Below are 57,671 nucleotides of genomic sequence, written 5' to 3' on the forward strand. Positions count from 1 at the left end.
TTTTTTATATTCAAAACTTCATAACGTAAGAATTTTCAGGGTCAATTTTTTACGTGAAAAATTCAATATTCAATATTCAATATTCAATTGCAAAGTACAATTTACCACTTACTTTACTTATATTTCAAAAGCTTGTTAATCTTCTTTCTCGTCTGCAGCGAAACTTTATACGCTTCGTCCCGTAACTTCTGAATTTTACCGACCGGCTGAAAAATCTCTGCACTTTCAAAAGGGTTGAATGACAGCAATTCATTTTCGCAGGCTTTAGGATTAACCAGAGCGTTTTTTTCAATGATGATTTCACCAATTTTTATGAATGGTGAGTTTTTCCATTCACGATTAAGAATATTGACAGGCTGATCTTTCAGATTATAACAAAACTGGATAAGAACATCGGCGTTGTAATCATTCTGAACACAGAAACTTTCTACTGCTTCTTTGGCAGATAAGGAACCTCCAAATTTATGATGAACATTTTTGGGACTCAGTTTTATTTTAATCATGCGGTCTCCCAAACGGTAAGCGCCGACAGAATGGTAGTCAAAAGACAGCATAAAATTATTCTTTTTCATCAGAAGTTCAAGACTTCTTTTTATAAATGATGATGTGATGATTCCTGGTAAAACTTTACAGATATGCTTTAAAAGTGAGGAAATGTTCCCCCATTTTTTAATAAAAAAACGGTTAACGGCAGTAAATAATTTTAAAAATGCTGAGACTGAATTGATAGGAAACAGCGGAAAATTTACCAATGGATAATTGGCAATCGTGCGGTCAGCATCATCCTTGATCTTAATTGAAAAACCATAAGCAGGGATGTCTTTTTTATTCTTTTTTATTTTTAAGTGCGCGTTTGACAGCCTTATGACGATATTGTATTTTTCCTTGTCAAATAGATATTCAAGATCAGAGCGTATTTCAGGATTAATGATGAATTCTCCTTTCAATACTGCGTAAGTCTTTGCGTGGGCATTTCTCGTGGCGTAGTTTACATCGCTTAAAGAAGATGAGTGCTCAACAAAATCTGCTATGCTTTTTTTATTTTCCTCAATAAGTTGTTTTTCTTCATATGAAAGCTGATCTAGTGTCTTATTATATTTTAATGGATTTGGCATACAGATTTTAAAACTCAATGATAACGCCAAGTTTTTAATTCCGGGTTAAGAGAATATTAAACTTTCTTGAATTTTAGGTTTAAATGTATTCGTGGAATCAGAATTTTGAATAAAAATACTTCCATCATATGGCTTTCGGCTGTAAATACTATCTTTGTAAAAAAAAATATGGGAGTAGCAGATTTGTTATTTAAACGCAAAAAAGAGCAGGCCGAAAAAAACCTGAAAGAGGGTCAGGAATACATGGTTGAATACGGAAAGAGAGAAAGCGTGGTAGAATTACCAAGCGGTTTACAGTATGAAATCATAACCGAAGGTGACGGTCCGAAACCGGGTCCGAAATCAATGGTAAAATGTCACTATCATGGAACGACCATCGGAGGGAAAGTTTTTGACAGTTCTGTAAAAAGAGGAACTCCTGCTTCATTTCCTTTAAATAAAGTAATCAAAGGATGGACAGAAGCACTACAGCTGATGCCTGTTGGAAGCAAGTGGAGATTGATCATTCCTCCGCACCTGGCATACGGAGATCAGCAGATCAGCAAAGAGATAGGGCCTAACAGCACACTTGTTTTTCAGGTTGAATTGCTGGATATAAAATAATTTCATTTAAATATATTTAAGCTAAAATTACCTGTTTCCGGGTAATTTTTTTTATTTTCGAAATGAGTATTTCAAAGACTGATCAGAATGAAGAAGCTTTTCTTTTTTATCATATTTTCCTGCCTGCTGACCTCATGTGTTTCTAAAAAGAATCAGATGATCAGGCAGAATATCCTTACCCTGAGAGACAGCTACTGCAAAGCGCCTTTTCAGTATAATTACAATAAGAAATTACCGTCGTATAATTCAGATTCTATCCTATTGGCCAATCAGAAACTCAGGAATGTTTTTTCTGAACAGAGTATCCTGGTACTGAATGCTCTGGATAATCTGGATGAGGTCAACCAAATCATGGAGCTTAAAAAAGATTCGTCACTGAGTTCGCAGGTAAAAGTTCTCCAGCTCAAAATGAAAATCAATAGTAAAATTACCATAGCACTGACCGAACTCGATGCCGTTGCTGCCGAATTTGACTGTGAAGGCGAACGCGTCGCTCAGATTGGAAGCTATGTCGACAATCTCAATGATTCCAGGAACAACCGGCTTATTCTATACTCTATAGCCGCCGGAGCCGCGGCTTCTATTGCAGGAGGAATTGTGAAAAATGACAGCTGGAGCAGTGCCATTGATATTGCCGGAGGTGGTTTGGGAGCGGGTTTTGGTTTGGCAACTCTTAATCCTAAAGGAAAAAAAGTTGAGTTTATTCATCAGAGAAACCTTTTGAGGGACGTTTGGAATGAAAAATTAGAGTCTCCCAATTTCCCGCCGTTCATCTGGTATATGTATACGGAGAAAAAGTTTTCAAACAGGCAGGAACATTCGATCGTCAAAAGTATGAAACAGAGATGGCTGCATTACCAGTTTGATGATAAGCAGGATGATGCAGACCGGTCGGTTATCTTCAGTGATGGCGGATATTACCGTGCAGGTGATCTGCAGAACCGCGCAGCAATGCTCAATCAGATGCAGTCGGCAACAAGAACGATTAATCAGACAATTAATTATCTGCTTTTGGATTTGGATAAATTGATTTTGTGATTTTGAAACTGTAAATTTGTTTCCGTTTAATCAGATCAATGTCGGAATTAAAAAAGATCAGGGAAGAAAAGAATCTGACTCAGGAGGAGTTGGCTCAGAAGTCTGGTATCTCTGTGCGGACCATTCAACGGATCGAAGCCGGAACACTGCCGAAAGGATATACCTTAAAAGCCCTTGCGCTGAGCCTCAATGTTTCCGAAACAGAATTATTGCCGGAAGAAATTTCAACGGAAGAAATTAAAATTGAAAAACCAAATGTAAGTGCAGAAAACACAGAGGTTTTTAATTCTAATTTAATCAAGATGATTAATCTTTCCTCACTGCCTTTTGCGTGGTTTCCGATTGCTAATTTTTTACCGCCATTACTGATAATGCTTTTTACCAAAGAGAAATCTCAAATCATAAAGCAGATCATTTCTCTCCAGGTGTTTTTATCCATCATTTCACCAATTATTTTTATGCTGGTTGCACTTTTGAAATTAGGTTCAGTATCTGTCATGATGACTATGGTTTTCCTTGCACTTGCAAATGTTTATATTATTCTTAGAAATGCCTACGAAATTGATAAAAAACAAAAGCTGTATTATCAGTTGAATTTCAGTATGATATAAATCTGGTGTATAATTGTCGGGTATTTGTCGGGTTGTTTTTTTGAAATAAAATTTAATTATTCTGAATCTTTGTCAAAAATAATTCAATGACAAAAAAACTCAGCATCAGTATTTTTATTTTTTTCTTTTTCATTGGAAAAGTGCAGGCTCAGATCGATAAAAAATCACCCTTATTTTTAGAGTTAAAAAAACAGGACAGTCTTTTCTTTGAGCGAGGCTTTAATAATTGTGATATCGCTTATCTCGAAAAGACAATGGATGAAGATCTCAAATTCTATCATGACAACGGCGGCTTTCAGGACAAAAAGCTGTTCATGGAGAGAACAAAGCAGAACATTTGCGGAAATCAAGATCAAAAGCCGATTCGTAAAGTAATTGAAAGCAGTCTTGAGGTTTTTCCGTTGTATAATAATGGTGTTTTATATGGTGCAATACAAATGGGAGAGCATCAGTTTTATATTCGTGCAAAAAATAAGGAAGATGTGTTGGGCGGTTAGGCAAAATTCACTTCAGTCTGGACCAAAAAAAACGGAAATTGGTTAATGAGTGATGTCCTTAGTTATAACCATGGTGAACCGGGTAAAACAAGGATCACAGATGATATAGATAAATTGGTAAATGACAATAATATTCCGGCCTTAGGTTTAGGGGTGATTAAAGATGGAAAACTGACTGAAATAAAAGTTTACGGAAAATTAAATAATAAAACATCACTGCCTTACAATTCACTTTTTAACGTGGCATCACTAACAAAACCGGTGACCGCAATGACTGTTCTGCGTTTGGTAAGTTTAGGAAAATGGAATCTTGACGAACCATTGGATAAATATTGGGTTGATCCGGATATTGCCAATGATCCGAGACATACAAAATTAACAACAAGAATGATTTTAAGCCATCAGACAGGTTTCCCAAATTGGAGATGGCAAAAAACGGATAAAAAATTAAGCTTTGATTTTGATCCGGGAACCCGATATCAATATTCGGGTGAAGGTTTTGAGTATTTAAGAAAGGCGATTGAGAAAAAATTCAATAAAAGTCTTGAAGTCTTGGCTAAAGAAATGATTTTCAACCCTTTGAGTATGGATGATACGGGTCATATCTGGAATGAGAAAAAGCAGGCCGACAGAATCGTAACGGGCTATGATAAAGCAGGAAAAGCTTACGATATTGTAAAAAATAAAACCGCAAGTGCTGCTGATGATTTAACGACTTCCGTGGAGGATTATGGTAAGTTTTTGGTTGCTGTGATGAATAACGATTTACTTTCCAAAACGGTTTTTGAAGAAATGAAAACGAGGCAGGTAAAGACTAAGGAGCATAAATATTTCGGTCTCGGTTTTGAAATTTATGACCTTGGAAATGGCAGGATTGCCCTTTCTCACGGCGGTACTGACAAAGGTGTCAATACAATCGCTATTGTTTTACCGGAAACCGGACAGGGATTAGTGATTTTCACCAACGTTGACGAAGGGTACAAAATTTATGAGCCCATCATCAATTACTATTTGGGGGATATAGGGAAAAAGATTGTTGAGATTGAAACAAGATAACATCGTGTGAAATTAATTACAGTTAATAAATTTAATTGTAATTAATTTTGTTACAATTAAATTTTTTGTTAACTTTGACGTGTAATTATTATGAGCAATACAAGATTCGCTACGGCAATACATATTATGACTTTACTGGCAAAGGTTCCTCAGGATCAGGAGTGGTTAACTTCTGACTGGATTGCCGGAAGTATCAATGTAAATCCTGTTATTGTACGGAAGGAGTTGAGTGAATTACGTGAAGCAGGACTGATTACAAGCCGTCTGGGAAAAGAAGGAGGGAGCAGACTTTCAAAAGAAGCTCAAAACATTAGGATCTCAGAAATTTATGCAGCGGTAAAAAATAAAGAAATACTAGGAAAGAAAAATCAAAAACCGAATCCTGCATGTCCGGTAGGGAAAAATATTAATGATCATCTTTCGTTACTTTTCGATGAGACGGAAAAAGTAGTAAAAAGTTTTTTAGGAGATAAATCCCTGCAGGAATTTACAAATCAGTTCGGATAAAAAAATTTAACAGTAATTGTAATAAAAATTGTTACAATTACACTGAAATATTAACATACAAATGAGACCGAAAGGTTCATGAATTTTTTTTAAACAAATAAACAATTATGAGTAGAAAAGTAGCCGTAATCGGAGCCACAGGATTTGTGGGAACCCAGGTAGTCAATGAATTGAAAAACAGAGGATATGCGGTCAATGCGATCGTCAGAGATGCTTCTAAAGTAGAGGAGAGCGAGCATGTAATAGCAAAAAGTGTTGATGTTAACGATGTTGACAGTCTGGCTGAAGCCTTAAAAGGAAATGATGCAGTCATTAACACATTCAATGCAGGATGGACAAATCCGGATCTTTACAACGACTTTCTGAATGGAAGTAAAAACATTGAAAAAGCAGTGGAGAAATCAGGAGTGAAAAGACTGATTACTGTCGGAGGAGCCGGAAGTTTATTTATCGACGGAAAACAGCTGGTAGACGGTCCTGATTTTCCTGCTGATATTAAACCGGGAGCAACTGCTGCCAGAGACTATTTAAATGAAATCAAAAAGAATGAAATACTTGACTGGACCTTTTTCAGCCCTGCCATCGAAATGCATCAGGGTACTGCCGGGATAAGAACAGGAAACTACAGAACCGCTCTGGAGTCACCGGTATTTGACGAAAACGGGAGAAGTGTTCTTTCAGTTGAAGATGTTGCTGTAGTACTGGTGGATGAGTTAGAACAGAATAACCACATCAGAGAACGTTTTACAGCAGCGTATTAATTTACTTTCTGTAAATCCTGTAAAGGGAATTTTCCTGAAGAATAGGAGACGGTCTGGTAAAAGTAAATTTTAATAACTTGAAAAGTAATGGCGGCACCAAAGGTGCCGCCATTACTTTTATTATATCGAATATTCTACAGATTCATAAACAGTTTAGGATTAACCGGTGTATTGTTTTTGTGAACTTCATAATGCAGGTGAGGACCTGTAGAACGTCCGGAATTTCCTGACTTTGCAATCACCTGTCCTACCTTTACCTTGTCATTTGTTTTGGCGACTAACTGGGATAAATGTCCGTACAGGGTGGCCAGGCCATTTCCGTGGGAAACAATAACGCAATTTCCATAACCTCCTTTCTGTCCGGAAAATATGACGGTTCCTGCTGCCGTAGCAATGACGTCAGAACCAAATGCAACAGCAATATCCAGTCCTTTGTGAAACTGCATCTGATCAGCTTCTGCAGGTGGATTATTGCTTTCAACAGGTGTTTTTGCAGCTGCAGCAGATTTTGTTGGAGAAGTTGTTGGTGCCGAAGAGGCCACAGTTTCTGTTTTTGCTTTTGGTGTCACCATAAACTTTACTTCCCGTTTATTTCCATAACTGTCTGTAACTTCAATGATCTTCTCATAAGGCTCAGCTTTTACTTCAGTCTTTGGCGCTGTAGCAGCGAGAGCCGGTTTCGATTCTGGGGTTGGTTTTACAGATGCAAATACTGTTTTAAACGGAATCGGGTTTTTTCTGATTCCGAAATTGGATGAAATATATCCTTCCGTCGGCATTCCCAAAGGAACCTGCATCAGTTTTTTCTGCAGATCCATCAGATACTGGCTGTACCGGTTGGATTGTTTTGCCAGATAAATAGAATTTGAAATACTGTCGTTATCAAGCACCATCAGTTTTTCATTTTTAATGTCTTTGGATTTTAAAAACGTATTCAGCTGTCCTACCGTTTGATCAACCAAATTAAGGTCTGTCTTTATTTTAAGGTAATCAACACTGTCTTTTTCGGTGTTTATTTTTACCAGATTGACTTCGTAATTTTTATCATCTCTCTTGGAAAATAAGGCAGCGATAAAAACACTTTGTGCAAAAACGATGAGTAAAAGTCCTGCGATCAGGATGTTTACTTTTTTTCTGCTTCTTAAAAATTTCTTCATTTTCTCTTTCTTAGAATTTAAAAACCGTTTTAAGGGTGCAAATTTAATTAAAAATTGTTTGTACGAGTGTCTGTAATTCATTTTAGTTCAAAAATCGTTTCATTATCGATAATCTGTCATCGTCAGAAATGTTGAGTTTACTGCCGAATAAAATCGAAGATCCCAAACAATTAAACAGCTCCGGCATTTTAAAAGGTATATTGGTACAACGGTTTACCGGCAGTCAGAGCGATGAGAAATAAATCATCAGACCAAATTAAAATTATCTTTATCTAACGGATTTTGAGATGATTAATTGTATGGCAATGTTAAATTTATCAAAAAATGAGGTTTATCAGATTTATAAAGTCCTGTTGTTTCTTTGTTTTAATATATTTGCAGTTCACACTGTAATTATGGCGAAAAAGAAAACAATTTCAGAATCAGCAAACTCAAAAAAAACTAAAAAAGACATTTCCGTAGGAGTAGTAGGAAGTGGAAGTTTTGCTACGGCGATTGTGAAAATGCTTGTTGAAAACTGTAAAACCGTACACTGGTGCGTTAGAAGTGAATTTGTAAAGGGAGCCATAGAGCTTCGGGGTCATAATCCCACCTACCTTACCGCAGTTAATTTTAATCTTAAAAACTTAAAGTTAACCACTGATATCAATGAACTGGTTTCTGCATGTGATGTAGTGGTTCTTGCGACTCCTTCGATCTATCTTTCAGATACAATGGAAAAGATGACCTGTGAATACAAAGACAAAATTTTCGTTTCAGCGATCAAAGGGATCATTCCCAAAGTCAACGATGTAGTAGCACATTATCTGAAAGAAGAGTTTCAGATAGGGTTCAGGAATCAGGCAGTAATTGCAGGTCCCTGTCATGCGGAAGAAGTTGCAATGGAAAGACTGTCTTATCTTACGGTAGCAACGGTGGAAGATGAAACGTCTGATAAACTGGTTGGAATCTTCAATTCGGATTTTATAAAAGTCAATTCCAGCAAAGATATTTTAGGGAACGAGTACAGCGCCATTCTGAAAAACATTTTTGCCATCGGAGCCGGTATTGCAAGCGGACTTGGTTATGGGGATAACTTTACGGCTGTTTTTGTGTCCAATGCCATCCGTGAGATGGAAACATTCCTGGAAGCGATCTATGAAGCACCGAGAGATGTGAACGAAAGTGCCTATCTGGGAGATTTATTAGTTACTGCATATTCTCTGTTTTCAAGAAACAGAAACTTAGGAAACCTGATCGGAAAAGGCTATACCGTAAAATCTGCAATTCAGTCGATGAACATGGTTGCGGAAGGGTATTATGCTGCAGACTCAATTTATAAGACAGCAAGACAGAAAAATCTTGAGCTGCCAATTATTGATACGATTTATGCTATTTTGTATGAAGGTAAAAATGCAGAAAAACAATTCAGAAAACTGACTGCAAAGCTCAATTAAAGGTTTGTCAATAAATAATCAGGACATCAGTATTTAATTTCTGGTGTTTTTTTGTGTCTGAATTTAATTATCCTGTAACATGAATAACCGGGGCAGTTTTGCTGTTTTAAGCAAATAAGACCTTAAAATTTTTCAGCAAAACTCAAGAAATATTTAATTAACCTCAGTTCGAGATAAGGCTCTATAAAAGCAAAGCTAAACAGAGTTTTAATTACATGATTTTCAAATATTTAGGATGGATAAAAGCGTAAAAAATTATTAATACAAAATTCTTGTATAGCTTTGATGAACGAAGTGGCATTGTTTAACCTGAAAGCGTTTCAAAAAGTAGTATTTCTTTGCGATAAAGTAGCATTATTTTGATAATCAATTATTTAAAAAATTGTTTATCCCGAACTCAGGTTAATTAAAAGGCAGCAATAGTATAAAATTTAAAAATTTAAATTAAAAAACTCCCGTGTTAAAAATCATTAAACACACATTTAATAAGAAACTTTTTACGAAATTCGTAGTAAATTTAACGGTATGCCGAATACAATTTTAAGCAGAACACCCAAACCAAAATACGATGTTGTTTTAATAGGCGGAGGAATTATGAGCGCCACACTGGCAACTTTACTTCACGAATTTGATCCGGATCTGAATATAGCCATTTTCGAGAGGCTCGGAAGGTTTGCCAAAGAAAGTACAGCGGCATGGAATAATGCAGGAACCGGTCATTCGGCATTTTGTGAACTTAACTATACCCCCGAAAACGAAGACGGAACAGTGGATATTTCCAAAGCTGAGAACATTGCAGAGCAATTTGAAATCTCAAAGCAGTTCTGGTCTTATCTCATCGATAAAAAATACATCAGTAATCCTACAGATTTTATTAACTCCTGTGCACACATGAGTCTGGTATTTGGTGAAAAAGACGCAGAATATCTTAAAAAGCGTCACGAAGCCATGAAGGACTCTCCGTTGTTTTCGGCGATGGAATTTTCTAAAGATCATGACCAACTGAGATCATGGATTCCTTTGGTGATGAGCAAAAGGAACAATGCAGAGGTTTTGGCCGCAACAAAAATGGATCTGGGAACCGATGTTAATTTTGGAAATTTAACCAGAAAAATGGGCAGACATCTTCTTGAAGATTCCAATGTTGAAGTTTTTCTGTATCATGAGGTGAAAGATATTGACTCCAGAGATGACGGAAAATGGAAAATGAACATAAAAGACAGGATACACAGTCATAAACAGGAAGTTGTTGCTGATTTTGTTTTCATTGGAGCTGGTGGCTATGCTCTGCCGTTGCTGGAAAGTTCACACATCAGAGAAAGTGAGGGATATGGAGGTTTCCCTGTTTCGGGAGAATGGCTGGTCACGCACAATCCTGAACTCGTAGCGCAGCATCAGGCAAAAGTATATACCCAGGCAACGGTCGACGCACCTCCTATGTCTGTTCCCCATTTGGATTTGAGGATTATTGACGGCAAAAAAGCATTATTGTTTGGCCCTTTTGCAGGTTTTTCAACTAAATTTTTGAAGGAGGGAAATTACCTGGATCTGCCTGCAAGTGTCAATACAAAAAATATTAAGTCACTTTTTGGCGCCTGGTGGCATAATATTCCACTGACCAAATATCTCGTGCAGCAGGTTGCCATGACTAAAGCTCAGAGAATTCAGCATTTAAGAGAATTTGTCAAAGATGCAAAAGAAGAAGACTGGGAACTTAAAGTTGCCGGACAAAGAGTGCAGATCATTAAAAAAGACGGGAAGCAGGGCGGTAAACTGGAGTTCGGCACTGAGGTCGTAGTCAATCAGCAGGGAACGATTGCTTCACTGCTTGGTGCATCACCGGGAGCTTCTACGGCCGTTTTTGCAATGATTAATGTTCTGGAAAAATGCTTTCCGGAGAGACTGAATGGCGAATGGAAAGAAAAACTGCTGGAAATGATTCCTTCCTATGGACAGAAACTGGCAGATAACCGTGATCTCACCGAAAGGGTAAGAGCCTACAGCAAAGAAAAATTAGAACTCAAACATTAGAATATAAGTAATGAGCAAAAATATAAGTAATGAGTAATGGGTAATGAGTAATTTTGAAAACGCTGAAAAGATTACTCATCACCTGAAAAGTTAGAACTCAAACATAGAAATATAAGTAATAAGTAATGGGTAATGAGTAATTTTGAAAATGCTGAAAAGATTACTCATCACATGAAAAGATTAGAGCTCAAACATAAAAATATAAGTAATGAGTAATGGGTAATGAGTAATTTTGAAAATGCTGAAAAGATTACTCATCACCTGAAAAGTTAGAACTCAAACATAAGAATATAAGTAATGAGTAATGGGGTAATGAGCAATTTTGAAAACACTGAAAATTTACTCATCACCTGAAAAGTTAGAACTCAAACATAAGAATATAAGTAATGAGTAATGGGCAATAAGTAATTTTGAAAACGCTGAAAATTTACTTATCACCTGAAAAGTTAGAACTCAAACATAAGAATATAAGTAATGAGTAATGGGCAATAAGTAATTTTGAAAACGCTGAAAAAATTACCCATTACCTATTACTAATTACCCATTACCTATTACCCATTACCCATTACCCATTACTAATCACCTATTGCCCATAAAAAAATGGAAGAAGTCATTATAAAACCTATCATTGCAAAAGAATTGCTGGAATCTCTTAAGACTAAGATAGATGAAGAGAAGCAGGTGATTGTGCACTGCTGTTTTCCGGCATCACCGTTTTTAGGAAATCTGATCAGAATCTGGAATACCACTTATCTTATAGATACCGCTTCCAGCCATAGAAGTAAACTGATTCATGCAGAAAATATTACCATTTATCCGGATTGGACGACCGTGCCTTTTATGAAAGATTTTTGGTTTACTTTAGTTTTTTCCGGCCTTCCGAAAGACTGTACAAGTTTTGATTTTAAAGAAGTTATTCCTGAAGAAGGAGGTTTTTTTGTAAAATCAATCAAGAGAAATACATCAGATATCTACAGAATTAAAATTTCAGAATAATTCAAATGAAAAAGTTCATCCTTTTTTCACTTATTATAGTGCCGTTTTTTTTATTTTCTCAGGCCAGTCTACAGAAATCTGCGGCGGTGAAAGAAATCAGAAAATTTCAAAAAAATTTAAACAAAGAATATCTTGACAGGAAAGAAACGCCTTTAAGAGATGAAAATTTTACAAAATTCAGGCAGCATCCATTCTTTCCTGTTGATCTGAAATACCGGGTCACTGCAAAATTTATTAAAACTGAAAATCCACAGCCATTTGACTTACCCACCTCTTCAGGAAAGACAAAATCGTATCAGGAATATGGCAGAGCGACATTTGATCTTGATGGGAAATCCTATACCCTGACGATTTATCAAAGTCTCGATCTAATGAAACTGGAGAAATACAGAGATCATCTTTTTCTGCCCTTTCGGGATGAAACAAACAGTAAAGAAACCTACGGAGGCGGAAAATATATGGATCTGAAAATTCCGACTGGAAATACGATTGTTTTAGATTTTAATCAGTCCTACCAGCCTTTCTGTGCGTACAATGCGTACGATTACAATTGCCCGATTGTTCCTGAAGAAAATAAACTGGCGGTCGAAATACGCGCAGGGGTTATGTACGAAGATACTTATCATCATTAATCATGGTTTCACTTCAATTTTATCATCCCGATGATTTATCAGAAGTTAGCTATACTCTGGATGAAAATCAGTCGATGTTTACTTCTTCCGCTGAAAAAGCATTGAAGAGAATTAAAGAAAGGAATGATGGCAGGGCATTTCCTGTAACGGTCTTTCTGAATGAACGGAGAGTTGGCTTTTTTGTTCTGGATTTCGGAAATGATAAATTTGAAATGACTGAAAACAGTACAGGTGTTTTGCTAAGATCACTTTCTATAAATCCTGAATTCCAGGGTAAGGGAATAGGAAAAGAAAGTATGTTGAGGATCGATTCATTTGTAAGAGAACAGTTTCCTGAATGTGACGAAATCGTTTTAGCCGTCAATCAAAACAACCATTCAGCCTTTCAGCTTTATCTTAAAACCGGCTATCTCTATGACGGGAAAATAATTGAAGGAAGGAGCGGACCCCAGTTTGTGATGATGAAAAAGCTTTAGAATAATTTTAAAACGAAATGGTCAGTTTGGCGTGATACTTTCAATTGTTTGTATACACTATTGAAATTATTAAGCATGGAAGTATCATTAAGAAATCAGGTCGCTGTCATCACCGGCGCCTCCAGCGGAATCGGAACAGGAATCGCAAAATCACTAGCAGAAGCAGGTGCAACAGTAGTTGTTAACCATTCTTCAGAGAAATCTCATCAAAGCGCTCAGGAAGTTTTAAAAGAGATCACTGATGCAGGCGGAAAAGGAATCACGTATCAGTGTGATGTGTCCAAAGAAGATGAGGTAATTAAAATGTTTAAAGACGTTGTGGCAGAATTTGGAACCGTTGATATTCTTGTCAATAATGCAGGGATTCAGAAAGATGCAAAATTCATAGATATGACCCTTGATGACTGGAATACCGTAATGGGGGTGAACCTGACCGGGCAGTTTCTTTGCTCAAGGGAAGCAATCAAAGAATTTCTGAGACGCGGAATTGACACTTCCCGTTCTGTCGCATGTGGAAAGATCATTCATATCAGTTCGGTTCACGAAATCATCCCCTGGGCAGGGCATGCTAATTATGCAGCAAGTAAAGGAGCGATCAAAATGCTGATGCAGACCCTGGCGCAGGAATACGGTGCAGATAAAATTCGTGTCAACTCAATCGGTCCGGGAGCGATCCAGACGCCTATTAATAAAGAAGCATGGGGAACAAAAGATGCTTTAAATTCCCTGCTTGACCTTATTCCGTATAACAGAATAGGACAGCCAAAGGATATCGGAAATTTGGCAGCTTTTTTGGCAAGTGATTTAGCTGATTATATTTCCGGGGCAAGTATCTTTGTTGATGGCGGTATGACCAGTCTGGAAAGTTTTTCAACAGGGGGATAGTTTTTGGCGCACATTTCCGGCTTTCACTACTCGCTTTTTTGTGCCTTTTCATCTGCCTTATCTTACAAAAAGAGCTCAGACATGCCGTTCAATCCGGGGCGCAGTCAGCCACAGAACAATTTTATTTTTTATTTCAAAACCAGTCAGTAATGAATTCCGAAAAAGAAAGATTAGAAGACGTTTCCTGGAAAAAATGGGGACCCTACGTAAGTAATCGTGAATGGGGCCTGGTTCGTGAAGATTACAGTGCTGATGGTGATGCATGGAATTACACCGGTCACGATACTGCAGAAGCAAAAACATATCGATGGGGTGAAGAGGGGATCTGCGGAATTTGTGATGATCTCCAGAAGCTTGTCTTTTCCGTCGGATTCTGGAACAAAAAAGATAAAATGGTGAAAGAGCGTTTCTTCGGTCTTTCAAACGGACAGGGAAACCATGGTGAAGATGTAAAAGAATATTTCTATTATCTCGACTCCACACCTACCCATTCTTACATGAAAATGTTGTACAAATATCCTCAAAATGCTTTTCCTTATGAGGATCTGCTGCAGCAAAATGCCAAAAGAGGCAGGGAGGAAAGTGAATATGAACTTATTGACACCGGCATTTTTGACAGGAATGAATACTTTGATATCTTTATAGAATATGCAAAGGAAAGCCAGAATGATATTCTGATAAAACTGACCATCATCAATAAATCCGAAAAGCAGGCAGAGCTTATCCTGCTGCCGACCCTATGGTTCCGGAATACATGGGATTGGGGATATGATGAGTATAAGCCTCAACTCACTTCAGAAGAAGCGACATCGATTAAGATCGCCCACAGAGATATAGAAATCAAAAATCTGTATGCAAAACAGTCTCTGAAGACATTGTTCTGTGAAAATGAAACCAATAATAAGAGGCTTTATCAGTCTGAGAATAATTCAAAGTACAGTAAGGACGGGATCAATGATTTTATCATCAACGGAAACTCATCATCCGTCAATCCACAGCATACAGGAACAAAGGCATCTTTTGTAATTGATGAAGTTTTTAAAGCAAATGAAATAAAGACCTTTGAATTCCGGTTGTCAGATCTTGATTTAAAGAATCCTTTTGAAGATTTTGACAGGATATTTGACTCCCGTAAAAAAGAAGCAGACGAATTCTATAAGGAAATTCAGGACGGAATAGAAACAGATGAGGAAAAAATGATTCAGAGGCAGGCTTTTGCAGGAATGCTCTGGAATAAAATGTTTTATCATTACAATGTTGAAAAATGGCTGAAAGGAGATCCTTCTGAACCCAAGCCGGCCAAATCAAGGGAAAAAATAAGAAACTATGATTGGAAACAGCTTAATAATGAGCATATTATTTCCATGCCGGATAAATGGGAATATCCCTGGTATGCCACATGGGACCTGGCTTTCCATACCATCAGTTTTTCATTGATCGATCCCGGATTTGCTAAAGAGCAGCTGAAACTTTTCCTTTTTGAATGGTACATGCATCCAAACGGGCAGCTTCCTGCCTATGAATGGAACTTCAGTGATGTGAATCCTCCCGTTCATGCCTGGGCAGTTTTCAGGGTATTTAAAATCGATGAATACCTTCAGGGGAAACCTGATCTGGAATTTCTGGAAAGCGCTTTTCAAAAACTTTTAATGAATTTTACCTGGTGGGTCAATAAAAAAGACAACAACGGGAACAATATTTTTGAAGGTGGTTTTTTAGGGCTTGACAACATCGGAGTTTTTGACCGCAGCACTACACTTCCCAACGGTGAACAGCTGGAACAGTCAGACGGAACCAGCTGGATGGCGATGTTTGCGCTCAACATGATGAGAATTGCCTTAGAGCTGGCTCAGTACAACAGAATATATGAAGAGATGGCAACCAAGTTTTTTGAACATTTCCTGTATATTGCCCATGCACTTGACAATATGGGAGACGGTCACATCAGTCTCTGGGATGAAGAAGACGAATTCTTCTATGATGCTATTTCTTCGGGGGACGGTAATAATATGTTTCTGAAACTGAGGAGCATCGTAGGACTGATTCCGATGTTTGCCGTTGAGGTAATTGATGACGAAATGATTGAAAAACTACCCAATTTCAAAAGAAGAATGAAATGGATTCTTGAAAACAAACCTGAACTCGCTGCTTTGGTTTCTCATTGGGAAGTAAAAGGGGAGGACTCTAAACATTTACTCTCACTGCTCCGTGGTCACCGTTTAAAAAGATTACTTAACAGAATGCTTAATACGGAGGAGTTTTTAAGTGACTACGGCGTTCGTGCCTTATCAAAAGAGTATGAAAAGAACCCCTACCATCTGAATTTAAACGGAACAGATTATTGTGTCAGATATACTCCTGCAGAAAGCGACAGCGCACTTTTTGGAGGCAACAGCAACTGGAGAGGTCCGGTCTGGTTTCCCATTAATTTTTTAATTATCGAAAGTCTGCAGAGGTTTTTCTTTTATTACAGCCCTGATTTCCTGGTCGAATATCCTACCGGAAGTGGACAGTATTCCAATTTAGATCAGATTGCAGATGCTTTAGGCAAAAGACTGGCACAGTTGTTTTTAAAAGATGAAGACGGTAACCGGCCTTTTAATGGTCAGTATCCAAGATTTCAGTCAGATCCTGATTTTAAGGATTATATTCTGTTCTATGAATATTTTCATGGTGACAACGGTCGTGGGGTAGGAGCCTCACACCAGACAGGATGGACCGGTCTTATCGCTAAAATTCTTCAGCCGAGATTTACTAAAAAGAAAATAGCAAAATCAGAAACTGAAATGCCGAAAGGTGCAGATTCTTACTAATTATTCAAAAATCTGCTGAATGATCTCTAACGAATTCGGAGTTCTGAAATCCGAAATGTGATAGTGATAATAGACCAGAATACTGTCTAAAAAATTTTTTCTTTTTACAGATGGTATTTTTATTTCATAAGGATGGGGAGATGAAATAACCGTTTTCCAAAACAGGGAAATTTCTACATCAAAAATCAGGTGCGTAGAAAAAGGAGTAAAAGTGCCGGTTTCGGGATCAAGAAAATTTCCATCACCCAAAAGTGGGGCAACTCCCTGGATTTTTAAAATTTTTATTAAGAAAATAAGGTGTGACTGATAGTTCCTGTTATTTAACTGATCAATGAATTCGTCGATCAGATAAAATACGGTAAGATTTTTATTTTCATTTTTCAGAATCTGATTCAGAAAATCAGAAATGAAAAATACAACGGTATTTGCCTTAATATCTGTGTAAATATCATGCAGATTAAACATTTCAAAACCCGATATCGTCTGCATGCTTCCCGTTCTGCCAACACGGATAGATAGATTTAATTTATTTAATGGCAAAAGAAAAGCTTTCTTCTTATTCTTTTTGGTATAAATACCTTTAAGAAAATAAGTCTGAAAGCCTTCCTCTTCGGTAAAACAATGCAGAATAGCATCATTTTCACCATATTTGATAAACGAAAGTAAGAAACCGTTTTGAGAATTCATTAATTGACAACAGCTATTTTTGCAGTTGCTTTATCACTGGCATCTTCGTTAGTCATCAAGACAAAATAAATTCCCGATGCCACTCTTTTTCCTTTTTGATTATTAAGATCCCATTCATAATATCCGGATCTTGCGATAGCAGAATGTACGATATTTCCTGCTGCATCCGTGATTCTGATGTTTGTTTTTTCAGCCAGTCCTTTAATGGTAACATTGCCTTTAAACTGGGCATACACTACAGGATTTGGATATACCAGAACATTTCCGAAGTTTGAATTGACATCTGCAACATCTCCCTGATAGACCATGATCCCGTCAAGTGTAACAAAGTAAACTTTCCCGTTATTCCTGTCGACTTTGATATCTGTCACACTGTTTGTCGGAAGGGGAGAATTTTCTTTTGTAAATCTTTTAATGACCTGCTCACCTGATGCCGATAAATAATAAACCCCGCCACCTTCTACAGAAACCCATTTCTGGTTTCCGCCGTCAACTTCAATCTGAAGGATCGAGCTGTCACGGAACAGCTCTTCTGCCAATCCGTTCTGTTCAATAACAATAGCAGTAGTCTGAGGATTGTTTTCGGTAATTGCTGATTTGGGGTTTGGAAGAATTCGTAACCCGATTCTTGTTCCGATCCAGACATCATTATTTTTGTCGATGGCTGCCGATACGGTACCGTTAGCCGGCAGATTGTTTTCTTTACGGATAATTTTGAAAGGTGCTGTAGTAGATGCCGGATTACTGCCATAATCTTTGATAATCAGACCTCCCGGTTCAAAATACGGGCAGGGGATATAAATCAATCCTTCTTTTGTAAAAGGTTTCTGTGTTGATATTGCTCCCACAATAGGGACCAAAGTAAAGTCATCTGCTGTTCTGTTATAGAAATAGTATCCTGCGTTCGCAGATGCATTCTGAATCAGTCCGACAGACACAAATAAATTATTGCTTTCATCAAACGTAATGCCTATCGGTCTGTTATAAGATGGTTCAGAATCGTTATTTTTATAAACTTTCTTAAAAACATTGTTCTCCATTTTATAGATTCCTTTCTCACCGTTTGCGAATGAATAGTTAGCAAAAAAAACTTCACTTGGATTTGATGGATTCGCTACTGCATCCAGTACATTAAAGTTGATCGGATTATTGAGGAAATAATCCGGATAATTCCATTTACTTCCATCAAAGTGATAATAACCAAGATCATTAAACACGGGTTGATTATAAGCATCTCTGCCACCTGTAGAAACCCAAAGCTGATTATTCAGCAGGGATATTTTATAAGAAGTATTGTTGTACGGACCGTCAGGTTTGTAAGAAATATTATCTTCACTTTTTATTCCGGATAAGATGGTCCCACAGAATATTTTTGAGCCTACTTTTGTGGCAGTATTGCAGACTTCTCCGACAGTAACTGATCCTGTAAAATTTCCGTTTGTATTGTAACTGTAAATTCTGCTTGCATCTGTAATAATGATATTATCTGAATTCACGACAACATCACTCACATTTCCAAAAGTCTGAGAAAGCGGTGTAGAAACCCCGTTGTTGTAAATGTAAGTTGTAGTTGCTGATGAAAAAGCAACTGCATTTTCAGAATCAATATCAGTGAAATTTCCGGCCAGCTCTGTAGCCCATGTTGTGAATACCGGAAAGGTAATATTGAGTTCATGGGTTTTTAAGCCGGTATTCGTTACCGAAAAAACCTTATTGTCTTTGATGGTAGCCTCATTACTTGCCTGATATACTCCACCCGTAACAAAAAAAGCAGAATCACCGAATTCTTTCTTTTTTAAATCAAAAATAGAAACTCCATAACCAACAGAAACGACCGCTCTGTCACCGGTAATTGAGATATGGTTAATTTTTTTACTTCCATTGTAGCCTGTTGCGATAGGAATGTCGACAACATACGTAATTCCCTGTGGAGTAATGACATCCAAAGAGCCGTTCTGATATCCTACCAGGCCGATCTTAGTCTGCGGATTGTAGTCAAAAGCTGAAATTTTCACTTCATGCAGTCCGTTGGCTTTGGAAAGTTTTGAAATCTCTCCTGAAGAAACGGTATAATAAAAAATCCCGTTTTCTGTAGCAGCTATTATTTTTCCATTGTCTTCTTTTAATGCTAAAACATTATTGTAAGAAAAAAGATCCGACCATTTTTTTGAAGAAATATTCTGAGCTTTCAAAGATTGAAAAGCCGCCAGAATAGCAAGAGAAATTATAGAGAATTTTTTCATAGGTAGAATTACATTTTTTAAAGGTCATCCCGAACTATCGCTACAAATAAAGCAATCGCTGAGTTTTGTTGATATTCGGTTTTTTCATATCATACCGGTATATTGCTGTCAATAATCTGGTTATTCCAGGAAATCTTCTGCACATTTTTATTTTTATCAAAAAAGAAATCTATTCGTCCCAAAAGAAGACCTGCCCATCCTACCTGATTGACGAGAACCGTTTTTCCCTGTCTGTTTTTAAAACTCTGAGGTTCCGGCAAAAAAGTGTGCGTATGACCTCCTAAAATAAGGTCAATATTTTCAGTTTTTGAAGCTAAAACTTTATCGTTGATTTTTTCCGGCTCGTCTTTATAGTCATATCCGATATGGGATAGACAGATAACAAGGTCGCATTTCTTTTCATTTTTAAGGAAATTAGAATAGTGCTGAGCAACATCAACAGGATCTGACCAAACCGTTTCTCCATACTGCTTTTTACCAACCAACCCGTCAAGCTGAATTCCGACACCGAAAATTCCTACCTTAATTCCGTTTTTATCAAAAATTCTGTAGGGAGAAGTTTTCCCGTCCAAAACAGTATTTTTAAAATCATAATTTGAACAGATGAAAGGAAATTTTGCATTGGGTAAAACCTTTAAAAATCCGTCAAGCCCGTTGTCAAAATCATGATTACCCATTGTGGATGCATCATACTTCATCATCGACATCAGTTTAAACTCCAGCTCGCCTCCGAAAAAATTAAAATAGGGAGTTCCCTGAAAAATGTCACCGGAATCAAGAAGCAGAAGATTGTTTTCTTCGCTTCTGATCTTTTGAATCAGTGTGGCTCTCCTTGCAAATCCGCCCTGATTGGGATTTCTGGTATAGCTTTCATCAAATGGTTCAATTCTGCTGTGCTGGTCATTGGTGTGAAGAATAGTTAATTTATGGGGGGAGGTCAAAGAATTGAAATCTGATCCGTGCGCCATCATCAGGTTCGGAGCTAAAGTCATTGCCAAAGTTCCGCCTGTTATTGTTTTTAGAAAGCTTTTTCTGTCCATTACTTCTTACCGATAAAATTTAAACGAATTTCTTCCTGAGGATTGATCTGCTGATTTTTTTTAAAGTAATCAATAAAAAGATCTCTCAGTTTGATTCCTGTCGGAATTGATTCTCCTTTTGCGAAAAACTTCATATTATCACCGCCCAATGCGAGATAATCTGATGTAGCAATGTAGTATTCCTGAGAAGGATTTACCGCATTTCCATTGATCAGGGTTTTAGACAGTATTCCGTTATTTGTTTCAATATATAAATGAGAAACCGGATTGTTCTTCTGATTTTTTGCATAGTAATCAAATAATCCCTGCAGATCCTTGCCTGTCATTTTTACGATGATGACCTCATTTTCAAAAGGCATCACTTCAAAAACATTTTTAAGAAGAATATCACCTTTACCGATGGTGGTGCGTATTCCACCAATATTAATCAACGCAGCATCAATGCTTTTATGGAGGTTTGCTTTTGCCCAGGCATCAGCACCATCAAAAGTGTAATCGGCCAAAAGATTTCCCAGATTACTGTTATCGCCTTCTTTTGTAAGATCAACATTGGTGTAAGAGATTTTTTGATTCATCTCTTTGTTGAGTTTTAGCGTATAAGGTTCAATAAATTGAGCAAAATCTTCATCAGCTTTAAGCTCTTTATTAATAGAAATATTCTTCTGTGTCTGCACGCCGGCAACCTGCAGCGGTGTGGTTTTACAGGCTGTTAACGAAAATAAGGCAATTCCTAACAGTAAGAATTTATTCTGCATAATATCTTTAGTATGTGCAAATATAATTATATGTACAATAAAACAGGATTAAATATTGCAAATTCTTGTATGAAATTATTAAATTTGGAGGAAATAATTCGAACAGATGAGCATTTTAAAAGGAGTAGGTGTAGCTTTGGTGACACCCTTTAATGAAGATTTATCCGTAGATTTCGAAAGTTTGACAAAACTTGTTGAGTACAATATCGAAAACGGAACCAACTATTTGGTAGTATTGGGAACTACAGCAGAAGCTGCTACACTCTCTTCAGATGAGAAGAAACAGGTCGTGGAGCATATCATTAAAGTGAATAATAAACGCCTTCCTTTGGTTTTGGGAATTGGTGGAAACAATACTCTTGAAGTAAAAAAGCAGATTGAAGAGACAGATTTATCTGAATTTGAAGCTGTTTTATCAGTATCGCCTTATTACAATAAGCCTAATCAGGAAGGTCTGTATCAGCATTATAAAGCTTTGGCTTCTACAGGGAAGAATATTATTATTTATAATGTACCCTCAAGAACAGGGCAAAATGTTGAGGCAGAAACTACACTCCGCCTGGCAAACGAGTTCCCTAATTTATTTTTAATTAAAGAAGCATCACCCAATATTCTTCAGTACTTTGATATTTTAAGAAAAAAGCCTGAAGGGTTTTCACTGGTTTCAGGAGATGATGAATTTACACTTCCTGTGACATTAGCCGGTGGTGACGGAGTGATTTCTGTCATTGGTCAGGGATATCCGAAAGAATTTTCAACAATGGTTCAGTGTGCTTTTGACGGAAAAGTAAAAGAAGCCTATGAAATCCATAATAAACTGGTTGATATTACGCGCCTGATTTTTGCTGAAGGAAATCCTTGTGGAATAAAAGCAGTCTTAACAGAAAAAGGAATCATTAAAAATTATGTGAGGCTTCCTTTGGTTACTGCTTCAGAAGGACTTTATGCAAAGATTAAAGCTGAAATGGCGAAAATTTAGAAAATGAAAAGGAAACCTTCTTCGCAGATTGAGGTGGGATTTCCATTGAATTAAAAAAATAATTTAAAGTGAAAGGTGAAATGCTTTTCACTTTTTTTAATCAGAATATTTAACATCAAAATTTCTGAAACAAATTAGTTATCTAAAACATATTCGAATGTTCAAGACAGCGCATCAGTTTTAGAGACTTATGATTTTCATTTTTTGGTGTTGCAAATATTTTCATACTTTAATAGATATGCAATTAATAAAAGCAACAGAGAAAGACATTCCTTTAATTCAGGATTTAGCAAAAAAATCCTGGGAAAATGCTTACGCAGATATTCTGTCAAAAGAACAAATGGAATATATGCTCAATACGATGTATTCTCAGGCTGAAATTTCGAAACATTTTGATAATCCTCATTATCACTATTTTCTTGTTTTTGATGAAAAGCTCAATTTGTGGGACGGATTTTTAGGTTATGAAAACCATTATGAGAAGCAAACGACAAAACTTCACAGAATCTATCTGGTTCCTGAAAGTAAAGGAAAAGGATTGGGCAGAAACACACTTGAATTTTTGAATCAGAGGGTAAAAGATGCCGGTGATAACAGGATTATTTTAAATGTAAATAAATACAATCCTGCGAAAAGCTTTTACGAATCCCAAGGGTACAAAGTTTATGATGAGGGTGTTTTCGATATAGGAAATGGTTTTGTGATGGATGATTATTTAATGGAAAATACTCTCTAAAAAAAATAAAAGCCGCAGAATCATCTGCGGCTCATTATTCTTTATTTTACTAAAAGCTTCCAGGCTTCATCAATTTTACTCTCCAGTAATAATTGCTGAGCACTGAGATGTATATTCTCATCTTCATGACAATTATCAGAAGGTAAAACCTCTACGTTGGCAAGCATACCAAGGTCATTTCCTGTGAAAATTGTACTGTATTTAACAGCGTTCGGCAGCAAATCAAATCCAATTCCTTTAGTGACCAGAGGTTTGGGAACTTCAAACAGATTGTTGCCATTGTTTCTGGAGTACCAATTCCCGCCGAGACGCGCAACCATGTCCAGTTTTTTTTGGTCAGGATTTCCTTCACCGTTCAGGTATTCTTCCCTGATATGAATTTTTTTAACTTCACAAATAACCAGATTTCCTGCTCCGCCCTGATCGCCTAAAGGTTTTACTTCCAGAACCTCGCACTCAAAATTGACAGGACATTCTTCTATCAATTGAGGTTTTACCAAATCTGCAGCTCTCATTGTCAGTCCCGATTTGATAAATTCATTGACCCCATTTTCATATTCTGTTGAAGCAAGGGAAATCTGCTGAACAATTGGAAAATTTACGGTTCCGATAACCACTTCAGGAACTTCTAAAACGTTTTCTAAAGTATGTTTCGTTGTATTATCCCGAACTCTTCTCGATGGCGAGAAAATCAAAATCGGAGGAACAGTACTGAACATATTAAAAAAACTGAACGGGGATAAATTATTGTTCCCGTTTTTGTCAACGGTCGAAGCTAAGGCGATCGGTCGTGGTGAAACGGCAGCCTGCATAATCGTCTGTAGCTGAGCTGAAGATATTTCTGATGGGATGAGTGTTTTCATATTTATTCTTTTGCTTTCTTTATTTTTTTGACACCTTTTAACACATAAGTCACATGAGTTTTAGATTATGCTTTGAAAATATTTTTAGAGCATATTAGTTTGAAAATTAATAGATTTAACTGTTTTTTTTCTTTTGACACATTAGTCACATGAGTTTTAGATGATGCTTTGAAAATATTTTTAGAGCACATTAGTTTGAAAATTAATAGATTTAACTGTTTTTTTCTTTTGACACATGAGTCACATGAGTTTTTAGATTATGCTCTGAAAATATTTTTAGAGCACATTAGTTTGAAGAGCAATAATTTTTCATTTTACGCTAATTTCTCAAAGTATTTATTTACAAAGGTTTCTGTTCCTTCATGATACAAATTATAGACATTAAAATTAATCAATACTGACTTTGGAACTTTAATAAATTCATATAATTCATTGTCTGTGCCTTGTGGATCGGATGCAGTTCTGACACAGATTTAAGCTCTAAAACAATTAAGTTTTCAATTAAAAAGTCGCATTTTACTTTACAATCAATGTGAATATCTTTATAAACGAAAGGAATGTATAGCTCACTTACGTATTGAATACCGAGTAAATCAAATTCACGTTCTAAACATTTATGATAGACCTGTTCATAAAGACCGGGACCAACAATTTTATAAGTAAGTTCATTAATGTACTTCTTGGTTATTTCCATACGCATCATTTATGTGTTTTCTTAAAAAATCTTCTGATTTCAAACTAATGTTTTCTTTTTATTCAGCAAAACAAATCTCTCTGTGACTTATGTGTCAGATTAGATTTCAGATTTAAAAGGTCTTATAGTTACTCTAATATTTTATTCACACATTATCTTAAAAAATCTATGATTTTCAAACTAATGTTTTCTCAATGCATTGACATAAAGCAGTTTAGATTCCTTCGGAATGACAAAATGACTGATTATCTAAATGTTTTGATTAACAACGGACATTCAAATATTTTCAAACTTATATGTTCTTCTTACCCAGCAAAACAAATCTCTCTGTGACTTATGTGTCATATTAGATCTCAGATTTTAAAAGTAAAACCTCACAATTACTCTCACAGTATCTGAAAAATCTTCTGATTTTCAAACTAATGTTTTCTTCTTACCCAGCAAAATAAATCTCTCTGTGACTTATGTGTCAAATTAGATCTCAGATTTAAAAGGTCTTAGAGTTATTCTAATATTTTATTCTCATAGTATCTTAAAAAATCTCTCTGTAACTTATGTGTCATAACCCAAGCCTGAAATTTTACTTAGTCGGAATAATCTTACCCGAAACCTCTCCGAAACCTACTCTTACACCGTCTTTTTCAGCCCACGCTTTCATCGTCACCGTATCGTTGTCTTCAATAAATTTTCTCTCCTGTCCGTTATTCAGGGTAATAGGGTTTTGGCCTCTCCACGTTAATTCCAGCATAGAACCGTAAGATTTCGGATCATTACCGGAAATCGTTCCACTGGCATACAGATCTCCGACTTCAAGATTACAGCCATTTACAGTGTGATGTGCCAGCTGCTGAGCCATATTCCAGTACATGTGTTTATAGTTGCTCTCTGAAATAAGATTTTCTTCACCATTTTCAGGCTGAATATAAACCTGTAAACTGATGTCATAGTTTTTGTCTCCTTCAAATTTTAAATAATCCAGCACTTCAGGATCCTGTTGGGGAGAAGCGGTTCTGAATGGTTCGAGAGCTTCTAAAGTGACCACCCATGGAGATACCGATGAACCGAAATTTTTAGCAAGAAACGGTCCCAGCGGAACATATTCCCATGATTGAATATCCCGCGCTGACCAGTCATTGAAAATAACCATTCCAAAAATTGCATTTTCTGCATTTTGGGTAGAAACATTTTCTCCCATTTCAGTATTCTGGTTAATGATAAATGCCATTTCGAGTTCAAAATCAAGCTGTTTGCAGGGTCCGAAAACAGGTAGATCGGCATCTGCAGGCTTCATCTGGCCTTTAGGCCGGTTGATGTCTGTTCCTGACACTACAATCGATGAAGCTCTTCCATGATAACCTACCGGTAAATGTTTCCAGTTAGGTAACAGGGCGTTTGCAGGATCACGGAACATCTTTCCGACATTGGTTGCGTGCTCGATACTGCTGTAAAAATCAGTGTAGTTCGGAATGTGTACCGGCATAATCATTTTTACCTGATCCAGATCGTAAAATGCATCTTCAATGGTTTTTTCATCTTTAGATAAGATCGAACCTTCCTGAAAAAGTTCCTGAATTCTCAGACGCACCGCATTTGTAACAGGCTTTCCCAATTCGATGAATTCATTTAAAGTATATGCTTCGAAAACGTTTTCGTCTAATCCCTGTATTTCTTCAAAATAAGAAAGGTCATATAACAGAGCAAGATCAACAACCTGATCGCCGATTCTAGTACAGCAGGCGATGAATTCTTTATTAAATACTGCAACGCCGAAAGGGATGTTGTGTATGGAAAAGTCTGAATCTGAATTATATTCTACAAATGATTTCATAATATGATAGTTTGAAGTTTTGATTTAAAAGTTGGTCTTTACCTGTAATTATTTTGGTTTTTTAGCATAAGATTCCTCGTCAATCCAGCGGTCTCTTGAATTGATATCTATAAGATAGATGATTTCTTTCTGTTTGGTCAGAAGAAGCGTTTTAGAGACAGGAATCGGAATTTTCTTATTTTCGAGTTTGTCGGCTCTTAACGAAATGATATTCTTTTTCCGGATAATATCCCCTGAAAAAACATTGGAAGTGCTTTTTCCGGTTGCTTTGTCATCAAACATTTCCACGTACGTAATATCTTTACCGTTAATGATAATGAAATTCCTTTCCGTATGGTCTTCAAAATCTTTGATCAGAACAAATTTTTTGTGATCAACACTTACATTTTCCAGATGCTGATTGATTCCTCTTCTTTCTTCGAGGCGGGTAAGTATTTCGTCTAATGCTGCATAGCTCTGTGCCTGTAATAAAAGGCCTGCTAAAATAAAGGTACTGATGAATAATTTTCTCATAAGTATGTGTTTATAAAAAAGTTTTGTCAAGATCTGCATCCTGACAAAACTTTATATTTGTTTTAAAAAATTAAAGATTTCCTCTTTTTTCCTGTTCTCTCTCCAAAGCTTCAAAAAGTGCTTTGAAGTTACCTGCACCAAAACTTTGTGCACCGTGTCTCTCAATAATTTCAAAGAAAAGGGTAGGGCGGTCTTCTACAGGTTTTGTGAAGATTTGTAATAAGTAACCTTCTTCATCATGATCAATCAGAATTCCAAGATCCTGAAGCTTTTTCAGATCTTCATCAATGTGGCCAACTCTCTCAGGAACCATATTATAATAGGCTTCCGGAGGAGCAGAAAGAAATTCTACGCCGCGTTTTTTCAATTGGGTTACGGTATGAATGATGTCTTTTGTTGCCACTGCGATGTGCTGTACCCCTTCGCCTTCATAGAAATCAAGATATTCTTCTACCTGAGATTTTTTCTTTCCTTCTGCCGGTTCGTTGATCGGGAATTTTGCAAAACCGTTTCCGTTGGACATCACTTTAGACATCAGGGCAGAATATTCTGTATTGATCTGCTTGTCATCAAATGAAAGAATATTGACAAAGCCCATTACTTTTTCATACCATTCAACAGTTGGGATCATTCGGTCCCAGCCTACATTTCCTACACAGTGGTCCACATAGAGTAAACCTGCTTCTTCGGGATTATAATCGCTTTCCCATTTTTGATATCCCGGCATGAAAGCTCCTGTATAGTTTTTTCTCTCTATAAACATGTGAACGGTTTCTCCATACGTATAGATTCCGGACATTTTTACTTCACCATGTTCGTCTGTCAATGTAACGGGTTCTAAATAAGATTTAGCACCTCTTTTTGTGGTTTCTTCGAATGCTGAATAGGCGTCATCTACCCAGAGTGCCAGAATTTTCACTCCATCGCCGTGTTTTTTCACATGCTCGCTGACCGGTGATTCAGATTTCAGACCTGTCGTTAAAATCAATCTGATTTTCCCCTGTTGAAGAACATAAGATGCACGGTCTCTTACTCCGGTTTCAGGACCTGCGTAAGCTACAGACTGAAAACCAAAAGCTGTTTTGTAATAGTGGGCAGCCTGTTTAGCGTTTCCAACATAAAACTCAATGTAATCTGTACCATTAATCGGCAAAAAATTCTCAGCCTGAGCGATTTTTTCGGCAAATGTAAGTGTTGACATATTTTCTATTTTTACTTTTATTTAATGGATTGCAAATTACAAAATTCCTGTAAACAATTAAAAACAATCTTAATGTGTAATCGATTGCGTTATTTTTAATATAAGCTAAAGTTTAATTAAGTATATTTAAGTTTACGTTTTGTTTATTATTTATTCTATATTTGTACTGTAAACAAGATGTCGAAAAAAGAATTATTTCAAAAGAATGAAAGCCGTAATTAATTACGGCTTTTGTTTTAAGTATTTAATATGCCGGCGTCAGGATTGTAGTTATCCCAGATTTTCCAGACATTATTAATTTTCCGGATGAAATAGACCTGGGTATTGAGTTGATTCACAAAGTGCTCTTCCCCGCTATCTCCAACTTTAAAAAGCAGATTCCAGAATTCCTGAGTTTCCAGAATTTTTTTGTCCGGCTCGTCTGTAACAAGGTTTACATCAAAGATCTCAAAATTAGAGCGGTTGTTTTTGGTGACAAGTTCGAATTTCCTTTCAGAAATTTCCCTGCTGAAGGTCGATATTCTTTCCAGAAAAGGGGATTTGTCAAATACAAAGTCTTTTAATGTGTCCAGTTTTAGTTCAGGAAATTTCGCATACATATCAAAAGCCGCAGAACAGTATTGATAAACAATTTCACTTGAAAAAAAATCTTCATCTGCTTCGTTATCCTGTACCTCATTTTCTTTGAGATAAAGAATATAGGAATTCAGGTCTTTAAAGCCCAAAAAAATACAGATCTTGTCGAGTGTTTTTAAAAAGCGAAGATCATTGTGTGTTTTATCCTGGTAGTTATTTAAAAAAAAACGCTGAAGAGTAATGTGCGAAATGGTATTTCCCAATTCAAACCTTTTGTCATCCTTAAGTTCTTCTGATACGGCAAGCTCTTCTTTAATAATTTCTGAAAGGATGATATAATGACTTCTCTTCCATACTTTTACCTTGCCTAAAACCGAATCCTGAACTTTTGGATGTTTTACAACTTCATCTTTTATAGAATTATAAATCGTCTTCAAATGTGTAATGTTTATATAACAAAAGTTTTCAGCAAAAAGATTGCCAAAAACTTTATCTCCTTTATAATCAGTTGTTTAATTCTTACAGACTGATATCTTGAAATTTTTAATGTTTAAATCTTTCATAAGCTGCCCTTTCCAGCATTTCTCTGTCGTCCGGATGGGCTATACTGATTAATTCCTGTGCTCTCTGCCGCAGGTTTTTGCCATACAGATAAGCGGTTCCATATTCTGTTACGACCCAGTGAATATGTCCTCTGGTTGTTACTACTCCTGCCCCCTGTTTCAGGAATGGAACAATTCTTGAAACCCCTCTTTTTGTTCTTGAGGTAATGGCAATGATTGGTTTTCCATCTTCGCTCAATGCAGCTCCTCTCATAAAATCCATCTGTCCACCGATTCCGCTGTACTGGATGGTGCCGATAGAATCTGCACAGACCTGCCCGGTCAGATCAATCTCAATCGCTGAATTTATAGCGACCATTTTTTTGTTTCTCATGATATTGATGGGAAAGTTGACAGTGCTTACATCATCAAATGAAAATACAGTATTGTCATCTACATAATCATATAGCTTTCTTGTTCCGAAACAGAAACTGGTGATTGTTTTATTATCGTTATAGCCTTTGTACTTGTTGTTGATTACATCATTTTGAATCAGGTCGATAACGCCGTCACTCAACATTTCGGTGTGAACGCCCAGGTCTTTATGATTTCCCAGGCATTTCAGAACAGCATCAGGGATTGTACCGATACCCATCTGTAGAGTAGATCTGTCATCAATTAATTCTGCCACATTTTTACCCACCAGCATTTCATCAGGTCCCACTTTTGCACCATAATCTACCGTTGGCAGTTCTTCTTCATGCCAGACCAGTTTATGGATTTTACTGACATGCAGCATTCCGTCACCATGGGTTCTCGGCATCAGCGGGTTTACAATCGCTACAATCAGTTTTGCTGTGTCAACCGCAGCTCTTGCCACATCAACCGAAGTTCCCAAGGTACAGAAACCATGTCTGTCAGGCGGCGATACCGTAATCAGAGCGACATCGAGCGGTAAAATATTTTTTCTGAATAAAATAGGGATTTCACTCAGGAAGACAGGCACAAAATCTCCACGGTCAGAGTTTACTGCATCACGTACCGGTGTTGAAACAAACAGTGAATTCACGAAAAATTTATCTTTATATTCAGGTTTGGCAATCTCTACATTTCCCTGCTGGGTAATCGAAACCATCTCTACGTTATCTAAACGGTGTGACTGTTTTGCAAGTTCGTCTATTAAATGATTGGGAGTACATGCGCTTCCATGAAAAAACACACGGTTTCCGCTTTTGACGGTATAAATAGCTTCTTCTGCACTGATATAATTATACATATTGAAATTTTTATTGATAGTTTTAAAACTTACTTTAATATTCTAAAGTTAATAATATTGTAGAAATTAAGTCTCAACGTCGAGCATCTGTTTTTGAAACATTTGTCATGTTTTTAGATAATATATTAAATAAAAAGAACCCAATGCAGAGCATTGAGTCCTTATCCTATATAAGAAGAGTAAAATACTTTATCATCTTTTTTCTACTCCTGTGAACGATCTTTCAGGCTGTGATCTTCACTTTCCAGCCATGAGGTTTTGTAGGAAGGATCTTCCACTTTCATTGCTTCTTCCGTAATTTTTAAAGGGCGGAAAGGATCAACCATAACCGCATACTCTTCAGTGAATTTTTTCCCGATACTCCTTTCCATTGCTCCGGGATGAGGGCCGTGTACAATTCCACCCGGATGTAAGGTGAAATCCATCAGATCGATATGATTCCGGCTCATAAAATCTCCTTCTGTATAAAACAATACCTCATCAGAATCAATATTTGAATGATTATAAGGAGCAGGAATTGCCAGTGGATGGTAATCATACATTCTTGCGCAGAACGAACAGACTACAAAATTGTGTGCCTCAAAAGTCTGGTGAACCGGTGGCGGTTGGTGTATTCTTCCTGTGATCGGTTCGAAATTCTTGATATTAAATTTATAGGGATAAAAATAACCATCCCATCCCACCACATCAAAAGGGTGTGTCGCATAGATAAAATCGGTAATCTGATTTTCTTTTTTTACTTTAATTAAAAATTCTCCTTTTTCATCTTTTGGTTCGATGAAAGTTGGTGCAACAATATCTCTTTCGCAGAATGGAGAATGTTCAAGCAGCTGCCCGAATTCGTTTCTGTATCTTTTTGGTGTATAGATCGGAGAGTGGCTCTCCACAACAAAAAACACGGTGTTTTCAGAATGTAATTCAACCTGATAAATGGTTCCTCTCGGAATAATCAGATAATCACCCACAGAGAATTCAAGGTTTCCGACGAATGTTTTTAAAATTCCACTTCCGGCATGAGCGAACAGAAGCTCATCACATTCGGCGTTTTTGTAAAAATAATCCATCGATTTTCTCGGTTTCGCCAATCCCATTTTAAGGTCATTGTTGACCAGAAGAAATTTCCGGCTCTCCAAAAAATCATCTTCAGGCGTTACATTCATGCCTTTGAACATTCTTGGGGTGACATTTTTGTCAACTGCAATTTTTGGAGTGACATCTTTGGCTTCACCGATTGACTTAATCTGTGTAGGGCGGTGAACATGGTAAAGCAGAGAAGATATGCCGTGGAAACCTTCTGTACCAAACAATTGTTCGTAATAAAATTTATCTTCAGGTGATTTAAAAACCGTATGCCGTTTCTGAGGGATGTTCCCGGATTGGTGATATCTCATTTTACCTTTATATTTTCTCAAATTTAATCATTTCTTCCGAATTTTAATTCAACGTTTTTCATCAAATAGTTTTGCTGTTAAAAAATAATTGTTAGCTTTGTCTAACAATTTTAATTTCATGAAACGAATATTATTTTCTGTCATACTTTTTTCAGGATTCTGCTTCTCCCAGGAGACCGACAGTTTAGATTTAACCGGAAAAACTGATTCCATAAAAATTCCGCTAAAAAAAGAAAGAATAAAAATAATTGATGATGTAGTGATTACCGGGACAATAAAACCGGTAAGTAAATCTAAAAGCCCGGTAGCCGTAGAAATTTACAGTCAGAAGTTTTTTCAGAAGAATCCTACACCGAGTGTCTTCGAAGCCATTGCCATGGTCAACGGGATCCAGCCGCAGCTGAACTGTTCAGTGTGTAATACAGGAGATATTCATATCAATGGTCTGGAAGGTCCTTATACGATGATTCTGATTGACGGAATGCCGATTGTCAGTTCGCTTTCCACTGTTTATGGGCTGAGTGGAATCCCCAACAGTCTGATTGAAAGAATTGAGGTGGTGAAAGGTCCTGCATCTTCATTATACGGCTCAGAAGCAATGGGAGGAGTTATCAATATTATTACCAAAAATGCACTGACTGCTCCAAAATTCAGTGTCAACCTGATGACGACGAGCTGGGCAGAAAACAATATGGATCTTTCAACAAAATTTAATGTGGGAAAAAAGGCGGCTTCATTAGTAAGTTTAAATTATTTCCGTTTTAATGAAAAGATAGATCAGAATAAGGATAATTTCACGGATGCTGCGCTGCAAAACAGAATTTCTGTTTTTAATAAATGGAATTTCCAGCGGAAAGAAAGCAGGCAGGCAAGTTTTGCGCTGAGGTATCTGTATGAAGACCGTTTCGGCGGAGAGATGCAGTGGAACAGGTCTTACCGCGGAAGTGATGAGGTATATGGGGAAAGTATTTATACGAACAGGGTAGAAGCTTTCGGAATGTATCAGCTGCCTGTAAAGGAGCAGATTTTTACCCAGTTTTCTTATAATTATCACGATCAGAATTCGTTTTACGGAAATACTCCTTACACCGCTTTACAGAAAGTAATGTTTGCACAGACCTACTGGGATAAAAAACTGGGAAGCCATGACATGATCTTAGGGCTGACTTTTAAAAGGACATTTTATGATGACAATACTCCGGGAACACTAAGTTCAGATGAAATCACCAACCAGCCGATGAAATCACCAATTTTTGGAGCATTTATTCAGGATCAGTGGGAAATCAACGAAAAAAATACCGTGTTGCTGGGTTACAGATTTGATTATGACAAAATTCACCATTCTGTACATTCACCCCGTTTTGCCTGGAAATTTTCACCCAATCCTTACCACACGTTCAGATTTAATTTCGGAACAGGTTTCAGGGTCGTCAATTTATTTACCGAGGATCATGCAGCATTGACCGGTTCCCGTGAAGTCGTTATCCGTTCTGATCTGAAACCGGAAAGATCTGTCAACGGGAATCTGAATTATGTCCTGAAAATTCCTGTCGGAGACCGGTTAATCAATCTTGATGCTTCTGCATTCTATACCTATTTCAGCAATAAAATTGTCGGTGATTTTGATACAGAACCCGATAAAATTATTTATGATAACCTTCATGGCTATGGAATTTCAAGAGGAGCTTCCTTGAATATCGATTTCAGTTTTAGTTTTCCGCTGAGTGTCAATCTGGGAGTCACCTATCTTGATGTTTATCAGAAATTTGATGGAGAAGAAGTAAAAGTTCAGCAGCTGCATGCTCCAAAATGGAGTGGTACCTATAACCTGACCTATAAATTCTCTAAAAACCTTGCGGTAGATTTTACCGGGCAGTTTTACGGACCGATGCGGTTACCGGTTTTACCGAATGATTACAGACCTGAATATTCTCCCTTATATTCACTGGCAAATATTCAGGTATCAAAGAGTTTTGATTCCGGGTTTGAAGTGTATTGCGGAGTGAAAAATTTATTCAATTTTACGCCGAAAGATCCTCTGATGCGTCCGTTTGATCCGTTTGACAATCAGGTAAATGACCCGATCAGCAATCCGAATCATTATACTTTTGACACAACTTATGGTTATGCACCGATGCAGAGAATAAGAGGTTTTTTAGGGGTAAAGTATAATTTGAAATGATTGATTGACTGCAAAAAGGCATGAATGATATTTTAATGTTTTAAAGTTTGCAGCTGAATAGTTTTATGAACTCAATATCGTAAAAATGAATGGTTAGATTTTTTATATTTTCAGTTGTTTTCATATCAGGATTTTGTTTTTCACAGATAAAGTCGCTGACTGTTCCGGATTGGGAAATTCAGCAAAAGAAAGAAGCTAAACCTACGATCATTCATATTTATACAGATTGGTGTACAGTCTGCAAGATCGAATCTTTCCAGCTCAATAAGGATAAGGAATTGATCAGAATAATCAGTGAACATTTTTATTTCGTGAATTTTGAAGCAGAAAAAACAAAAGGAGAAATTAATTTTCAGGGTAAAGTATTTAATTATTTACCAAACGGGAATTCAGGGGTTCATGAACTTGCGCTTGCCTTTTCTCAAAACAAAAGCCAGCCCGTCTATCCTCTTTGGATTATTTTAGATAAGGATCAGAATCTCGTCTATTATCAGGAAGGACTCTTTAAACCCGAAAGAATGAAAGATAAACTGCTGGAAATTTCAGGCAGGTAACTTTATTATATTCATGAAAATCCTCAGAATCTGAAAAGATCTGAGGACGATACATTATATAAAATTAACGCCTGGTCAATTTTTATCCAACCATGTTTTTATCAGTTGAGAATGATCATGAACCCATTTCCTGGCAGTGGCTTCTTTATCTTTACTGTCTTCCATCTCAGCCAGAAGATCAGTCATGTTTTCATCATCAAAATGCATTTTTGAGAAAAATTTAACCAGTTCCGGATGATCCTTACCAAAGCTTTTCCTGCTGTAGGTTTTGATCTGTTCAGCTTCACCGAATGTTTTTTTCGGATCTTCCAGGAACCTGAGTTTCATTTTAGCAAACATCCAGTGAGGCTGCCATCCTGCGACAACAATCCATTCTTTACGTTTTATGGCATTCTGCAGTTCGGTGATCATGGCAATTGTAGAAGAATTGATCTGTCGGTAATCCAGTTGATAATCAATCAGGGCTCTGTCGGTTGCTGACGTCATTCCGGCACCTTTTTCGATTCCGATGATTCTGTGATTGAACTGCTCTGCATATTGCGGTAATTCATCAATTGACCGGATCGGGACGTAATCCGGGACAATCAGCCCTATACGGCCATTGTCATAATTTGTACCGATGGTGATGAGGTCCGGAAACTTTGCAACTTTTGTTGCGTGGGTGTAAGGTAGCCACACGCCCAGAAAAAGATCGGTATCTTCATTATTCATGGAAGCAAGAATCATATCTGTGGAAGCTTTCTGGATGACTACATGATAGCCTTCTTCGTCTAAAATTGCTTTTACCACATGGGTCATGGCTACATCTTCAGCCCATCCGTCAACCATTCCGATGTTGATATATTTAGAATTCTTCAGATTACTGCATGAATTTAAGAGTCCAAGTGTGATCACAGAAGAAATCAGTAACAGGTATATTATTTTTTTCATTTTATTGCTTTTTCTTTACAAATCCCTGCGTGATACGGTCAAGAATAATGGCTAAGATTACCACTGATAATCCACTTTCAAACCCTAATCCGATATCCAGGTTATTAATTCCTTCCAACACCTTTTCGCCTAAACCTCCGGCAGCAATCATTCCTGCAATAACAACCATTGACAATGACAGCAGAATCGTCTGGTTTATTCCTGCTAAGATCGTTTTGGTGGCTAATGGAAGTTCGACTTTAAATAAAATCTGACGGTTGGTGGCTCCGAAAGCCCTGGCTGCCTCTACAATATCTTTTGGCACGGACTCAATTCCCAGTGTGGTCAACCGTACAGCAGGCGGCATCGCAAAAATAATGGTGGCAAATGCCCCCGGCACTTTACCAATACTGAAAAATAATACTGCCGGGATCAGATAAACAAATGCCGGCATCGTCTGCATTAAATCAAGCAGTGGTCGAATAATCTTTGCTGCAAATTTGTTTTTTGCAGCCCATATTCCTAAAGGTACAGACAGTAACAGTGCTGTGAGTGTTGCCACAAAAATGAGGGCCAGGGTTTCCATGGTTTCTCTCCAGAATCCCATCAGAAAGATCAAAGCAAGTCCTCCTGCAGTCATCAGGGCAGTGCCTTTTCCGGCTTTCCACCAGGCAAGCAAGGTGAATAGGAGAATGATCACATAGAAAGGGGTGTTGACCAAAGCCCATTCTATTCCTAATATAGAAGAATTTCCCACATTTTTTATGACATCAAATAAAGGTTTTGCATTTTCGGTCAGCCAATTGACAGCAGTTTCTACATATTGGCCTATATCTATTGTTTTATTCATCTTATTGGTTGTTTGCGATTTCTTTTAATTCAGTAATCTCTTCTTCATTAAACTTTGTGGTTTCTATAATGATTGATAATTGAGTCACAAGACCCAAAAATTTATTATTTTCATCCACAACGGCGATGGAAGATTTGTTTTCGGAAATCAAAGGCAGCATTTCTTCTACAGTCGCATTCTGAAATACAGAAGGAACATGACTGTTGATGACAGACTCTACGGTCGGTTCTTTCTTTTTGGCAATCTGTACAATGTCGTTAAGAGTTACAAATCCTAAAAATTTATTCTGGAGATCTACCACCGGTAAGTTTTCTAATCCTGTTGTTCTCATTTTTCTGAGTGCACCTTCAGGGCCGTCTTTCCGGAAACGGACAACCGTAGGTTTGTCAAACATTAAAGACCTGGCGGTAATAATTGTTTTGCGGTCAACTTTTTCCACAAAAGCTTTTACATAGTCGCTTGCAGGGTTCGTTAAAATATCTTCTGCCGTTCCGATCTGTTCAATGACGCCGTCTTTCATAATGACAATCCGGTCTCCGATTTTGATGGCTTCATCCAGATCATGGGTAATAAAAACGATTGTTTTTTGCAAGGTTTCCTGTAATTCCAGCAGCTGATCCTGCATTTCAGATTTTATAAGCGGATCCAGTGCTGAAAAAGCTTCATCCATAAGCAGAACTTCAGGATCGTTGGCTAATGCTCTTGCCAATCCCACTCTTTGCTGCATACCGCCGGACAGCTGTGAAGGAAGTTGGTTTTCAAAACCGTTCAGTCCAACGATATCTAAAGCTTTCTGTGCTTTTTCCTCTCGTGAGATCTTATTTTCTCCTCTTATTTCCAATCCGAATGCTGCATTGCTTAAAACGGTATGGTGAGGCAACAGGCCAAATTTCTGAAACACCATGCTCATTTCTGTTCTCCTTACTTCCAGAAGATCTTTATTGTTCTTACCGGTAATATCATCATCATTGATAAATACCTTTCCAGAAGTAGGTTCATTCAATCTGTTCAGACATCTGAGTAAGGTAGATTTACCACTTCCTGAAAGTCCCATGATGACAAAGAATTCACCTTCATAGATTTCGAAACTGGCTTTGTTGATTCCTACAGTACATCCCGTTTTTTCAAGTATTTCCTTTTTAGAAAAACCACGGTCCAGCAGCTCAAATGCTTTCTCTTTGTTCTTCCCGAATATAATCGTAAGATCTTCGACTTTGAGTTTTACCTTTCTGTTATTTTCAATTTTATCCATATTCTAAATTTAGGTTACGTATATGCCATTAGAAATTTTAATCAATTCTTACATCCTCTATAGCAACAGGAGTACTGTTAGCAAAAAATAATCTTAAGATTTTCAAAAGAAAAAACTACCTAAAAAAAAGAAAGAACCATACAAAACAGGTGAATCTGATGTATAAGAAGCTCTAAATAGACTTGCTTTTAGCTAAAAGTATATATGTAAAAAAGAAATTCATCTTTTAAAATTGAATCTGAAAAAATGATCATTAAATCATGGATTACAGATATTGATTTACAGCAAAGCTGTAGTGCTCTGAAGCACCTAACCGATAGGTGACGACTTCTAATGACCCTGCAAATTTACGAATTTAATAATAAATCAAAATTTCATTAAGTAATAGGTTGAATTGTAGGTGTTTGTGAAAAAGGATGTTATTGTTTCCAATGAAGCAGAAGCTTATTGTAACAGAACTGCAGTGATCGCCAGTATTGCCGGCAAAGCCTGAACAAAAAAGATTTTTCTGGTCGCAGAAATTGCACCGTAAATTCCGGCAACAGCGACACAACCCAGAAAAAATAATGCAATATGGTTCTGCCATTTTTCATCTTCAATAAAAAAAGTCCATAGAAGACCTGCGGCCAGAAATCCATTGTAAAGTCCCTGGTTGGCGGCCAGGCCTTTTGTGGATTTAAACAGTTCAGCGGGCAATGCTGCTTTGAAAACTTCCTTTCCTTTGGTTTCCCAGGCAAACATTTCCATCCACAGAATATATAAATGTTCTAAAGCAACGATACCGATTAGAATTTTAGCAGCAATTTCCATAATTCATTTTTTATGAGTATAAAATTAATAAAATAAAGTTAATTTTGAATATTCAATTAAAAAAATGGAAATTTTCAAGGCACATTTAGATAAATTCATCAGGATCAGTGATGAAGAATTTGCTTTGATTTTTGCTTACTTTCAGGTTCGAGAGGTAAAGAAAAAAGAAGATTTAATGATAGAAGGTGAGCTTTGCAAATTTAAATATTTTGTTGCGGATGGCTGCCTGAGAAAGTATTTTATCAATGAAAAAGGAGTTGAGCAAACCACTGAATTTGCTATTGAAAAGTGGTGGCTGACTGATAATTCTGCATTTGAACACCAGACAAAATCACAGTTTAACATCCAGGCTGTTGAAAATACAACAGTCATAGCCATTGATTTCAGGTCGCATGAACTTTTACTGGAAAAACATCCTGTTATGGAAAAGTACTTCAGAATGGTGTATCAAAGGGCATATGCTGCTGCTGAAAAGAGATTCCGTTATATGTATGAAATGAGTAAAGAGGAATATTATATTCATTTCAGTATCCTTTATCCGTGGTTTGTACAGCGGGTTCCCCAATATCTGCTCGCATCTTTTTTAGGTTTGACCCCCGAATATTTAAGTGAAATCAGGGCAAAATTACGTTCTTAAACCAGTTTAATATTTCTGACGCATGAATCACTGATCTTTGTATCAGAAATTTAAACAGAGATAAAATGAGTACAAGATTAAATATCGCAAAGACGGACGCAGCTGCTTACAAAGCGATGATGGGATTGGAAGGATACCTTCACCATATATCATTAAACCCTCTTCAGAAAGAATTAATCAAGATCAGAGCTTCACAGATCAACCGATGTGCATTCTGCCTGGATATGCATACCAAAGATGCTTTAAAATATGGGGAAAAGGCTCAAAGGATTTTCCTTTTAAATGCATGGAGAGATGCAAAAGAATTCTTCACAGAAGAAGAACAGGTGATTCTGGCAATGACTGAGGAGATCACCCTGATCAGTCATGAAGGGCTGAGTGAAGAAACCTATCACAAGGCTCAACAGGTTTTTGAAGATCCTCAGATTGCCGAAATCATCATGGCTGCTATTACCATCAATGCATGGAACAGAATAGCGGTCAGTACTCATCTTGAGGTAATGAAATAAGTCATTCAGGAATATGAAAGCAGCTTTTCTCAATGAAAAGCTGTTTTTTAATGATTATTGGGACAATTCAGTTGAAGAACATTGGCATTCAGGGGCTGTTCTATTTCTCGATCCAGCTTTTGATTGCTGACGGTTATATAAATTTCCATAGATCCGGTTCCTACAGAGAGTGAAAGAATATGACCCCCGTAAGCATCAAACTTTTCGTCAGTGGCTACTCCGTGAAGATGAATTGATGGATTCTTTCCATTCCAGGCAATAGATCCCGTAAGACTGCCCATCTCTACTTTTTTAAAAGTTTTTGGATTGAATTTTTTAGCCTTAAAATCATAAAAACCAAAAGTCGCTTCGCTCGCAAAACCGATTCCGGTGAAACTTGCTGACGGTATGTTTTCAATTTCGGCAAGCTTCCCAATATGTTTCAGGACATCGTCATTTTCACGCAAAACCATTACGTATCCCGTTGGTGTTTTCGTGTATCTGCAGATTTCTTTTTCCTGTGCCTGAAGAGAATTTAAGAAAAAAAGGGTGAATAGTAATGCTGAACGTAATTTCATGAGATCATATTTGACAGAGCAATGAAAAATTTACACCATTTTGTGTTTTGGGTTTTTAGAACTTCTCTGCGTTTTGTGTGATTTTGAAAACATGATAAGTTCTTTACAGGATATGAGATTTATAAATCTGGGGTTTCTCCTGTAATTTTTCATTAGCAATTGCTCCGAAATCTTTAATGTAAGGTTGTTGATTATGCCGGGATAACCCTTCTTCATTTTTCCAGATTTCATAAAAAATAAATTCATTTTTATCTTTGATTCCCTGATGAAGTGAATAGCATTCACTGGCTTCTTCCTTTACGGTTTCTGTTACCATATTCTGAAGGATGTTCAAAACTTCCTTTCTGTATTCTTCTTTTGTTTTTATAATCGCTGTAAGATAGATTTTCATGATTTATTTTAAATAAATTGTTCAATTGAGTTATTTTTTGGATTCCATCCCAGTTCTGTCCTGGCTTTATCTGCATTACACCGGCTGTTGGAGGCAAATCCGAAGTAACCTCCGGCAGCTCCGAACCGATTTACTGCTTCCTGTACATTCAGAGATTCTGCCGGCTGTAAATTATATTTTTTACTGATATTTTCTGCAAGATTTTTGAGAGAGGAAGAACCGTTTTCAGCATAGTACATAGAACCGTGTTTTGCTTTCTCTAATGCTAAAACATACAGATCAGCAAGGTCTTCGATATGAAGATTGGACCAGATGTTTTCACCTTTACCAAAATAAACACCAAAACCTTTTTCCTTTGAAAAATCGATTAAAGCAGGTAACTGAATACTGTCTTTTTTCAGCCCCAGGCCCTGTCCGTATACCATGGTGGGAACGATAACAATACTCCGGATGTTTTTTTCAGCTGACTGCAGGACATGCTGATTGATAAGTACTCGTGAAGCCATTTCCAGTCTTGGTTTTAAAGGATAGTCTTCCGTAAAGACAAAATCGCTGCTTTCTCCATTCTCTTTTCCTCCGAAAATAGCCGAACCTGATGTGAAGATAAACGTTTTTCCGGTTCCTTCAAGACTGCTGATGATTGTATCTGCAGCGTATGGGTCATCGGCAGAATCTGCATTGTGAATAACAGCGTCAACATCAGAAACTGCAGATTGTATAACAGCCTCATCGTGGATATTTCCGATGATAGGGACAATTCCTAAGGCTTTTAGCTGTTCTGCATGAGATTTACTGCGTATCAATCCTGTTACCTGATAGTTTTTGTCTACAAGTTTTTTCGCAACTGTTCCGCCTATGTATCCTGTAATTCCTGTGATCAGTATCTTTTTCATGAGGCTAACTGTGGTTTTAATTCTTTTGCGAAAATTTCAGCAATATGATCTCTGTATAATTTCATATCACGTTCAATCTCTGCATTTTTTTCTACATCATGAAATTGAAAACTTTCCATTTTTTCCAGTGATACAAAAGCATTCATTCTATGAAAACCAAATAACGGCCCGTCATCCACACTCGTCTCATTAAAAAATTCTCCGGGAAGCGTGAACGCAGTTTCCGGTGCATTCCAGCTTGTGGTAACCATGTATTTTCTTCCACTCAGCATTCCGCCTGTTCCGTAATTGATTTCAGGATTGTCAGAAGATCTTCCGTCATTCATATAAATTCCCTTAGCATGACCGGCTGTAAAAACTTCGTCTATATATTTTTTAAAACCGTTGGGCAGCTGAAACCACCATATCGGCGTGTGATAAATGATGTAATCAGCCCAGACAAATTTCTCAACCTCTTTATTTCTGTCATAACCATCGCTGATATTTGAAATTTTTATTTCTGTATTTTCAAATTCTTTCAATGCTTCTACCGTGTTTTCTGCAATGGTCTGGTTATATTTTCCTCCCGAGTGTCCGAAATTCTGTCCTCCGTTGATGATCAGTACTTTTTTCATTGTCGTATTTATTTAAATTGTATATGCAAAGTTATCAATGAATGATGTATTATGAAAATAATATAATTTATATTTTTGTATTATTATTCTGATGGGTGATGGGTAATAGGTAATAGGTAATGGGTAATGGGTAATAGATGATAAGTGATGAATGATGAATGATAAATGATAAATGATGGGTGATAAGTGATCAATAATAGGTAATAGACAATGGGTAATGAGCAATGAGTAATGAATAGTAAGAAGAATTAATGGGATAAATGATTTACAAATAAATATCATGGTAAATTTAGAATGGTACAGAACGTTTAAAGCGATTTATAAGACCGGTACATTAACGGGTGCAGCAGATTCCCTGTTCATATCTCAGCCCGGAGTGAGCCTGCATCTGAGTTCACTGGAAGCTTATGTCGGATACAAATTGTTTGACAGAACAGGAAGGAAAATGATTCCGACAGAAAGAGGTAAAGTTTTGTTCAACGCAGTTGGCGAGCCATTGACAAAATTGGAAGAGGTGGAAAAAAACTTCCAGAAATCGATAGAGAAAAACACGCCGACCATAAGCGTCGGAATGTGCTTCGAAACTTTTCAGACAACTTTGGAGCAGTATGTTTCCAGCTTAGATTTTAATCTGATAATCGGGTTCGGTCAATACCCGGAAATGCTTGACCAGCTGGATAAAGGCATTCTTGATCTCATTATTACCCCTAAAAAAGGAACTTCACCCAATATTCTGCATGAAGCTTTTTCTTCCGAACAGATTATTTTGGTAGGCGGAAAAGATATTGATACGGTAGATTTCGATAAAGTTTTAAAATCCAAAGATTTTCAGAAAATAGAAGAATGGCTAAAGCAGGAAAAGTGGTATGGTACAACCGGAGACATGGAGCATCTTTTTCAGTTTTGGCTGATGAATTTCGGGCATAAACCGCAGTTCAGACCCAATTATATTGTTCCCAATCTGAACTCAATCATCCGTTGTCTGAAAGGGGGAAGCGGTTTGGCTGTTGTTCCTGATTTCCTTTGCAAAAATGAAATCGAAAACGGAGAGGTAAAACTGGTCTGGAAAGGTGAAAAAAAGTTAGAAAACACTCTGTACTTCGGATGTAGAAAGCAGACCATGTATCAGAACGAAATCAATCATATCAAAAGCTTATTCAGAAAAGTGATGAGCAAAAATAAAGTTTGATTCTATACCAACCATTAATCAGGAAAATTTCATAATTTTCTCTAAAGAATTTTAGAGGCTGTCTGAATGTATTTTAGACCATAACAAAACCCGGTATCTCAGATTTTTATCCGAAATTTGTTAGAATTCCAATATTTTAAAAATAAAAAAATGAAAAAAACTTATACAGGTCAGCCTGTCATACAACTTAACAATGGTGTAGAAATCCCTGCTTTAGGTTTCGGAGTCTGGCAGATTGATGATCAGAAAGTCTGCGAAGATACAGTGATCAAAGCAATCATGACCGGATACAGGATGATTGATACAGCGTCAATTTACCAGAATGAAATTGGTGTAGGAAATGCCGTTAAAAACTGCGGGATCGAACGCGATGAACTGTTTATTACCTCTAAACTCTGGGTTCAGGATTTCAGTTATGAAAAGGCAAAAAGTGCTTTTGGAAGAACATTGGAGAGATTGCAGCTTGATTATCTTGATATGTATCTTATCCACTGGCCTTTTGGAGATTTTAAAGGAGCGTGGAAAGCGATGGAAGAATTGTATCATGAAGGAAAAATCAAAGCAATCGGTGTCTGTAATTTTACGGTTGAGAAACTGGAAGAATTAAAGGCTGATTCAGGAATTGTGCCTGTGGTCAATCAGATTGAGCTGCATCCTGTTTTTCAGCAGAAGGAACTGCAGGTCTATGATCGGGAAAACAGAATCATCACCCAACCGTGGAGCCCCCTTGGAAATGGAAATGAAGAACTCCTGAATACTGCTCAATTAAAAGATATTGCAGAAAAATATGAGAAGACCGTTGCCCAGGTTATTTTGAGATGGCATCTGCAGGAAGGTTTCTGTGTGATTCCAAAGTCTGTAACGCCTTCAAGAATTGAAGAGAATTTCAATGTTTTTGATTTTGAATTATCAGAAAATGAAATGAATACCATCCGTTCTCTGGATACCGGAAAACGATTTTTCTTTGATCCGAAAGATCCGGCATGGGAAGAAAAAATGCTGAATACGGTGGCAGATATTTAACAGTGAATTGAAATAAAAAGAAACTCTTTCGGAATAACCCGAAAGAGTTTTTTAGTTTTTACAGGCAATAAATTGAGGTTATCTTATTCCAGTTTCCAATTTTCTAAAACCAGAGTAATAATTGAATGAGGCCACATTTCAAAGTTTTCGAGTTTAGGATCAATAGGAATTATTGATGTCGATTTCCATTTTTGGCTAATAGGAGTAAACATCGATGCATCATATATAAGCTTTTTAGAAAAGGGATTTTTCACATATAAATCTGTACGGATATCTTTTCTGTTTTCTGCACTTTGTGAAAAATCAATGACGATGGTTTTTTCAGGATTTACATTGTTTTCAACAACTTTCATTTTGCTTATCGTCAAAGCATCAGTTTCACATTCTATAAAAATTTTTTCACCACAGTATATCTGTAGGATTTTTTCTTTTACGAAATACGGACTTTCTTTTACATCCATTTCGTATTGGTGGGTTTCAGTGGCTGCAATTTCCAAACGATATGCACTCCTTTTTGGTTTTTCATTCTGAGAATATAAAAACAAACTAAACATTGAAAATATAATTGCAAAAATGGTTTTCATTTTCTAATTATTTAGTTTTACGCTTAAATATCTGTTTTCTCCCTAGACAATAAATTCATGATCATGTTTAGAGGAGTTTTTGAAAATAAAATACTGATTTAAATATTAGTTTACCCGGATTTTCACCTGTAATTACCCGTTCAAATAGTTGAAAAATTACTTCGTTAAATCTAATCCACCAAAATTACCTGAACTCATCATCATATACACTCCCTGGTTTTTATCAAGTAAATCCCAGTAGGCATGAAGTTCTTCAGCATTGGTAAACACTTTCAGATTTTCGTTTTTAAATTTTTCTCTGATCAGATCCGGAGAGATAGGCTCCATTCTTTTGATTTTTAGAGCATCTTCAGAATAAAAAACAATTGCCTCGTCCAAACCATTCATTGCATGATCATACTGTTCAAGGAAAACCGGATTTAAACTGGAGTAGGTGTGCAGTTCCAGGAAACCGTATTTTTTTTCATTTTTAAACTGTTCACAGAATGCTTTGACCGCTGCCTTCACTTTACTCGGAGCATGTGCAAAATCTTTATACAGAATTCCGTTATCGGATCTTTCAACTTTCTCAAGACGTTTTGAAGCCCCTTTGAAACTCATAATAGCATCATAAAAGTCTTCATCCATGATCCCAAGATGATGACAGATATTTCTGGCCCCTTCAAGATTCAGCAGGTTATGGGCACCGAAAACAGAAAGCGGAATATCTCCCATTTCAGTTTTCAGATAAACTTTACCTTCATTCAGTTGGTATTGCGGTGTTTTGTAAGGGATTTTTCTGAAATAATTATCAGCATTCTCTACCACTTTTACCACTTCCGGATCTTCTTCATTGTATACTAAAAGTCCACCTGGTGTGATGCTTGCCACAAATCTTCTGAACTGCTCGATGTAATCATCAAAGGTTTTGAAAACATTAATATGATCCCAGGCAATTCCGCTCATTAAAGCGATATTCGACTGGTAAAGAAGGAACTTTGAACGCAGATCGATGGGAGAGGAAAGGTATTCATCACCTTCCAGTACCATAAAATCGTTATCTTCAGTAAGTTTTACCATGCAGTCAAAACCTTCCAGCTGGGCACCGACCATAAAATCTACCTCTTTCTGATGGAAGTTCAGAACATGAAGAATCATTGAGGTAATGGTCGTTTTACCATGGGAACCTGCGATCACAACGCGTGTTTTGTTTTTAGACTGCTGGTATAAAAATTCCGGGTAAGAATATATTTTTAGTCCTGATTCTTTTGCTTTTGCCAGTTCGGGATTGTCCTGATGAGCATGCATTCCAAGAATGACAGCATCAATATCAGGGGTGATTTTCTCAGGGAACCATCCCAGTTCTTCAGGAAGGATACCTTTTTTTTCAAGTCTTGATTTCGAAGGTTCAAAAATGGCATCATCTGAGCCTGAAACTTCATATCCTTTATCTTTTAGGGCAATGGCTAAATTGTGCATTGCGCTTCCACCGATGGCAATGAAATGGGTTTTCAAATTTACTATGTGTTTTTTACGTTTTTACTGATAATATCCTGAAAGACTTTGACAACCTGATCCCAGTTTTTCTTATACTGAGGCATGATCATACCGGCGTCCGTTTTATTGGCGCTGTTTTCACCATTCTTTACATTGATGGAAACTGCAACATGGTCGTAGATTTTCTTATGATCCTCAGCGATATGTCTGAAGTTATTCTGAGCAAGAACCTGATGCAGATTCTGAATTTCTTCGGGAGTAAGTTTAAATTTTGTTTTGAATTTCTTCTGTTGTCCCTCGAAAGAATAATGAACGTCATTACCCTTGATCAGAAGGTTCTCATAAATCGGTGCATAGCCGCCGCTTTTTGAATAACTGATGTCAAAATCTGAATAGATTTTCTGACTGTTGCATGATACAGTGATCATGATCAATAATACTAATGCTATTAATTTTTTCATAATAACTCTGAATTTACGGATTGGGCTGTTCAGATTTCTTTGCTTTGATTTCCTGGTCATACGTGTGAAGAACATTGAAATCTTCTGTCTGCTCTATAGCAGTCATGATTTTTAAAAGAATCTGTTGAGCATTTTCCTCGTCGTAATTGATATCTAAAGGTTTTTTAAATTCCATGGTAGGCTTCACTCCTGTTACCTTCACGCGCAGGCCTTTTTTGTCAAAAGCTCTCCTGAAACCGTTTATTTTAATAGGAATAACGATGGGGCGCTGATTTTTAATCAGTTTTGCCGTTCCTTTTCTACCCTGTGCAAAAGCGGCTGTAGTTCCTTGAGGGAAGGTGGCTACCCATCCGTTGTCAAGGGCTTTCATAATGTTGTCAATTTCACTCAGATCGACCATTCTGTTGACATTTTTACCTTCTGCTCGCCAGGTTCTTTTTACGGTTACGGCACCTGCAATTTTGAAGATTTTAGGAAGAATTCCTTTATTCATTGTTTCTTCTGCTGCAACATAGTAAAAATCGACTCTTGGGTTCAGAAGATAAATAGGGTTTTTGATCGTATTTAAATACCCGTTATTTACTGCGCAGAACGCATGATACATCGCTGCGACATCGGCAAAATAAGTCTGATGGTTGGAAACGAAAAGTACATTTGAATCAGGAAGATCCACCAGATTTTCTGTTCCAGTAATTTTCAGTTTATTGAAACCATTGAATCTTCTGTAAGAAATAATTCCCAGAATAAAAATGATAAACCTTTTCAGAAAATAAGGAGTGCCGAACGAATCGGCAAATATGTTCTTTTTCGCCATTTTTTAATTAAACATAATATCTGCAAAGTTACATTTTTTTAATCAACTGGCTGAATTCGCTGAGTATCATTGCTGTTGCTCCCCAGATAATGTATCCGTTAAAATTAATGACTGGAACTTCTTTTCCCCCGGCTCCCGGTAATGCCATGATCTCCGGTGAATGAGGAAGATTGAGAAATGACGTAATGGGGAATTCAATCACTTCAACCGCTTCCGTCTCCTGCAAAATAAACTCAGGATTTCTTTTGGAGTAGGAGATGTAAGGATATACATAAAAATTACTTGGCGGAATATAAATGGGTGACATCTCACGGATGATTCTGACATACGGCTTCTCTAGGCCAATTTCTTCTGAAGTCTCCCGGATTGCTGTTTCTGCAAAATCCTGATCATATTCTTCACGTTTGCCACCGGGTAGGGAAATCTGTCCGCTGTGCCTGTCGCGTTCATTTTCTGTCCGCTGAATCAATGGGAAAAACCACTCATTCTCTCTAAGATATAAAACAATGTTTACGGCAGCAAATTTCGGATTTTTTTCTATAATTTGTTCATGAGTAAGAACTTCGCGGAAGGGCGGAGAGAAAACACCGTGCGCATGGGCGCCGCCGAGCTGGGCTTTTTTGATTTTTTGCAGTAAATCTTTTCCAAAACTTTCCATATCTCAAAATTACTAATATATCTTATAAAAAAGAATAGAAAATTGATGTTAATGAACTGTAATTTTACGGCAGGTACTTTCCACTGAATATCTTTCCTGCTTATCTTCACTGATTACGCTGTGTTTTTACAGTATGCAGGTGATCTCAGCACTTTTAAAATGTTGATGCTGTAACGCTGATCTTTCAATAGAAAAAGCCTTCAGGAGAAATCTGAAGGCTTGGTATGTCTGTTTAGTTAGAATATCCGCTTAATTCTTCTTTTTTTGAATTGTAGATTTTATATTCTAAATATTTGAAGGAATCCCTTGGGATAATGGTGACCCATTTTTTATACTTCAAAAACCATTTCATCTGTATGCTTTTGAGACCTTTTGTAAGGAAAGCTTCTACAAAAGGATGTACATGCAGGTAAAGTTTTCCTTTGTCTTTCTGCATGATGGTTCTGATGGTATCTTCCATTTTCTCAACAATTACGATCGGGGCTACAATTTCTCCGTCTTTGTTGGGGTTTTCTTCTTTGATGTCGATCTGCTTTTCCGGACGGTTTCTCTGTCTGGTAATCTGGATGAGTCCAAATTTACTTGGAGGCAGAATCTTATGGCGCGCTTTGTCACGGCTCATTTCTGTTTTCAGATGTTCAAACAGATCTCTTCTGTGATCGGGGTTGGTCATGTCGATAAAATCGACAACGATAATACCGCCCATATCACGGAGACGCAGCTGTCTTGCGATCTCTGTTGCTGCCATTTTGTTCACATGAAGACCATGTTCTTTTGTGGCAGTGTTTCCGGCTGTAATATTATTTCCGGAGTTGACGTCAATTACGTGCAGTGCTTCTGTGTGTTCTATCACAAGGTAAGCACCTTTTGAACTTGGAATATTTACGTGTTTTCCGAAGCTTTGTTTAAGCTGCTTTTCAACGTTATAATATTCGAGGAGAGGAATATGGGAGTCATAGAACTGAACAATATTTTTACGTTCAGGAGCAATGACTTCCAGATAGTTTTTCATTTCTTCAACCATTTGTTCATCGTCACAAAAGACGTTTACAAAATCCTGATTGAAGTTATCTCTTAAAATGGATGAGGCTTTATCATCTTCGCTTAATACTTTAGACGGGACTTTATTTTTCTGGATATTCTTAAACGTATTTTCCCATTTTTGAATCAGTTGATTCATGTCATTGTGAAGATCAGCAACTTTTTTTCCTTCGGCGACTGTTCTGATAATAACACCAAAGCCTTCAGGCTTTATACTGTCAATTAAAGTTCTGAGTCTTATTTTTTCTTCAGAACTGCCGATTTTTTTTGAGATTGAAACTTTATTATCAAAAGGTATTAAAACCAAAAAACGACCTGTAAGCGATATTTGAGTAGATATTCTCGGGCCTTTTGTAGAAATAGGCTCTTTGGTAATCTGTAAAATGACAACATCTTCTTTTGCGATGACTTTGTCGATGCTTCCGTTTTTATCAATTTCGGGTTGTAACTCGAAATTTTTTAAGCTTGAGGTATTCTGTTTTTTAGAAACCGTATCCTTTAAAAATTTTTTGTAGGTAAGATATTGGGGACCGAGATCCTGATAATGCAAAAAGGCGTCTTTATCATAGCCGATGTTGACGAATGCTGCATTAAGGTTAGGAGCTAGCTTTTTTACTTTTCCAATAAATAAATCTCCGACTACAAAATCATTTTTGTCTTCTTCCTCATGAAGTTCACATAATCTTCCGTCTTCCAGCAAAGCAATTTTGGTGAGCTCATCTTCGTGCGAAATTATTAGTTCTTTCTTCATTTTGATTTAAGATATTTTTAAGATTAAAGTAGATTCAGCAGGATGTATTATACTTTTTAAATTTACTATTTATAACGTAAACTGTTTATATTTTAATTGTAGTTTTCATCTCTGAATTTTCCTTCAACCTGTGGTAACAAACAAAAAATATAGTTGGTGAATATTAAAAAATATAAACACCAACTATATTATTATATTACAAAATCTCTAGTTGAGATTATTTTTTCTTATGTCTGTTCGCTCTTCTTCTTTTCTTTCTCTTGTGTGTTGCAACCTTGTGTCTTTTTCTTTTCTTTCCGCTTGGCATAATGTTAATTTTTTTGTGTAACTAGTTAATATTCAATTGTTATTCTTATTTTACTGCAACTTTAGTTTTTACTTTCTCCACAAAAGATTTTGATGGTTTGAAAGCAGGGATATTATGTGCAGGAATCTCTATTGCAGTGTTCTTAGAAATGTTTCTTCCCGTTTTAGCTGCTCTAGTTTTAACGATGAAAGATCCAAAACCTCTTAAGTAAACATTGTCTCCATTATACATAGAAGTCCTGATCTCCTGCATAAAAGCTTCTACAACTTTCTGTGTTTCATTCTTTTCTGTTCCCAATTTATTTGAGATGGTGTTTACCAATTCTGCCTTTGTCATTTCCTTTTTTAATTTTAAATTTTAGGTGTGCAAATTTAGTTAAAAAAATTGAATAGTAACAAATTAGTAATGAAAATATTTCGGTTAAGATGCTGAGAATTTTATATTTAGTAGAGTATTACACCGTAAAAAGACATTTTACATACTTGAATTATAATATCCGTTTTCAACACAGAAGCGGATAAGGTGCAGTTTTGTTTTAAGCCCGAGCTTTTCTGTAAGTCGGTTAATATAAGTGTCAATCGTTCTGGTACTCAGGTTCAGCTGTTCACCTATCTCTTTGTTACTGAAGCCTTCATAACAGAATTTCATCAGTTGTATTTCTGTAGAAGAGAGATCCTGCTGACTTTTTTTCTGTCTGTTCATGTACTCCTGAACGGCGAGCGGTTGCTGTTTCCAGTTTTCGGAATAAGCCTTATAATCAAACTCCTGTGATGTAATCTGTCCTTTGATAAGGTCTTTGATGATATTGCTGTTTTTCTGGCAGTAATAGATATTTGGTATTTTTTCTAAAATATCGGCCATGTCTTCCTGGTACGTCCCTGAATAGGTGATAATAGGAGTTTCTTCGTTGTTTTTCCGGATAAACTTGATGGCTTCCAGACCACTCAGTACTGGCATAAAAAGCTCTATGATAAAAACATCTTCCTGTCTTCTGTAGATTCTGTTGATAAGCTCATGGCCGTTGTTGCAGTCATTAAGCAGCATGTTAAAAGGATTTTCCAACAGTGTTTTGACCATTATTTTTTTAAAATAAAAATCGCTGTCGGCAATTGAAAACCGAACCGTGTTGGTTAATAGTTTACTCATTTTATTTTTGATGATTTGGTGATAATAAAATAAAATTCTGATGACTAAAGTATGAAAATCTTTCGGATTGTGAAATTAAACTTAATATTAAATAATTGAAAATATGTTGTAAACTTTATATTTAATTTTGTTTATGTATTTATTTTATTTATTTTCACATTCCAAATCAAATCACAAGTATGTCTATAATCAGAGATAAAAAATTAAACAAATCCGATGTCAGGGTAGGTATTTGGAAATTTATCCTGTCCTTCGCTGTTTTATCATTAATATCTTTCTGTACCGTTTTTTTCTTTTTTAAAAGTTACCATACCCAGCGGCTGGGCATGGAAGATGAGGCTGAGCTGTATGATCAGCTTTTAGGCCGCAGTAAAGTACTGAACATTAAAGTTGACAGTATTCATCAGCTTCTGACTCTGCTGGACATTAATAAAGTAAAGAATGATAATATGCTGAGAACTCAAATTACGGATGAAATTTATGATGCCCGAAGTTTCATGGGAGCTGACAGCGCCGGTAACTTGCGGCATTATGCGGTCCTGTTGAAAAATATTGAACCCATGCTTGATCTTAAAACTAAAATAATCGATGTTGCCAGTAATAAGGAGTCTCTCAGAGGTCAGCTTATGAGATGTCAGGGTAAGAATGAGGGAGTTATGAGGGATCTTAAAGTAGATCCCACAAGGAAATTTACCGGAAGAAGGAGAAGATAAGGTTATCAAAATACGAAGATTATGCAGGGACAAATTACATTATCAAAGAAGGAAAAGCGTTTTCAGTTTTTATATCTGATTCTCATGCTTTTAGCAGCCATGCTTTTTTTAGGGATCATTTTCCTTAATGGGTTTGAATCGCCCTTCAATTCATCAGATGTTCTTACCTTAAAAAGGTTGGAGCAAAAATCAAAGTTTGATACAGAGCAAAAGAATATTCAGGCAATCGTTGACAGTACTTTTATGAAAATTTCAAGCCTGGATGCTGAAAATTCTGAAGCCATGAAAATTCATGATATTGAAAAAAATACAGATTTTATCCTGTCAACAAAAAAGAGGTTTCCTACTCCGGATGAAAGAATTGAGGGGTATCCGTTGATAGGTGACTTCTATATCATGTACATGGAAGATAAAACCACTGTTAAAAATATGACAGAAGATGTTAAAAGACTTGAAGTAACCCTAAAAAACTGTGAAACAGGTTATAAAACCAATGAGCAGAGGCTGTTTGAGAAAAATATTGCACTAAAGTCAAGATAGCAGGACGAAAACACAAAAACACATCACAAAAATTAACTATGAACTATTTTCAGAAGAACAGGAAAAACATCATCATTGCGGTCGTCGCAACTTTGCTGTTAGCTGCCCTTATTGCTTTGTGGCTGCAAAAAAAAGTTATTCACTCCTCGGATGATATTGTAGGAGCAGTATATCCATTATCATTGACCGTAGGTGATACACTCCATTTCGAGGATAAAACACCATTCGCCAAACAGAGAAAATGGAACTTTGCAGACGGTGATGGTTCTGATAAGAAAAAGGGTTATCATTTTTTTACAAAACCCGGTTATTACAGTGTGACATTGATTATTGATGATAAGTATACCAAGACATATCCTATTGTGGTCTCATCAAGACGTGTTGAAAGAAAGGACAGCCTTACCAGAGCGACAATTATTGAAGCACCTACACAGGCGTATCAGTTTGAAAATGTTAATTTCAGAGCAATATCAGAAGGCAAGCTGTTTACATGGAAATTTGGTGAAAATACAGGAACCGGAATAGATTCAAAAGACAAGCTCACAACATATTCTTACAAGAAACCGGGAGATTATGTGGTGGAATTGCTTACAGATGTAGACAAAGACCCTATTTATCATAAAATAAGAATCATCGCAGAATACAATGAAGTAGAAGAGACGGTAGCGGCAGATGATTTTTATGAGCAGAAAGATAATGATTTCAAATACCGTCTTCAGCAAATAGCCAACGGTAACAGTTTCAATATGAATTATAATTATTTGCTGAGTAAATATTTATGTAATAATGAAAATACGATTGTTCAGGTAAGTGACAGTAAGATCAATAACTTTTATCTCTACTGTGCAGGACTGCAGTTTGATAAAAATAATGTGATTCAGACGGTTAAGCTTAACTATGACGAAGCCAGTTGTGTTACAAAAGTAGAAATCAACCAAAGCAAATAAATTATCGTTCCGGTTTTTTTCCGGGTTACCAAATCAACTATAAAGAAAATTAAGATGAAAAATAGATTTCCTCCAGCGGCTTACTATATAGGTTTATCGATATTGCTGACAGGCTGTCAGGTAAAATTACCGTCCAGAAAAACACCTGAGCCCAAACAGTATGGCCAGATTGATAAAACTCCTGTTGTCGACGGTTTTTCTAAAAAATCTGTTCCCTGGATTGCCATCTCAGACAGATCAAGAAATACGGCATATCTGGACAAAAGCGATGAAAAATCATACAAGGAAGTTAAATTTTTAGAGCCTCTTATGGTTCTCAAGAACAGGGACGGTATGGTAAAAGTAGCTGAGTATATCCCGGATGCCCTGATGAAAAAGGTTTCATCAAAATCTGTCAAAACTTACGGTTGGATTCCGGAATCTGACCTTCTTCTCTGGAACAGTTCTCTGAAAAGCGAAAAGACAGGGTTTCCTGTAAAGGTTGCAGTAGTTCCGAACAGCCCTGAAGTGATTAAGCATTCTGAAAGATATTATAAAAATGATTCGATCATTGTGTTTAACTCTCCCAGTCTTATTGAGGCTGCCGACGTAAAAATTCCCAACGGACAGATGGTTTACGTCTATAAAATGGCGGAAAATAACAAAAGATTTTTGGTAGGTAAAAAATCAACAGTTGATCTGGATAGTATCAGTACCGGTATTTATGGCTGGGTGAGTTCTGATGTGATTTCTCATTGGGGTGAACGTTCAGCCGTAAAAATGAAAAATCCAACCGGTATCAAAGAAACTGCATACGGAATTCACGAAGGTTCACCGGGGGGAACCGATGCAGATAAAAGGACTGCAATTTTTCTTACTGATGTTGATAAAAGGACACCGCTTGAAAATATTTTCCCTGTTAATTTGTCTCTGAACGATACGATTTCGGGAGATGTAAAGACAAAATATTTCACCAACGTTTTAGATTACAGTAAGAATTATGTTTCCAATGTTTTAGGGGATGAGATTTACTTTGACCGTTACAGAGAGATTATTGAAAAAAACAGGAAAGCAAATATTGTTTTTGTTTTGGATGTGAGTGCTTCCAATGCTCCTTATACCCCTATAGTAAAGTCACTGTTGCAGGATCTCCAGTTGAGATTTGAAACGCCGTCTTATTTTAATTCAGTTAAATATGGAGTAGTACTTTATAAAAATAATCCATGTGGAGAAAATGTGATGCCGTCACCATTAAGTAAAGATTACAGCAAAATAACTGAATTTATCGATGTAAAGATTAATGAAATGAACTGTCAGAGTACAGGAGGAAATCAACCTGTCAATGAAGGGTTGACTGCTGCCGGAAATTTACTTTCTGAAGTTCCGGATGAAACCAATATTGTGATCACCATAGGTACTTCTGCCAACGGCAGCGGAAATATGTATGGAGTGATCAATTCACTGACCCAGGCGCAGGCAAAACTGATCATGTTCCAGACAAATGCCCGTTCTTCAGATACGTATAATGATTTTGTTCTGACGGCTGAAAATATCGTGACCAATACGGCTAAAAACGTTGCCGAACTCAAAAAGCAGAAAATAATCAATCAGAGCGATGTTTTGAATAAGAACAATTTTAATCTTATCGAAGGTGATGAAGGGTTCTATTCTCTGGATTTCCCAAAACAGAGTATGGCTCCGGGCTTTGTTATTTTTCCAAAAAAAGGTGATATAGGAACTCCCGGGTTTCTGAAAAAAGCGGTAGACAGCCTGATCGTTCAGTTAACGGAAGACAACATGAAGATTGATCAGTCACTCAACGAAAAATTTCACAGTTCAGTTGGAGCCGGAAGAACCGAAGTTGATTTCAAATATAAATATATGTATCCGGGAGTAACAAATCCTGTTCCTTACGGTATTGCAGCACAGTTAATCAATTATGGAAATCCATTTTTGGTGAAAGGATATATTCCTAAAGAATTACTGGATTTCAAACCGGGAATGGAAAAAGGAATCTTGATTTCTGAAGCAGAATTTGATCAGCTTAAAGCATTTTATTCTGAAGTATACGAAAATACGGGTGCTGCCAGAACTGATTTTAAACAGTCAAGAGCATTGAAAGAATATGTGAAACTTCTCAAAAAATATAACCCGACCCTGAAATTTTTAGATAAAAGCGAGCTTTATGAGCAGCCTATGTCCTATGCGGTAGGAATCAGTACAGGTTTTAATAATTCTGATGAAGAAAAGATGTCTAAGTTTAAATTGAAAGGCTGGAAAAAATCAAAGATTATTACCAATGAAGAAGCTAAGTCTTATTTTAAATCTTACAAAGTACTAGCGGAAAGAATGCTTACCCACAGGAAAAATCCGGCAGTAAAGATTGAGCAGAACGGACAGGAATTTTACTGGCTAAATGAATATTTCATGCCATCTGCATTACCTGTAGAAGAGCCGGAATATACTCAACATTAATTACTTATAACATAAAAAAATGGAAAATATATTTTCCATTTTTTTTATGTTAAGTAACTTTTCGTTATCTTTGAGTACCAAACATCACAAATATGTCAGAGCAATCATCATCTCATGACGGCAAGCATTTCGTCGTACAGAAAGGGAAGTGCCAGTGTAATCAGGGTGATCAGTTCCCACAGCTTAAAGTGACCGTTCATCAAAAACATTATTGGAATGATGCAGCGGGCAGCGCAGATTATCTTGCCGTGACAGAAGATGATCTTCAGTTCAACCCTCCGGGCCCGAGTTTCGGGAAATGCAAGCTTAAACCAAGCTCCGGCGGATACCTTCCCTGTTCCTATGCTCCAGCCGGAAAATGGCAGAAAACCTATGATAAAGTTTTGGTCATGGGTAAAAAAGCGGTGACGGAAGTTTCTGAATTGCAATGTACTGTCGGAGGTAAAATTACCATCAAAGATCATGGTCAGCGTGGTGAAATGAGTAAACAGAATGTAAAAAATGCCGATGAGAAAATCATCAGGCATATGAATCCTCTTGTGGATGTGAATGACTTTAAAGAAACAGTTTTTGAAAGCGAATTAGACGCATATTAAATTAAAAATTTCTGCAATGTCAAAAAGAGGAGTTTCAAGAATATCCGGAAATTCTTCTCCAAAAGTAGGAGAGGAAACCACATACAGTATTACAGACTGGTATCCTGCGACACCGCAATCACAGCGGAATCCTGCGGGAGTAACCTGGGAACTGTTTAAAAAACGTACCAACGGAAGGTTTACTACGACCAATATTAAGAAAACAGGTTCAGGGACTTTCACATTCGGTGAGGTAGCTCAAAAAAACACTTACCGCCTGGAGGCTTATCTTTATGAATCCGAGGGAGACGGACCGTCATCCATTGAAATTTCGCCTCAACCTGTAGAAGTTCCGAAAATTAATAAAGTTGAACTTCAATATGTCGATGATTCACCGGGAACAGTATTCAGTTTTACAGAAAAGATGCGTGCCAGAGCACAGTGCGTGAACCTGACAGGTCAAAAACTGAAATTTTCTCTTTGGGAGGATGATGCATCAGGCAATGGTCATGATGCCGGAAATCTTTTAATTGAGACAAAAGAAGCAACCGTTGATTCAGGTGGAGTTGCCGTAGCGGAATTTATGTTAACCCGGGCATTGATGCAAAAAGCGATGCAGGGAGAAACGAATCCTCAGCAGCTTGAATTTTATGTCACAGTGGAATATTTTCAGGACAGAAAACATGCGACTGAAAATGTGAATGTAAACAATCCTCTGCGTACGCCTGTCCCGAATTCCCAACCGAGACCACAGCAACCTGTGGCTAACCCTGCTCCTGCTCAGCGTGCACCCGCTCCATCGGGAAATGCACCTGCCAGAGCAGCAAATTCGCCTGCAGCTGAAAAGCCTCAGTCACAAAAAGAGGAAAAAGGTATTGTTGATAATGTCAGAGATT

58 protein-coding genes (1 of these 58 running past the window's edge) are annotated in these 57,671 nt (G+C 36.9%); 28 read left to right on the forward strand and 30 right to left on the reverse strand.

The window, feature by feature from the left end:
* Positions 1 to 113: 113 nt before the first annotated feature.
* Positions 114 to 1,115 (reverse strand): catalase family protein, encoded by a 1,002-nt coding sequence (locus AC2A07_RS05760; RefSeq protein WP_484049630.1) that lies wholly within the window; start codon positions 1,113 to 1,115, stop codon positions 114 to 116.
* 168 nt (positions 1,116 to 1,283) lie between these two features.
* On the opposite strand from AC2A07_RS05760, the gene AC2A07_RS05765 reads away from it, so the two are divergent.
* From AC2A07_RS05765 to AC2A07_RS05795, 7 genes are all read left to right on the forward strand, one after another.
* Positions 1,284 to 1,718, forward strand: a complete 435-nt coding sequence (locus AC2A07_RS05765) for an FKBP-type peptidyl-prolyl cis-trans isomerase (RefSeq protein WP_314494368.1) — start codon at positions 1,284 to 1,286, stop codon at positions 1,716 to 1,718.
* An 87-nt stretch (positions 1,719 to 1,805) separates the two neighbouring features.
* A complete protein-coding gene (locus AC2A07_RS05770) occupies positions 1,806 to 2,756 on the forward strand; it encodes a hypothetical protein (RefSeq protein WP_484049631.1) in 951 nt (316 codons plus the stop codon).
* A gap of 38 nt (positions 2,757 to 2,794) precedes the next feature.
* On the forward strand, positions 2,795 to 3,367 hold the full coding sequence (locus AC2A07_RS05775; protein WP_484049632.1) for a helix-turn-helix domain-containing protein: 573 nt from the start codon (positions 2,795 to 2,797) through the stop codon (positions 3,365 to 3,367).
* An 86-nt stretch (positions 3,368 to 3,453) separates the two neighbouring features.
* Positions 3,454 to 3,864, forward strand: coding sequence for a nuclear transport factor 2 family protein (locus tag AC2A07_RS05780; RefSeq protein WP_484049633.1), 411 nt, complete (start codon positions 3,454 to 3,456; stop codon positions 3,862 to 3,864).
* Between the two features lie 45 nt (positions 3,865 to 3,909).
* Positions 3,910 to 4,920 carry a serine hydrolase domain-containing protein gene (locus AC2A07_RS05785; protein WP_484049634.1) on the forward strand — a complete coding sequence of 337 codons (1,011 nt, stop codon included), beginning with the start codon at positions 3,910 to 3,912 and terminating at the stop codon, positions 4,918 to 4,920.
* Between the two features lie 90 nt (positions 4,921 to 5,010).
* Complete coding sequence (locus tag AC2A07_RS05790; RefSeq protein ID WP_314494360.1) at positions 5,011 to 5,427, forward strand: Rrf2 family transcriptional regulator; 417 nt, start codon at positions 5,011 to 5,013, stop codon at positions 5,425 to 5,427.
* Between the two features lie 107 nt (positions 5,428 to 5,534).
* Positions 5,535 to 6,188 (forward strand): NAD(P)-dependent oxidoreductase, encoded by a 654-nt coding sequence (locus tag AC2A07_RS05795; protein WP_484049635.1) that lies wholly within the window; start codon positions 5,535 to 5,537, stop codon positions 6,186 to 6,188.
* Between the two features lie 134 nt (positions 6,189 to 6,322).
* Here AC2A07_RS05795 and AC2A07_RS05800 read toward each other — a convergent pair whose 3' ends face one another.
* Positions 6,323 to 7,345, reverse strand: a complete 1,023-nt coding sequence (locus AC2A07_RS05800) for a peptidoglycan DD-metalloendopeptidase family protein (protein WP_484049636.1) — start codon at positions 7,343 to 7,345, stop codon at positions 6,323 to 6,325.
* Positions 7,346 to 7,740: 395 nt separating this feature from the next.
* Between AC2A07_RS05800 and AC2A07_RS05805 the strand changes: the two genes are divergently transcribed.
* From AC2A07_RS05805 to AC2A07_RS05835, 7 genes are all read left to right on the forward strand, one after another.
* Positions 7,741 to 8,781, forward strand: a complete 1,041-nt coding sequence (locus tag AC2A07_RS05805; protein WP_484049637.1) for an NAD(P)H-dependent glycerol-3-phosphate dehydrogenase — start codon at positions 7,741 to 7,743, stop codon at positions 8,779 to 8,781.
* A gap of 525 nt (positions 8,782 to 9,306) precedes the next feature.
* The gene (gene mqo, locus AC2A07_RS05810; protein WP_484049638.1) at positions 9,307 to 10,812 is read left to right on the forward strand and encodes a malate dehydrogenase (quinone); all 1,506 of its coding nucleotides are present in this window, start codon (positions 9,307 to 9,309) and stop codon (positions 10,810 to 10,812) included.
* Between the two features lie 600 nt (positions 10,813 to 11,412).
* Complete coding sequence (locus AC2A07_RS05815) at positions 11,413 to 11,808, forward strand: hypothetical protein (protein ID WP_484049639.1); 396 nt, start codon at positions 11,413 to 11,415, stop codon at positions 11,806 to 11,808.
* 5 nt (positions 11,809 to 11,813) lie between these two features.
* Positions 11,814 to 12,440 carry a DUF1684 domain-containing protein gene (locus AC2A07_RS05820; protein WP_484049640.1) on the forward strand — a complete coding sequence of 209 codons (627 nt, stop codon included), beginning with the start codon at positions 11,814 to 11,816 and terminating at the stop codon, positions 12,438 to 12,440.
* Between the two features lie 2 nt (positions 12,441 to 12,442).
* Complete coding sequence (locus AC2A07_RS05825; protein WP_484049641.1) at positions 12,443 to 12,916, forward strand: GNAT family N-acetyltransferase; 474 nt, start codon at positions 12,443 to 12,445, stop codon at positions 12,914 to 12,916.
* A gap of 75 nt (positions 12,917 to 12,991) precedes the next feature.
* The gene (locus tag AC2A07_RS05830) at positions 12,992 to 13,801 is read left to right on the forward strand and encodes a glucose 1-dehydrogenase (RefSeq protein WP_484049642.1); all 810 of its coding nucleotides are present in this window, start codon (positions 12,992 to 12,994) and stop codon (positions 13,799 to 13,801) included.
* Positions 13,802 to 13,950: 149 nt separating this feature from the next.
* Complete coding sequence (locus AC2A07_RS05835; protein WP_484049643.1) at positions 13,951 to 16,614, forward strand: MGH1-like glycoside hydrolase domain-containing protein; 2,664 nt, start codon at positions 13,951 to 13,953, stop codon at positions 16,612 to 16,614.
* Here the strand turns inward: AC2A07_RS05835 and recO are convergent, their stop codons facing one another.
* From recO to AC2A07_RS05855, 4 genes are all read right to left on the reverse strand, one after another.
* Positions 16,615 to 17,301, reverse strand: coding sequence for a DNA repair protein RecO (gene recO, locus AC2A07_RS05840; RefSeq protein ID WP_484049644.1), 687 nt, complete (start codon positions 17,299 to 17,301; stop codon positions 16,615 to 16,617).
* Entirely contained in the window at positions 17,301 to 19,544 is a 2,244-nt protein-coding gene (porZ, locus tag AC2A07_RS05845) for a type IX secretion system anionic LPS delivery protein PorZ (RefSeq protein WP_314494339.1), read from the reverse strand. Before porZ ends, recO begins: the two co-directional genes overlap by 1 nt.
* A gap of 89 nt (positions 19,545 to 19,633) precedes the next feature.
* Entirely contained in the window at positions 19,634 to 20,584 is a 951-nt protein-coding gene (locus tag AC2A07_RS05850) for a metallophosphoesterase (protein ID WP_314494337.1), read from the reverse strand.
* Complete coding sequence (locus tag AC2A07_RS05855) at positions 20,584 to 21,339, reverse strand: 5'-nucleotidase (RefSeq protein WP_314494335.1); 756 nt, start codon at positions 21,337 to 21,339, stop codon at positions 20,584 to 20,586. The genes AC2A07_RS05850 and AC2A07_RS05855 overlap by 1 nt, the downstream gene beginning before the upstream one ends.
* Positions 21,340 to 21,445: 106 nt before the next feature.
* On the opposite strand from AC2A07_RS05855, the gene dapA reads away from it, so the two are divergent.
* Both dapA and AC2A07_RS05865 read left to right on the forward strand, forming a co-directional pair.
* Complete coding sequence (gene dapA, locus AC2A07_RS05860) at positions 21,446 to 22,318, forward strand: 4-hydroxy-tetrahydrodipicolinate synthase (RefSeq protein WP_484049645.1); 873 nt, start codon at positions 21,446 to 21,448, stop codon at positions 22,316 to 22,318.
* A gap of 238 nt (positions 22,319 to 22,556) precedes the next feature.
* Positions 22,557 to 23,054, forward strand: coding sequence for a GNAT family N-acetyltransferase (locus AC2A07_RS05865; RefSeq protein WP_484049646.1), 498 nt, complete (start codon positions 22,557 to 22,559; stop codon positions 23,052 to 23,054).
* Between the two features lie 41 nt (positions 23,055 to 23,095).
* Here AC2A07_RS05865 and AC2A07_RS05870 read toward each other — a convergent pair whose 3' ends face one another.
* The 8 genes from AC2A07_RS05870 to AC2A07_RS05905 all read right to left on the reverse strand — a co-directional run bounded on the left by AC2A07_RS05870 (position 23,096) and on the right by AC2A07_RS05905 (position 31,938).
* Entirely contained in the window at positions 23,096 to 23,917 is an 822-nt protein-coding gene (locus AC2A07_RS05870; RefSeq protein ID WP_484049647.1) for a flavin reductase family protein, read from the reverse strand.
* Between the two features lie 391 nt (positions 23,918 to 24,308).
* Positions 24,309 to 24,620, reverse strand: coding sequence for a GxxExxY protein (locus AC2A07_RS05875; RefSeq protein WP_484049648.1), 312 nt, complete (start codon positions 24,618 to 24,620; stop codon positions 24,309 to 24,311).
* 571 nt (positions 24,621 to 25,191) lie between these two features.
* Entirely contained in the window at positions 25,192 to 26,439 is a 1,248-nt protein-coding gene (gene fahA / locus AC2A07_RS05880) for a fumarylacetoacetase (protein ID WP_484049649.1), read from the reverse strand.
* Positions 26,440 to 26,487: 48 nt separating this feature from the next.
* Positions 26,488 to 26,952 carry a hypothetical protein gene (locus tag AC2A07_RS05885; protein ID WP_314494325.1) on the reverse strand — a complete coding sequence of 155 codons (465 nt, stop codon included), beginning with the start codon at positions 26,950 to 26,952 and terminating at the stop codon, positions 26,488 to 26,490.
* 70 nt (positions 26,953 to 27,022) lie between these two features.
* The gene (gene hppD, locus AC2A07_RS05890; RefSeq protein ID WP_484049650.1) at positions 27,023 to 28,153 is read right to left on the reverse strand and encodes a 4-hydroxyphenylpyruvate dioxygenase; all 1,131 of its coding nucleotides are present in this window, start codon (positions 28,151 to 28,153) and stop codon (positions 27,023 to 27,025) included.
* A gap of 236 nt (positions 28,154 to 28,389) precedes the next feature.
* Positions 28,390 to 29,166, reverse strand: coding sequence for a hypothetical protein (locus tag AC2A07_RS05895; protein ID WP_484049651.1), 777 nt, complete (start codon positions 29,164 to 29,166; stop codon positions 28,390 to 28,392).
* Between the two features lie 106 nt (positions 29,167 to 29,272).
* Positions 29,273 to 30,547, reverse strand: coding sequence for an acetyl-CoA hydrolase/transferase family protein (locus AC2A07_RS05900; RefSeq protein ID WP_484049652.1), 1,275 nt, complete (start codon positions 30,545 to 30,547; stop codon positions 29,273 to 29,275).
* 203 nt (positions 30,548 to 30,750) lie between these two features.
* The gene (locus AC2A07_RS05905; RefSeq protein ID WP_314494319.1) at positions 30,751 to 31,938 is read right to left on the reverse strand and encodes a homogentisate 1,2-dioxygenase; all 1,188 of its coding nucleotides are present in this window, start codon (positions 31,936 to 31,938) and stop codon (positions 30,751 to 30,753) included.
* A gap of 118 nt (positions 31,939 to 32,056) precedes the next feature.
* Here AC2A07_RS05905 and AC2A07_RS05910 point away from each other — a divergent pair, with 118 nt between their 5' ends.
* The gene (locus tag AC2A07_RS05910) at positions 32,057 to 34,120 is read left to right on the forward strand and encodes a TonB-dependent receptor plug domain-containing protein (protein ID WP_484049653.1); all 2,064 of its coding nucleotides are present in this window, start codon (positions 32,057 to 32,059) and stop codon (positions 34,118 to 34,120) included.
* Between the two features lie 89 nt (positions 34,121 to 34,209).
* Positions 34,210 to 34,674 carry a thioredoxin family protein gene (locus AC2A07_RS05915; protein ID WP_484049654.1) on the forward strand — a complete coding sequence of 155 codons (465 nt, stop codon included), beginning with the start codon at positions 34,210 to 34,212 and terminating at the stop codon, positions 34,672 to 34,674.
* Positions 34,675 to 34,749: 75 nt separating this feature from the next.
* Here the strand turns inward: AC2A07_RS05915 and AC2A07_RS05920 are convergent, their stop codons facing one another.
* The 4 genes from AC2A07_RS05920 to AC2A07_RS05935 form a co-directional block, all read right to left on the reverse strand.
* The gene (locus AC2A07_RS05920) at positions 34,750 to 35,604 is read right to left on the reverse strand and encodes a glycine betaine ABC transporter substrate-binding protein (RefSeq protein ID WP_484049655.1); all 855 of its coding nucleotides are present in this window, start codon (positions 35,602 to 35,604) and stop codon (positions 34,750 to 34,752) included.
* Between the two features lies 1 nt (position 35,605).
* Positions 35,606 to 36,433: an ABC transporter permease gene (locus AC2A07_RS05925; RefSeq protein WP_484049656.1), complete on the reverse strand. Its 828-nt coding sequence runs from the start codon at positions 36,431 to 36,433 to the stop codon at positions 35,606 to 35,608.
* Position 36,434: 1 nt separating this feature from the next.
* Positions 36,435 to 37,685 carry a quaternary amine ABC transporter ATP-binding protein gene (locus AC2A07_RS05930; protein ID WP_484049657.1) on the reverse strand — a complete coding sequence of 417 codons (1,251 nt, stop codon included), beginning with the start codon at positions 37,683 to 37,685 and terminating at the stop codon, positions 36,435 to 36,437.
* Positions 37,686 to 38,129: 444 nt separating this feature from the next.
* Positions 38,130 to 38,495: a DUF1304 domain-containing protein gene (locus AC2A07_RS05935; RefSeq protein WP_484049658.1), complete on the reverse strand. Its 366-nt coding sequence runs from the start codon at positions 38,493 to 38,495 to the stop codon at positions 38,130 to 38,132.
* A gap of 64 nt (positions 38,496 to 38,559) precedes the next feature.
* On the opposite strand from AC2A07_RS05935, the gene AC2A07_RS05940 reads away from it, so the two are divergent.
* Together AC2A07_RS05940 and AC2A07_RS05945 are read left to right on the forward strand one after the other, a co-directional pair.
* Positions 38,560 to 39,132: a Crp/Fnr family transcriptional regulator gene (locus tag AC2A07_RS05940; protein WP_484049659.1), complete on the forward strand. Its 573-nt coding sequence runs from the start codon at positions 38,560 to 38,562 to the stop codon at positions 39,130 to 39,132.
* A gap of 65 nt (positions 39,133 to 39,197) precedes the next feature.
* Positions 39,198 to 39,641, forward strand: a complete 444-nt coding sequence (locus AC2A07_RS05945; RefSeq protein WP_484049660.1) for a carboxymuconolactone decarboxylase family protein — start codon at positions 39,198 to 39,200, stop codon at positions 39,639 to 39,641.
* Positions 39,642 to 39,688: 47 nt separating this feature from the next.
* Here AC2A07_RS05945 and AC2A07_RS05950 read toward each other — a convergent pair whose 3' ends face one another.
* The 4 genes from AC2A07_RS05950 to AC2A07_RS05965 form a co-directional block, all read right to left on the reverse strand.
* Positions 39,689 to 40,198: a PPC domain-containing DNA-binding protein gene (locus AC2A07_RS05950; protein ID WP_484049661.1), complete on the reverse strand. Its 510-nt coding sequence runs from the start codon at positions 40,196 to 40,198 to the stop codon at positions 39,689 to 39,691.
* Positions 40,199 to 40,301: 103 nt separating this feature from the next.
* On the reverse strand, positions 40,302 to 40,589 hold the full coding sequence (locus AC2A07_RS05955; protein WP_484049662.1) for a putative quinol monooxygenase: 288 nt from the start codon (positions 40,587 to 40,589) through the stop codon (positions 40,302 to 40,304).
* 8 nt (positions 40,590 to 40,597) lie between these two features.
* A complete protein-coding gene (locus tag AC2A07_RS05960; RefSeq protein WP_484049663.1) occupies positions 40,598 to 41,482 on the reverse strand; it encodes an NAD-dependent epimerase/dehydratase family protein in 885 nt (294 codons plus the stop codon).
* On the reverse strand, positions 41,479 to 42,096 hold the full coding sequence (locus tag AC2A07_RS05965; RefSeq protein ID WP_484049664.1) for an NAD(P)H-dependent oxidoreductase: 618 nt from the start codon (positions 42,094 to 42,096) through the stop codon (positions 41,479 to 41,481). Before AC2A07_RS05965 ends, AC2A07_RS05960 begins: the two co-directional genes overlap by 4 nt.
* Before the next feature lie 280 nt (positions 42,097 to 42,376).
* Here AC2A07_RS05965 and AC2A07_RS05970 point away from each other — a divergent pair, with 280 nt between their 5' ends.
* The gene (locus AC2A07_RS05970) at positions 42,377 to 43,285 is read left to right on the forward strand and encodes a LysR family transcriptional regulator (protein WP_484049665.1); all 909 of its coding nucleotides are present in this window, start codon (positions 42,377 to 42,379) and stop codon (positions 43,283 to 43,285) included.
* 150 nt (positions 43,286 to 43,435) lie between these two features.
* A complete protein-coding gene (locus AC2A07_RS05975) occupies positions 43,436 to 44,308 on the forward strand; it encodes an aldo/keto reductase (RefSeq protein WP_484049666.1) in 873 nt (290 codons plus the stop codon).
* 83 nt (positions 44,309 to 44,391) lie between these two features.
* Here AC2A07_RS05975 and AC2A07_RS05980 read toward each other — a convergent pair whose 3' ends face one another.
* From AC2A07_RS05980 to AC2A07_RS06015, 8 genes are all read right to left on the reverse strand, one after another.
* Complete coding sequence (locus AC2A07_RS05980; protein ID WP_484049667.1) at positions 44,392 to 44,892, reverse strand: hypothetical protein; 501 nt, start codon at positions 44,890 to 44,892, stop codon at positions 44,392 to 44,394.
* Positions 44,893 to 45,048: 156 nt separating this feature from the next.
* The gene (locus AC2A07_RS05985; RefSeq protein WP_484049668.1) at positions 45,049 to 46,386 is read right to left on the reverse strand and encodes a UDP-N-acetylmuramate--L-alanine ligase; all 1,338 of its coding nucleotides are present in this window, start codon (positions 46,384 to 46,386) and stop codon (positions 45,049 to 45,051) included.
* 5 nt (positions 46,387 to 46,391) lie between these two features.
* On the reverse strand, positions 46,392 to 46,829 hold the full coding sequence (locus AC2A07_RS05990) for a hypothetical protein (RefSeq protein WP_484049669.1): 438 nt from the start codon (positions 46,827 to 46,829) through the stop codon (positions 46,392 to 46,394).
* A 13-nt stretch (positions 46,830 to 46,842) separates the two neighbouring features.
* Positions 46,843 to 47,643: a lysophospholipid acyltransferase family protein gene (locus AC2A07_RS05995; protein WP_314494290.1), complete on the reverse strand. Its 801-nt coding sequence runs from the start codon at positions 47,641 to 47,643 to the stop codon at positions 46,843 to 46,845.
* 28 nt (positions 47,644 to 47,671) lie between these two features.
* Complete coding sequence (locus AC2A07_RS06000) at positions 47,672 to 48,301, reverse strand: NUDIX hydrolase (RefSeq protein ID WP_484049670.1); 630 nt, start codon at positions 48,299 to 48,301, stop codon at positions 47,672 to 47,674.
* A 232-nt stretch (positions 48,302 to 48,533) separates the two neighbouring features.
* Positions 48,534 to 50,093, reverse strand: coding sequence for an Rne/Rng family ribonuclease (locus AC2A07_RS06005; RefSeq protein WP_484049671.1), 1,560 nt, complete (start codon positions 50,091 to 50,093; stop codon positions 48,534 to 48,536).
* A 352-nt stretch (positions 50,094 to 50,445) separates the two neighbouring features.
* Positions 50,446 to 50,736 (reverse strand): HU family DNA-binding protein, encoded by a 291-nt coding sequence (locus tag AC2A07_RS06010; RefSeq protein WP_034674127.1) that lies wholly within the window; start codon positions 50,734 to 50,736, stop codon positions 50,446 to 50,448.
* A 138-nt stretch (positions 50,737 to 50,874) separates the two neighbouring features.
* The gene (locus AC2A07_RS06015; RefSeq protein WP_314494278.1) at positions 50,875 to 51,546 is read right to left on the reverse strand and encodes a response regulator transcription factor; all 672 of its coding nucleotides are present in this window, start codon (positions 51,544 to 51,546) and stop codon (positions 50,875 to 50,877) included.
* 179 nt (positions 51,547 to 51,725) lie between these two features.
* Between AC2A07_RS06015 and tssO (AC2A07_RS06020) the strand changes: the two genes are divergently transcribed.
* From tssO (AC2A07_RS06020) to AC2A07_RS06045, 6 genes are all read left to right on the forward strand, one after another.
* Positions 51,726 to 52,259, forward strand: coding sequence for a type VI secretion system TssO (tssO, locus tag AC2A07_RS06020; protein WP_314494276.1), 534 nt, complete (start codon positions 51,726 to 51,728; stop codon positions 52,257 to 52,259).
* A 21-nt stretch (positions 52,260 to 52,280) separates the two neighbouring features.
* Positions 52,281 to 52,799, forward strand: coding sequence for a type VI secretion system TssO (gene tssO, locus AC2A07_RS06025; RefSeq protein WP_314494274.1), 519 nt, complete (start codon positions 52,281 to 52,283; stop codon positions 52,797 to 52,799).
* Positions 52,800 to 52,837: 38 nt separating this feature from the next.
* Positions 52,838 to 53,746, forward strand: coding sequence for a PKD domain-containing protein (locus AC2A07_RS06030; RefSeq protein WP_314494272.1), 909 nt, complete (start codon positions 52,838 to 52,840; stop codon positions 53,744 to 53,746).
* A gap of 54 nt (positions 53,747 to 53,800) precedes the next feature.
* Entirely contained in the window at positions 53,801 to 56,200 is a 2,400-nt protein-coding gene (tssR, locus tag AC2A07_RS06035) for a type VI secretion system protein TssR domain-containing protein (RefSeq protein WP_484049672.1), read from the forward strand.
* A gap of 92 nt (positions 56,201 to 56,292) precedes the next feature.
* The gene (locus tag AC2A07_RS06040; protein ID WP_314494267.1) at positions 56,293 to 56,796 is read left to right on the forward strand and encodes a PAAR-like protein; all 504 of its coding nucleotides are present in this window, start codon (positions 56,293 to 56,295) and stop codon (positions 56,794 to 56,796) included.
* 16 nt (positions 56,797 to 56,812) lie between these two features.
* On the forward strand, positions 56,813 to 57,671 hold the beginning of the coding sequence (locus tag AC2A07_RS06045; protein ID WP_484049673.1) for a DUF5675 family protein. Its footprint extends 2,246 nt past the window's final position; only the first 859 of its 3,105 coding nucleotides appear in the window; it begins with the start codon at positions 56,813 to 56,815; its stop codon lies beyond the right edge, outside the window.

It is taken from the genome of Chryseobacterium sp. HNCC26DJ238 (assembly GCF_057180465.1).

Coding starts and splice junctions, on each gene's coding strand:
- AC2A07_RS06010 (WP_034674127.1), bottom strand. CDS start 50,736: ATGACAAAGGCAGAATTGGTAAACACCATCTCAAATAAATTGGGAACA.
- AC2A07_RS05830 (WP_484049642.1), top strand. CDS start 12,992: ATGGAAGTATCATTAAGAAATCAGGTCGCTGTCATCACCGGCGCCTCC.
- AC2A07_RS05770 (WP_484049631.1), top strand. CDS start 1,806: ATGAAGAAGCTTTTCTTTTTTATCATATTTTCCTGCCTGCTGACCTCA.
- AC2A07_RS05850 (WP_314494337.1), bottom strand. CDS start 20,584: ATGGACAGAAAAAGCTTTCTAAAAACAATAACAGGCGGAACTTTGGCA.
- hppD (WP_484049650.1), bottom strand. CDS start 28,153: ATGTCAACACTTACATTTGCCGAAAAAATCGCTCAGGCTGAGAATTTT.
- AC2A07_RS05820 (WP_484049640.1), top strand. CDS start 11,814: ATGAAAAAGTTCATCCTTTTTTCACTTATTATAGTGCCGTTTTTTTTA.
- AC2A07_RS06005 (WP_484049671.1), bottom strand. CDS start 50,093: ATGAAGAAAGAACTAATAATTTCGCACGAAGATGAGCTCACCAAAATT.
- tssO (WP_314494274.1), top strand. CDS start 52,281: ATGCAGGGACAAATTACATTATCAAAGAAGGAAAAGCGTTTTCAGTTT.
- porZ (WP_314494339.1), bottom strand. CDS start 19,544: ATGAAAAAATTCTCTATAATTTCTCTTGCTATTCTGGCGGCTTTTCAA.
- tssR (WP_484049672.1), top strand. CDS start 53,801: ATGAAAAATAGATTTCCTCCAGCGGCTTACTATATAGGTTTATCGATA.
- AC2A07_RS05965 (WP_484049664.1), bottom strand. CDS start 42,096: ATGAAAAAAGTACTGATCATCAACGGAGGACAGAATTTCGGACACTCG.
- AC2A07_RS05915 (WP_484049654.1), top strand. CDS start 34,210: ATGGTTAGATTTTTTATATTTTCAGTTGTTTTCATATCAGGATTTTGT.
- AC2A07_RS05815 (WP_484049639.1), top strand. CDS start 11,413: ATGGAAGAAGTCATTATAAAACCTATCATTGCAAAAGAATTGCTGGAA.
- AC2A07_RS05975 (WP_484049666.1), top strand. CDS start 43,436: ATGAAAAAAACTTATACAGGTCAGCCTGTCATACAACTTAACAATGGT.
- AC2A07_RS05910 (WP_484049653.1), top strand. CDS start 32,057: ATGAAACGAATATTATTTTCTGTCATACTTTTTTCAGGATTCTGCTTC.
- AC2A07_RS05790 (WP_314494360.1), top strand. CDS start 5,011: ATGAGCAATACAAGATTCGCTACGGCAATACATATTATGACTTTACTG.
- AC2A07_RS05885 (WP_314494325.1), bottom strand. CDS start 26,952: ATGAGAAAATTATTCATCAGTACCTTTATTTTAGCAGGCCTTTTATTA.
- AC2A07_RS05945 (WP_484049660.1), top strand. CDS start 39,198: ATGAGTACAAGATTAAATATCGCAAAGACGGACGCAGCTGCTTACAAA.
- AC2A07_RS06030 (WP_314494272.1), top strand. CDS start 52,838: ATGAACTATTTTCAGAAGAACAGGAAAAACATCATCATTGCGGTCGTC.
- AC2A07_RS05990 (WP_484049669.1), bottom strand. CDS start 46,829: ATGAAAAAATTAATAGCATTAGTATTATTGATCATGATCACTGTATCA.
- AC2A07_RS05925 (WP_484049656.1), bottom strand. CDS start 36,433: ATGAATAAAACAATAGATATAGGCCAATATGTAGAAACTGCTGTCAAT.
- AC2A07_RS05825 (WP_484049641.1), top strand. CDS start 12,443: ATGGTTTCACTTCAATTTTATCATCCCGATGATTTATCAGAAGTTAGC.
- AC2A07_RS05900 (WP_484049652.1), bottom strand. CDS start 30,547: ATGTATAATTATATCAGTGCAGAAGAAGCTATTTATACCGTCAAAAGC.
- AC2A07_RS05955 (WP_484049662.1), bottom strand. CDS start 40,589: ATGAAAATCTATCTTACAGCGATTATAAAAACAAAAGAAGAATACAGA.
- AC2A07_RS05855 (WP_314494335.1), bottom strand. CDS start 21,339: ATGCAGAATAAATTCTTACTGTTAGGAATTGCCTTATTTTCGTTAACA.
- AC2A07_RS05805 (WP_484049637.1), top strand. CDS start 7,741: ATGGCGAAAAAGAAAACAATTTCAGAATCAGCAAACTCAAAAAAAACT.
- AC2A07_RS05865 (WP_484049646.1), top strand. CDS start 22,557: ATGCAATTAATAAAAGCAACAGAGAAAGACATTCCTTTAATTCAGGAT.
- AC2A07_RS05795 (WP_484049635.1), top strand. CDS start 5,535: ATGAGTAGAAAAGTAGCCGTAATCGGAGCCACAGGATTTGTGGGAACC.
- tssO (WP_314494276.1), top strand. CDS start 51,726: ATGTCTATAATCAGAGATAAAAAATTAAACAAATCCGATGTCAGGGTA.
- AC2A07_RS05950 (WP_484049661.1), bottom strand. CDS start 40,198: ATGAAATTACGTTCAGCATTACTATTCACCCTTTTTTTCTTAAATTCT.
- dapA (WP_484049645.1), top strand. CDS start 21,446: ATGAGCATTTTAAAAGGAGTAGGTGTAGCTTTGGTGACACCCTTTAAT.
- AC2A07_RS05785 (WP_484049634.1), top strand. CDS start 3,910: ATGAGTGATGTCCTTAGTTATAACCATGGTGAACCGGGTAAAACAAGG.
- AC2A07_RS05960 (WP_484049663.1), bottom strand. CDS start 41,482: ATGAAAAAGATACTGATCACAGGAATTACAGGATACATAGGCGGAACA.
- AC2A07_RS05765 (WP_314494368.1), top strand. CDS start 1,284: ATGGGAGTAGCAGATTTGTTATTTAAACGCAAAAAAGAGCAGGCCGAA.
- AC2A07_RS05980 (WP_484049667.1), bottom strand. CDS start 44,892: ATGAAAACCATTTTTGCAATTATATTTTCAATGTTTAGTTTGTTTTTA.
- AC2A07_RS06040 (WP_314494267.1), top strand. CDS start 56,293: ATGTCAGAGCAATCATCATCTCATGACGGCAAGCATTTCGTCGTACAG.
- AC2A07_RS05875 (WP_484049648.1), bottom strand. CDS start 24,620: ATGATGCGTATGGAAATAACCAAGAAGTACATTAATGAACTTACTTAT.
- AC2A07_RS05935 (WP_484049658.1), bottom strand. CDS start 38,495: ATGGAAATTGCTGCTAAAATTCTAATCGGTATCGTTGCTTTAGAACAT.
- mqo (WP_484049638.1), top strand. CDS start 9,307: ATGCCGAATACAATTTTAAGCAGAACACCCAAACCAAAATACGATGTT.
- fahA (WP_484049649.1), bottom strand. CDS start 26,439: ATGAAATCATTTGTAGAATATAATTCAGATTCAGACTTTTCCATACAC.
- AC2A07_RS05905 (WP_314494319.1), bottom strand. CDS start 31,938: ATGAGATATCACCAATCCGGGAACATCCCTCAGAAACGGCATACGGTT.
- AC2A07_RS05870 (WP_484049647.1), bottom strand. CDS start 23,917: ATGAAAACACTCATCCCATCAGAAATATCTTCAGCTCAGCTACAGACG.
- AC2A07_RS05780 (WP_484049633.1), top strand. CDS start 3,454: ATGACAAAAAAACTCAGCATCAGTATTTTTATTTTTTTCTTTTTCATT.
- AC2A07_RS05995 (WP_314494290.1), bottom strand. CDS start 47,643: ATGGCGAAAAAGAACATATTTGCCGATTCGTTCGGCACTCCTTATTTT.
- AC2A07_RS05930 (WP_484049657.1), bottom strand. CDS start 37,685: ATGGATAAAATTGAAAATAACAGAAAGGTAAAACTCAAAGTCGAAGAT.
- AC2A07_RS05920 (WP_484049655.1), bottom strand. CDS start 35,604: ATGAAAAAAATAATATACCTGTTACTGATTTCTTCTGTGATCACACTT.
- AC2A07_RS05970 (WP_484049665.1), top strand. CDS start 42,377: ATGGTAAATTTAGAATGGTACAGAACGTTTAAAGCGATTTATAAGACC.
- AC2A07_RS05760 (WP_484049630.1), bottom strand. CDS start 1,115: ATGCCAAATCCATTAAAATATAATAAGACACTAGATCAGCTTTCATAT.
- AC2A07_RS05775 (WP_484049632.1), top strand. CDS start 2,795: ATGTCGGAATTAAAAAAGATCAGGGAAGAAAAGAATCTGACTCAGGAG.
- AC2A07_RS06000 (WP_484049670.1), bottom strand. CDS start 48,301: ATGGAAAGTTTTGGAAAAGATTTACTGCAAAAAATCAAAAAAGCCCAG.
- AC2A07_RS05800 (WP_484049636.1), bottom strand. CDS start 7,345: ATGAAGAAATTTTTAAGAAGCAGAAAAAAAGTAAACATCCTGATCGCA.
- recO (WP_484049644.1), bottom strand. CDS start 17,301: ATGAATTCTCAAAACGGTTTCTTACTTTCGTTTATCAAATATGGTGAA.
- AC2A07_RS05835 (WP_484049643.1), top strand. CDS start 13,951: ATGAATTCCGAAAAAGAAAGATTAGAAGACGTTTCCTGGAAAAAATGG.
- AC2A07_RS05940 (WP_484049659.1), top strand. CDS start 38,560: ATGGAAATTTTCAAGGCACATTTAGATAAATTCATCAGGATCAGTGAT.
- AC2A07_RS06015 (WP_314494278.1), bottom strand. CDS start 51,546: ATGAGTAAACTATTAACCAACACGGTTCGGTTTTCAATTGCCGACAGC.